The 57,671-nt window shown below is 57.0% G+C and carries 40 protein-coding genes, 1 tRNA gene and 1 pseudogene (2 of these 42 running past the window's edge); 24 read left to right on the top strand and 18 right to left on the bottom strand.

Going from position 1 to position 57,671, the window contains the following annotated elements:
- The 6 genes from IEX74_RS09980 to IEX74_RS09955 form a co-directional block, all read left to right on the top strand.
- Positions 1-430: the 3' end of a sensor histidine kinase gene (locus IEX74_RS09980; RefSeq protein ID WP_188813638.1), read on the top strand. Its footprint begins 944 nt before the window's first position; 430 of the gene's 1,374 nt are visible here — the last part of the coding sequence; the start codon falls outside the window, past its left edge; its stop codon occupies positions 428-430.
- A gap of 104 nt (positions 431-534) precedes the next feature.
- Positions 535-846 (top strand): hypothetical protein, encoded by a 312-nt coding sequence (locus tag IEX74_RS09975; RefSeq protein ID WP_188813636.1) that lies wholly within the window; start codon positions 535-537, stop codon positions 844-846.
- An 80-nt stretch (positions 847-926) separates the two neighbouring features.
- The gene (locus IEX74_RS09970) at positions 927-2,078 is read left to right on the top strand and encodes an efflux RND transporter periplasmic adaptor subunit (protein WP_188813634.1); all 1,152 of its coding nucleotides are present in this window, start codon (positions 927-929) and stop codon (positions 2,076-2,078) included.
- A gap of 121 nt (positions 2,079-2,199) precedes the next feature.
- Positions 2,200-5,370 (top strand): efflux RND transporter permease subunit, encoded by a 3,171-nt coding sequence (locus IEX74_RS09965; protein WP_188813632.1) that lies wholly within the window; start codon positions 2,200-2,202, stop codon positions 5,368-5,370.
- Positions 5,371-5,466: 96 nt separating this feature from the next.
- The gene (locus tag IEX74_RS09960) at positions 5,467-6,945 is read left to right on the top strand and encodes an efflux transporter outer membrane subunit (protein ID WP_188813630.1); all 1,479 of its coding nucleotides are present in this window, start codon (positions 5,467-5,469) and stop codon (positions 6,943-6,945) included.
- Between the two features lie 333 nt (positions 6,946-7,278).
- A complete protein-coding gene (locus tag IEX74_RS09955) occupies positions 7,279-8,613 on the top strand; it encodes an NAD(P)/FAD-dependent oxidoreductase (RefSeq protein ID WP_188813628.1) in 1,335 nt (444 codons plus the stop codon).
- Positions 8,614-8,724: 111 nt separating this feature from the next.
- Here the strand turns inward: IEX74_RS09955 and IEX74_RS09950 are convergent, their stop codons facing one another.
- Positions 8,725-8,955 (bottom strand): DUF2158 domain-containing protein, encoded by a 231-nt coding sequence (locus tag IEX74_RS09950; RefSeq protein WP_188813627.1) that lies wholly within the window; start codon positions 8,953-8,955, stop codon positions 8,725-8,727.
- 18 nt (positions 8,956-8,973) lie between these two features.
- Positions 8,974-9,270 (bottom strand): hypothetical protein, encoded by a 297-nt coding sequence (locus tag IEX74_RS09945; protein ID WP_188813625.1) that lies wholly within the window; start codon positions 9,268-9,270, stop codon positions 8,974-8,976.
- Positions 9,271-9,645: 375 nt separating this feature from the next.
- Here IEX74_RS09945 and IEX74_RS09940 point away from each other — a divergent pair, with 375 nt between their 5' ends.
- Entirely contained in the window at positions 9,646-9,981 is a 336-nt protein-coding gene (locus IEX74_RS09940; RefSeq protein ID WP_188813623.1) for an RNA polymerase sigma factor, read from the top strand.
- Between the two features lie 117 nt (positions 9,982-10,098).
- Here IEX74_RS09940 and bshB1 read toward each other — a convergent pair whose 3' ends face one another.
- The 8 genes from bshB1 to IEX74_RS09900 form a co-directional block, all read right to left on the bottom strand.
- Positions 10,099-10,824, bottom strand: a complete 726-nt coding sequence (bshB1, locus tag IEX74_RS09935) for a bacillithiol biosynthesis deacetylase BshB1 (protein ID WP_188813621.1) — start codon at positions 10,822-10,824, stop codon at positions 10,099-10,101.
- Positions 10,825-10,899: 75 nt separating this feature from the next.
- The gene (locus IEX74_RS23440) at positions 10,900-12,021 is read right to left on the bottom strand and encodes a peptidoglycan DD-metalloendopeptidase family protein (protein ID WP_308421117.1); all 1,122 of its coding nucleotides are present in this window, start codon (positions 12,019-12,021) and stop codon (positions 10,900-10,902) included.
- Positions 12,022-12,109: 88 nt separating this feature from the next.
- Positions 12,110-13,054: a thioredoxin-disulfide reductase gene (gene trxB, locus IEX74_RS09925; protein ID WP_188813619.1), complete on the bottom strand. Its 945-nt coding sequence runs from the start codon at positions 13,052-13,054 to the stop codon at positions 12,110-12,112.
- A 209-nt stretch (positions 13,055-13,263) separates the two neighbouring features.
- Positions 13,264-14,127 (bottom strand): sigma-70 family RNA polymerase sigma factor, encoded by an 864-nt coding sequence (locus IEX74_RS09920; protein ID WP_044513580.1) that lies wholly within the window; start codon positions 14,125-14,127, stop codon positions 13,264-13,266.
- A gap of 117 nt (positions 14,128-14,244) precedes the next feature.
- Positions 14,245-16,404, bottom strand: coding sequence for a polyribonucleotide nucleotidyltransferase (gene pnp / locus IEX74_RS09915; RefSeq protein WP_188813617.1), 2,160 nt, complete (start codon positions 16,402-16,404; stop codon positions 14,245-14,247).
- A 183-nt stretch (positions 16,405-16,587) separates the two neighbouring features.
- Positions 16,588-16,863, bottom strand: a complete 276-nt coding sequence (gene rpsO / locus IEX74_RS09910) for a 30S ribosomal protein S15 (protein WP_188813615.1) — start codon at positions 16,861-16,863, stop codon at positions 16,588-16,590.
- Positions 16,864-17,064: 201 nt separating this feature from the next.
- Positions 17,065-18,495 (bottom strand): LptF/LptG family permease, encoded by a 1,431-nt coding sequence (locus IEX74_RS09905; RefSeq protein ID WP_188813613.1) that lies wholly within the window; start codon positions 18,493-18,495, stop codon positions 17,065-17,067.
- Positions 18,496-18,600: 105 nt separating this feature from the next.
- A complete protein-coding gene (locus tag IEX74_RS09900) occupies positions 18,601-19,014 on the bottom strand; it encodes an START-like domain-containing protein (protein WP_188813611.1) in 414 nt (137 codons plus the stop codon).
- Between the two features lie 130 nt (positions 19,015-19,144).
- Between IEX74_RS09900 and IEX74_RS09895 the strand changes: the two genes are divergently transcribed.
- The 3 genes from IEX74_RS09895 to IEX74_RS09885 all read left to right on the top strand — a co-directional run bounded on the left by IEX74_RS09895 (position 19,145) and on the right by IEX74_RS09885 (position 20,730).
- Positions 19,145-19,218: transfer RNA gene (locus IEX74_RS09895), tRNA-Met, on the top strand.
- 309 nt (positions 19,219-19,527) lie between these two features.
- Positions 19,528-20,190, top strand: a complete 663-nt coding sequence (locus IEX74_RS09890) for a hypothetical protein (RefSeq protein WP_188813609.1) — start codon at positions 19,528-19,530, stop codon at positions 20,188-20,190.
- 318 nt (positions 20,191-20,508) lie between these two features.
- Positions 20,509-20,730 (top strand): hypothetical protein, encoded by a 222-nt coding sequence (locus IEX74_RS09885; protein WP_188813607.1) that lies wholly within the window; start codon positions 20,509-20,511, stop codon positions 20,728-20,730.
- Between the two features lie 182 nt (positions 20,731-20,912).
- Here the strand turns inward: IEX74_RS09885 and accC are convergent, their stop codons facing one another.
- Positions 20,913-22,418: an acetyl-CoA carboxylase biotin carboxylase subunit gene (gene accC, locus IEX74_RS09880; RefSeq protein ID WP_188813605.1), complete on the bottom strand. Its 1,506-nt coding sequence runs from the start codon at positions 22,416-22,418 to the stop codon at positions 20,913-20,915.
- Positions 22,419-22,719: 301 nt separating this feature from the next.
- Here accC and IEX74_RS09875 point away from each other — a divergent pair, with 301 nt between their 5' ends.
- Together IEX74_RS09875 and IEX74_RS23435 are read left to right on the top strand one after the other, a co-directional pair.
- On the top strand, positions 22,720-23,958 hold the full coding sequence (locus IEX74_RS09875; protein WP_188813603.1) for an aminotransferase class I/II-fold pyridoxal phosphate-dependent enzyme: 1,239 nt from the start codon (positions 22,720-22,722) through the stop codon (positions 23,956-23,958).
- A gap of 251 nt (positions 23,959-24,209) precedes the next feature.
- Positions 24,210-24,383 (top strand): annotated as a pseudogene (locus IEX74_RS23435) (BF3379 family histone-like protein); the annotation flags it as partial.
- A gap of 235 nt (positions 24,384-24,618) precedes the next feature.
- Here IEX74_RS23435 and tyrS read toward each other — a convergent pair.
- Positions 24,619-25,923 (bottom strand): tyrosine--tRNA ligase, encoded by a 1,305-nt coding sequence (tyrS, locus tag IEX74_RS09865; protein ID WP_188813599.1) that lies wholly within the window; start codon positions 25,921-25,923, stop codon positions 24,619-24,621.
- 155 nt (positions 25,924-26,078) lie between these two features.
- Here tyrS and holA point away from each other — a divergent pair, with 155 nt between their 5' ends.
- From holA to IEX74_RS09845, 4 genes are all read left to right on the top strand, one after another.
- A complete protein-coding gene (holA, locus tag IEX74_RS09860) occupies positions 26,079-27,125 on the top strand; it encodes a DNA polymerase III subunit delta (RefSeq protein WP_188813597.1) in 1,047 nt (348 codons plus the stop codon).
- Positions 27,126-27,416: 291 nt separating this feature from the next.
- Positions 27,417-27,725 (top strand): hypothetical protein, encoded by a 309-nt coding sequence (locus tag IEX74_RS09855; protein WP_188813595.1) that lies wholly within the window; start codon positions 27,417-27,419, stop codon positions 27,723-27,725.
- Between the two features lie 511 nt (positions 27,726-28,236).
- On the top strand, positions 28,237-31,623 hold the full coding sequence (locus IEX74_RS09850; protein WP_188813593.1) for an FG-GAP-like repeat-containing protein: 3,387 nt from the start codon (positions 28,237-28,239) through the stop codon (positions 31,621-31,623).
- Between the two features lie 906 nt (positions 31,624-32,529).
- Positions 32,530-37,500: a PA14 domain-containing protein gene (locus IEX74_RS09845; RefSeq protein WP_188813591.1), complete on the top strand. Its 4,971-nt coding sequence runs from the start codon at positions 32,530-32,532 to the stop codon at positions 37,498-37,500.
- A gap of 172 nt (positions 37,501-37,672) precedes the next feature.
- Here the strand turns inward: IEX74_RS09845 and IEX74_RS09840 are convergent, their stop codons facing one another.
- Positions 37,673-38,272 carry a hypothetical protein gene (locus tag IEX74_RS09840; protein ID WP_188813588.1) on the bottom strand — a complete coding sequence of 200 codons (600 nt, stop codon included), beginning with the start codon at positions 38,270-38,272 and terminating at the stop codon, positions 37,673-37,675.
- 186 nt (positions 38,273-38,458) lie between these two features.
- On the opposite strand from IEX74_RS09840, the gene IEX74_RS09835 reads away from it, so the two are divergent.
- From IEX74_RS09835 to trmB, 8 genes are all read left to right on the top strand, one after another.
- The gene (locus tag IEX74_RS09835) at positions 38,459-41,686 is read left to right on the top strand and encodes a tetratricopeptide repeat protein (protein ID WP_188813587.1); all 3,228 of its coding nucleotides are present in this window, start codon (positions 38,459-38,461) and stop codon (positions 41,684-41,686) included.
- 105 nt (positions 41,687-41,791) lie between these two features.
- Positions 41,792-43,522, top strand: coding sequence for a TonB-dependent receptor (locus IEX74_RS09830; RefSeq protein ID WP_188813586.1), 1,731 nt, complete (start codon positions 41,792-41,794; stop codon positions 43,520-43,522).
- A gap of 150 nt (positions 43,523-43,672) precedes the next feature.
- On the top strand, positions 43,673-44,845 hold the full coding sequence (locus tag IEX74_RS09825) for an HU domain-containing protein (RefSeq protein ID WP_188813585.1): 1,173 nt from the start codon (positions 43,673-43,675) through the stop codon (positions 44,843-44,845).
- 1 nt (position 44,846) lies between these two features.
- Positions 44,847-45,554 carry a MotA/TolQ/ExbB proton channel family protein gene (locus tag IEX74_RS09820; protein ID WP_188813584.1) on the top strand — a complete coding sequence of 236 codons (708 nt, stop codon included), beginning with the start codon at positions 44,847-44,849 and terminating at the stop codon, positions 45,552-45,554.
- Positions 45,555-46,025: 471 nt separating this feature from the next.
- Complete coding sequence (locus tag IEX74_RS09815; protein ID WP_188813583.1) at positions 46,026-46,433, top strand: ExbD/TolR family protein; 408 nt, start codon at positions 46,026-46,028, stop codon at positions 46,431-46,433.
- A 102-nt stretch (positions 46,434-46,535) separates the two neighbouring features.
- Entirely contained in the window at positions 46,536-47,465 is a 930-nt protein-coding gene (locus tag IEX74_RS09810) for an energy transducer TonB (protein ID WP_188813582.1), read from the top strand.
- Between the two features lie 166 nt (positions 47,466-47,631).
- Positions 47,632-48,939, top strand: a complete 1,308-nt coding sequence (locus tag IEX74_RS09805; RefSeq protein ID WP_188813581.1) for a bifunctional folylpolyglutamate synthase/dihydrofolate synthase — start codon at positions 47,632-47,634, stop codon at positions 48,937-48,939.
- 90 nt (positions 48,940-49,029) lie between these two features.
- Positions 49,030-49,689, top strand: a complete 660-nt coding sequence (gene trmB / locus IEX74_RS09800; protein WP_188813579.1) for a tRNA (guanosine(46)-N7)-methyltransferase TrmB — start codon at positions 49,030-49,032, stop codon at positions 49,687-49,689.
- Between the two features lie 106 nt (positions 49,690-49,795).
- On the opposite strand, the gene IEX74_RS09795 is transcribed toward trmB, so the two are convergent.
- The 5 genes from IEX74_RS09795 to IEX74_RS09775 form a co-directional block, all read right to left on the bottom strand.
- Positions 49,796-50,428, bottom strand: a complete 633-nt coding sequence (locus IEX74_RS09795) for a transposase (protein ID WP_188813577.1) — start codon at positions 50,426-50,428, stop codon at positions 49,796-49,798.
- A 172-nt stretch (positions 50,429-50,600) separates the two neighbouring features.
- Positions 50,601-51,218, bottom strand: a complete 618-nt coding sequence (locus tag IEX74_RS09790; protein ID WP_188813575.1) for a beta/alpha barrel domain-containing protein — start codon at positions 51,216-51,218, stop codon at positions 50,601-50,603.
- Positions 51,219-51,381: 163 nt separating this feature from the next.
- On the bottom strand, positions 51,382-54,465 hold the full coding sequence (locus IEX74_RS09785) for a SusC/RagA family TonB-linked outer membrane protein (protein WP_188813574.1): 3,084 nt from the start codon (positions 54,463-54,465) through the stop codon (positions 51,382-51,384).
- 454 nt (positions 54,466-54,919) lie between these two features.
- Positions 54,920-56,251 carry a glycoside hydrolase family 28 protein gene (locus IEX74_RS09780; RefSeq protein WP_188813573.1) on the bottom strand — a complete coding sequence of 444 codons (1,332 nt, stop codon included), beginning with the start codon at positions 56,249-56,251 and terminating at the stop codon, positions 54,920-54,922.
- A gap of 385 nt (positions 56,252-56,636) precedes the next feature.
- Positions 56,637-57,671: the 3' end of a PAS domain-containing sensor histidine kinase gene (locus tag IEX74_RS09775; RefSeq protein ID WP_188813572.1), read on the bottom strand. Its footprint extends 1,863 nt past the window's final position; 1,035 of the gene's 2,898 nt are visible here — the last part of the coding sequence; its start codon lies off the right edge, out of view — the gene reads right to left on this strand; the stop codon is at positions 56,637-56,639.

Here is a 57,671-nt window from a genome sequence, read left to right as displayed (position 1 = left end):
TAACACTTGCTCGACGAAGCACCCGCAGCAATCTATTCGCCTAGATTTCGGCTTTTTGCCCGAGTCGGTAGAGGATATGTTCATGGTGCGCGGCAATGCGCAACTGCTCACCACGGCCGTGCTCAACCTGCTCGACAACGCCTGCAAATACTCCCAGGCCGCCGTCCGCGTCACGCTCGGCTACAGCACCCCGCAACAGCTGCTGCTGCAAATTATGGACACGGGCCTAGGTATGAGCGAGGAAGAGTTGCGACGCATATTTGAGCCCTTATACCGCGGCCAAAACGGGAAGAACACCCCCGGCTACGGGCTAGGTTTGCCCATCACCCGCAAGATTATTCAGCTGCACGCGGGGCAGCTGCTGATGGAGTCGAAGCCGGGTGAGGGCACTACGGCCACGGTTCGGCTGCCGGCTGCCGTCGAAAACTAACGCTAGCTTTCTGGCTTCTGGTGCTTTTTAATCTTTTCTAATATCCTTCTCAGACCGTTCTAATGTCGGCGTGAGTCCTTTGCAGCACACCAACGCGTGAACCGATGCAAAAAGACAACCGCTATTCGGTACTGATTTGGTTGCTGATCGGCGCCCTTTTTCTCTCCACCGGCTTCAACTTTTACCTGGTCACCGCGCAGAATAAAGATCTGAGGACCAGCCGTTTTGCCGTGGAACAGGGCGGCGATGAGGAAGATGATGATGACGATTCATCCTTATCCGAAGAGCTGCGCCTAACGCGCACCATGCTCGCCCGCTGCCAAGCCGACCACCTGCGCTCCGATAGCCTGCAAACCCAAGCCCGAAACAACCGGCCGCCGACCAGCGCGCCGGATATGCTCGTTTCTAACGAGTGATAAGCCGCTGATCATCAACTACAAACCAATCAATAGAAGTCGTAGCCTTTATCTGCTACGGAACTCATTTCCCCAACTGTATGCCCCTCAACCGTTTGTCCCAGCTGATCTGGGTTGTTAGTGTGCTAGCTGGTACTACTTTGGCAGGTTGCGCCGAGAAGAGCCAGGCAGATACCCAAAAAGTGTCTGCTGCGCCCGCCTTGCCCGTTACCCAGCTCATGGCTACCGACACGGTGCTGCACCACGACTATGTGGCTGATATTCAATCCATACGTAACGTGGAAGTGCGGGCTAGGGTCCCCGGTTTTCTGGAGGAAATCTACGTGGACGAAGGTCGGGCGGTGAAGAAGGGGCAGCCGCTGTTCCGCATCAACGACGCCGAACTTCGCTCGCAGGTGGCCAAAGCGCAGGCGGCCCTCAACAACGCCCAAGCCCAGGCCCGCGTCATTCAGCTAGAATTGGACCGGGTGAAGATGCTGGTCGACAAGGACATCATATCGCCCAGTGAGCTGGCAGTGGCTCAATCGAAGCTGAAAGCAGCGCAGGCAAGTGTGGCCGAAGCTAGGTCGATGCGCGCCACGGCCGCCCTAAACCTATCGTACACGCTGGTGCGGGCCCCCTTCGACGGGCTCGTGGACCGCATTCCGATGAAAGCGGGAAGCCTGGTCGACAACGGCACGCTGCTCACCACCGTGTCTGATTTCCAGGCCGTGTACGCATACTTCAACGTGGCGGAAAAAGAGTACCTGGAGTACTTCAAAGCCCGGCAACAGAACGGCGCCCGGCCTGGCAGTCGCGAAGTATCGCTGCTGCTCGCCGACGGCACGCCGTACGCCTATCCGGGTCAGATTCAAACCCAAGAAAGCGAGTTTGAGGAGAATACGGGCTCCATTGCCTTCCGGGCGCAGTTTCCAAATCCCGATAAGCTGCTCAAGCACGGCGCTACCGGCCGCGTGCGCCTGACGAACCCCATCCACAATGTGGTGCTGGTGCCGCAGAAGGCAGTGTTCGAGATTCAGGATAAAAACTACGTGTTCGTGGTCGATGAGGCCAACAAGGTGAAGATGCAGGCCTTCGTGCCCCAAACCCGCCTTTCGGACTTCTACGTGGTAAAAACAGGCTTGAAGCCGGGCCAGAAAATCGTGTATGAAGGCGTGCAGGACTTGCGCGAGGGTACCAAAATTCAGCCGCGCTATGTGGCAATGGATGAACTGGTGGCCGATGCTAGGTAGGTTTCTTGGCTTTTAGCTAGTAGTTGTTAGCTGCTAGCTTTTTGCTCTGCCTACCACTGCCGCCATGCTTCCTTCTCATTAAAAGCTAACAGCCAACAGCTGCTAGCTAAAAGCTTAAAAGATGCTTAATCTATTCATTCGCCGGCCGGTTTTGTCGCTGGTCATCTCGCTGTTCATCACCTTTCTAGGGTTGCTGGCGCTGATTTCGCTGCCTATCACGCAGTTCCCCGACATCGTGCCGCCTTCCGTTACCGTGACGGCGCGCTACACTGGCGCCAACGCCGAGGTATGCGCCAAGGCCGTAGCCACGCCCTTGGAGCGCGCCATCAACGGTGTGCCCGGCATGACTTACCTGTCGTCGGTGTCGAGTAACAGCGGTATCACGCTCATTACCATATTCTTCCAGGTCGGTACCGACCCCGACCTAGCCGCCGTAAACGTGCAGAACCGTGTGCAAACGGTGATTGACGAATTGCCCGAAGAAGTTATCAAGGCGGGCGTGAGTACGGAAAAGGAGGTAAACAGCATGCTGCTCTACCTCAACGTGATGAGCGAGGACCCGAAAGTAGGGGAGAAGTTCATCTACAACTTCGCCGATATCAACGTGTTGCAGGAGTTGAAGCGCATTGATGGCGTAGGTTTTGCCGAAATCATGGGTTCGCGCGAGTACTCGATGCGCGTGTGGCTCCAACCCGACCGCATGGTGGCCTACAACGTGTCGGCCGACGAAGTGGTACAGGCCATCCGCAACCAGAACGTGGAAGCTGCGCCAGGCAAATCGGGCGAAAGCTCGGGCCAGGCGGCGCAGATGCTGCAATACGTGCTGCGCTACACGGGCAAGCTTTTCGAGCCCAAGCAGTACGAAAATATCGTGGTGCGCGCCAACCCCGACGGCTCGGTGCTGCGCCTGAAAGACGTGGCTAACGTCGAATTTGGCGTATTGAGCTACGGCATGGTGTCCAAGATCAACGGGCGGCCGTCGGCGGCTATCATGCTCAAGCAGCGCCCCGGCTCCAACGCTTCCGACGTCATCAAAAATGTGAAGGCGCGCATGGCCGAGCTGAAGCAAACGTCTTTCCCGCCCGGCATGACCTACAACGTGGCCTACGACGTGTCGCGCTTCCTCGACGCCTCCATTCATGAGGTGCTACGGACGTTGTGCGAGGCGTTTGTGCTGGTGTTCCTGGTCGTGTACATCTTCTTGCAGGACTGGCGCTCGACGATTATTCCGGCTCTAGCGGTGCCGGTAGCGCTCATCGGTACGCTGTTTTTCATGCAATTGCTAGGGTTCAGCATCAACCTGCTTACGCTGTTTGCGCTGGTACTCGCCATTGGTATTGTGGTCGATAACGCCATTGTGGTGGTGGAAGCCGTGCACGCCAAAATGCACGAAAAGCACCTCTCCGCCATGGACGCCACGCTCGAAGCTATGGGCGAAATCGGCGGCGCTATCGTGGCCATTACGCTGGTGATGTCGGCGGTGTTCGTGCCGGTGTCGTTCATGGAGGGGCCGGTAGGTGTGTTCTACCGCCAGTTCTCCCTGACCCTAGCTATTTCCATCGTCATTTCGGGTATTAATGCCCTCACGCTCACGCCGGCTTTGTGCGCGTTGCTGCTGAAGCCGGTACACCCAGGCGAGCGGAAGAAAGGGATTGTTGACCGCTTCTTTGCTGGCTTCAACCGCCGCTATGAGTCGTTAGCAACGGGCTATCAGCGCTTGGTGCGCACTATTGCCAGTCGTCGTCTCGTGACCCTAGGTTTGCTGGTGTTCTTCTTCGCCGCCACCTACGGCATGAGCACCATTCTGCCCAGCGGCTTCATCCCGACGGAAGACCAGGGCATGATCTACGTGAACGTGACCACGCCGCCCGGCGCTACCGTGGAGCGCACCGAGCGCGTGCTCGACCAGATCAACCAGGTAGCCAAAGAGCTAGGTCCGGTAGAATCGGTGTCGACGCTGGCGGGCTACAGCCTCACCAACGAAGTGGCTGGTGCTTCCTACGGCATGGGCATGATCAACCTGAAAACCTGGGACGACCGCGAAGAATCGGTAACTGATCTGATTGCCCAGCTAGAAGCGAAAACCAAGCACATCACCGACGCTGATATTCAGTTCTTCCCGCCACCCACGGTACCCGGTTTTGGTAACTCTAGCGGCTTCGAGCTGCGCCTGCTCGACCGCACCGGTCGCGGCGACTTGCAGCAAACGGCTCAGGTAACGAACCGCTTTATTGAGGCGCTAAGCAAGACGCCGGCCGTGGGCAGCGCCTTCACCAGCTTCGACCCTAGCTTCCCGCAATACCTGATCCACGTCGATCAGGACCAGGCCGCCAAGAAGGGCGTGACAGTAGACAAGGCCATGAGCACGCTGCAAACGCTGATGGGCTCGTTCTACGCGTCCAACTTCATCCGCTTCGGGCAGATGTACAAAGTGATGGTGCAGGCCGCGCCTAACTTCCGCACCACGCCCGAAGACGTGCTGAAAATGTACGTGAAGAACGACCGGGGCGAGATGGTGCCGTTCTCGACCTTCGTGCGCCTAGAGCGCGTGTACGGTCCCGAGCAGCTCACGCGCTACAACATGTACACCTCGGCCATGCTCAACGGCGATGCCGCTCCCGGCTTCAGCTCCGGCGACGTGATTAACACTGTGCAGCAAGTAGCAGCCAAGGAACTGCCCCGCGGCTACAGCTTCGAGTGGTCGGGCATGACGCGGGAGCAGGTGCTTTCCGGCGACCAGGCGCTGTACGTGTTTGGCGTGGTGCTGCTGTTCGTGTACCTGCTGCTGGCCGCCCAATACGAAAGCTTCCTGCTGCCGCTGCCGGTTATTCTGAGCTTGCCCACGGGCATTTTCGGGGCGTTCCTGTTCCTGAAATTGCTAGGTCTGGAAAACAACATCTACGCCCAAGTTTCGCTAGTCATGCTGATCGGTCTGCTGGGTAAAAACGCCATCCTCATCATCGAGTTTGCGGTGCTCAAGCGCAAGGAAGAAGGCCTTTCGGCGCTGGAAGCGGCAGTGCAAGGCGGCTACTCGCGTCTGCGTCCCATCCTGATGACCTCCTTCGCCTTCATCGCCGGCCTCATTCCCCTGACCATTGCTACGGGCGCTGGCGCGCTCGGCAACCGTTCCATCGGGACGGCGGCAGCAGGTGGTATGTTCATCGGAACGTTGTTCGGAGTGGTACTCATTCCAGGGCTCTACGTGCTGTTTTCTCGCTCCGGTAAGAAGGAGAAGGTAGAAGAAGAGCCGGTGGAAATCGAAGCGGGCGAGCCTGTGCATGCTACCGCTTAAGGAAAATTAAGTTAGGCTAGCCTGTTGGTCGGACGGCTCAGTGCCGTCCGACCGAAGTACACAAACCTAGCTTTTACAACAGGATTCACCTTAGTTATGAATAGGTTAACCATCGAACTACGCCGTCATTTACTGCCAGCCGTAGCAGGTTTGCTGCTGGTAAGCAGTTGCCGCTCGGTTGAGCCCGTGACGCTCCCCAAAGTTGCGCCTGTGCCCTCCAGCTTCGTCAGTAGCAATACGGGAGCCGATACGGCTAGCATCGCCGACCAATCCTGGCAACGGTTTTTCGCTGATCCGAACCTGGTCAGCCTCATCGACTTGGCGCTGCAAGCCAACCCCGACCTAGGTATTGCCATTCAGCGCGTAGAAATAGCCCGCGCCAACGTGCTGGTGGCCCGCGGCGCGCTGCTGCCTACAGTGAATGCCGTCGGTTCGGCCGGCGTTGACCGCTACGGCGACTACACCCTGAACGGCATCGGCAACTACGACACCAACCTCTCCAACAATATCGAAGGTAAGCAGCGCATCCCGACGCCCACGCCCGAGTTCTTCCTCGGCTTGCGCAGTTCTTGGGAAATCGATTTGTGGGGCAAATTCCGCAACCGTCGGAAAGCCGCCGTGGCGCGTCTGCTGGCTTCCGATAAGGGTCGGCAACTCGTGCAAACGTCGTTGGTGGCCCAAGTAGCGCGGCTCTACTACAGTCTACTCGCGCTCGATAATGAACTGGTGGTACTCGGCAAGAACCGAGCGTTGCAGGAACGGGCCGTCGAAATTATTAAGATTCAGAAGCTTGGCGGCCGCGCCACGGAGCTGGCCGTGCAGCAGTTTACGGCGCAGTTGTTGCGCACGCGCAGTCTGCAAGTTGAAGCCCAACAGCGCATTGTGGCCACCGAAAACGAGTTGAATCGGCTGCTCGGGCGCTATCCGCAGCCCATTGTGCGCGGGCAGCCTATCGGCGAGCAGCCGTTGCCGGAGCAGGTAACGGCTGGTATTCCGGCCGCCATGCTCCTGCGCCGCCCCGATGTGCAGCAGGCCGAGCGCGAGCTGCTGGCCGCCCGCGCTGACGTAGACGCCGCCCGCGCAGCGTTTCTGCCGTCGCTCACGCTCACGCCCTACCTAGGTCTGAACTCCTATAACGCATCGGTACTGTTCAACACGCCGGCCTCGCTGGCCTACGGCTTGCTCGGGGGCCTGGCAGGTCCAATTCTGAACCGTAGCGTGCTGAAAGCCGATTACCGCCGCTCGGCCGCCGAGCAGCGTGAGTCGTACTACAACTACCAGAAAGCTATTCAAACCGGCTTTCAGGAAGTCGTCACGAACTTGCGGGGCATTGATAACTACCAGCAGATGTATGAGTTACAGCAGCAGGAAGTAGCTGCCCTGAACAAAGCCGTTGCCATTTCCAATGACCTCTACGGCGCTAGCTATGCGTCTTACCTGGAAGTTATTACGGCCCAGCGCAACGTATTGGAAGCCGAGCTAAACCTGACCAACACCCGCCGCGAGCAGTTCCTATTGCTCATCGACCTCTACCGAGCCCTAGGTGGCGGCGGCACGGAAACCCGACCATTGTAGCCGAGTTTATAGCATCAACCTAGGTACTTGCCAGCGCAACGCGAGCTTCTCCTAATAGAAGCTCGCGTTGCGCTGGCATTTTGGTGAAAACAAGTAGTAATAAGCACAATAAGCCTACTGAGGAGCTAGGCTTAATCAGATTTGCAGTATAGGTTAACCTAATAGGGCCTAAAAAACGTAGGGGTAATTTAGACAAAGGTTCGAACCCTAGGTTCTGTAACTAATTTCGCACCTTCTCAACTTTTACCTAACCTGTCAAGCCAGTTTCCCCGCTTTCTGAGGGGTTCAGCAGCACAAATCTGCTGCCTGGCTTAACGCTGATAGCTGCCGCTTATGCTGGAAATGAACAAACTTTCGCTGAATATTCCGGATACCACCAAACCGCGTGTCGTGGTGATTGGGGGCGGATTCGGCGGCGTGAACCTCGTCAAATATCTGCCAGAGAAGGATTTCCAGATAGTGATGCTGAGCAAGCAGAACTACTATGGTTTCTGGCCGTTGCTCTACCAGGTGGCTACCGCCGGCCTGGAGCCCGAATCTATTGCCGAGCCGATTCGCAAGCTGTTCGACGACCGCCACGATTTTCACTTTCGCTTCGTGCGCGTAACGGACATCGACCCGACCGCCAAAACGGTGAACACGCTCATCGGCGCTATCAAGTACGATTACCTGGTGATTGCCACCGGTACGCAGTCGAACTACTTCGGCAACAAGCAGATTGAGCAGAAGTCCTTTCCGCTCAAGCAGCTTTCCGACGCCGTAAACCTGCGCAGCCAGTTGCTGCAATCCTTCGAGCAGGCGAGCATGACGCGCGACAAGCAAATTCGTCAGGGTTTGCTCAATATCGTGATTGCCGGCGCGGGCCCTACGGGCGTCGAGCTAGCGGGTTCGCTGGCCGAAATGCGCCAGCACATTCTGCCCAAAGACTACCCAGGGCTGGATTTCCGCGAGATGAACATCTACCTGGTCGATGGTCTGGATCGCGTACTGCCGCCCCTGACGCCTGCTTCCAGCAAACGCGCCCACGAGGATCTGGAGAAGCTAGGGGTCAATATCAAGCTGAATAAGCTCGTGGCTTCCTATGATGGTGAGATAGTTACCTTCAAAGACGGGGAGCAGATTCCGACGCAAACCCTGGTGTGGGCCGCCGGCGTAACGGGCGCTACCATCGAAGGCATGCCGGCAGCTTCCGTTGAGCGGGGTCGCTACATTGTGAACCAGTTCAATCAGATTGCGGGCTTCGAGGACATCTTCGCCATCGGCGACATTGCCGTAATGAAGACGGATAAATGGCCCAAAGGGCACCCGCAGGTAGCGCAGCCAGCTTTGCAACAAGGCGCGCACCTAGCCAAAAACCTCGTTCGGCAGCTGCGGCAGGAAGCCTGGAAACCCTTCGAGTACTTCGATAAAGGCTCGCTCGCCATTGTGGGCCGCGCCCGTGCCGTCGCCGATTTGCCCGGCAACAAGAGCCTCGGTGGCTTCATTGCCTGGGTCGCCTGGCTATTTGTGCACATCTACTACCTCATCGGCTTCCGCAGCAAGCTCATCGTGCTCAGCAACTGGGTGTACCGCCTCTTCACCTACGAGCGCGGCACGCGTATCATCATCCGCCCCTTAGTGCGCCATGACGATAAGACAGTGGTGGAGCTGCAAAGTGCGGGCAAATGAGCTAAGGCCTAGGTTAACAGCTTATTAAAACAGAACAGCCCCGTCGGTTTAATTCCGGCGGGGCTGTTTTTGTGTAAGCTAGGTTTGTCTGGTGCAGAAGAGTCGCAAGGCTTAGGCGTAGCCAAACTTGCTGTTTTCGCGCTCCTCACTTTCGTCGGGCGTAGGAGCGGAGCCCGCCCGCAGCAGTTCTTGCTGAAACGGAATACCTTCCGGATTACCATGCAAGTCGCCTTCCTGGTCAAAATACGTGCAGCGCACGACCTCGCCATCCACCGTCACCACCGTCATGCTAGGGCCGCCCGAAGCTAGGTGCACGACATCCCCCGATTTGAATACTGACATAAGCTGTTGGCTTATAAGTTATTGATTAGTGGTTGGAGCGCTCTTCTGCTTGCCCGTGCTTTTCTTAGGCGCAGTCGACTTAGGAGCAGTTGCTTTGGTCGAGGACGACGTAGGCGTTGTCGTCTGGGCTTCAATGCCGGGCGCTTTGGGCGCGTCGGCCCGGTCGCTGCCCACATTCTTCGTGCCCGATACGGGCGTTGTGCTCGTCGTGGAGGATGAGCTGGTGGTTGAAGATGAGGTAGTAGCAGGCGTCGTTTGCGCATGCGTGAGAGTAGCGCAGCCGAGCAAAGCGGCAAGCAGGAAGAGCGTTTTCATAGAAGCTAGGTAAGGACAGGAACTAGCAAAATGGTACGCAGAAAGCGGGAGAGGAGTTCGGAGCTAGTAGCCTGAGGTGGCGGGTTTTCAGCCGCCCGCAGCGTAGAATTATTTCTACAGTACTGCCAAAAAGTGTTTAAATATTAAAAGTTGAATAATTTGAAACATGCAAAATTTAGTTGCGTTTAAGGAGTATGGTAGAAGTTAATGATTGAGCTATTTTGAATGATTTCTACCCTAAATTAACCTGTTTGGCTTACATGAAGAGTGATGAAAAGAAATAAAGATTATTTGTTTAGTTATATTTAGTACTGCTTCTGCGTTTCAGTTAATGTCATGCGCACGAATACTAATTCAAGCGCTTCTAAATAGTATATGATTCAGTTTCCTACCTCATCTGCTACACCACAAGAGCGTGAGCTGATCCGGCGGCTTACCACCCGCGACACAGCGGCCATAACCTTATTTTATGAACGCTACGGCGCCATGCTTTACCGCGTAATCCTGCGCTTGGTCAAGCACCCGGTTCTGGCCGAGAATGTGTTACAAGAGAGCTTAGCAACTATTTGGTACGACTTCGATACGTTTGATGCGACACAGCATCGGCTCTTCCCTTGGGCTTTAATGATTTGCCGCAGCAAGGCTCAGGAAGAGCTACAATCGCATGAGCGCTACATAGCCGAGTGCGTCAATACGCGCCATGCTGTATGAAGCTGGGTCCGGCAGTGTGCCTGCTAGTTCAGTCTGATCCAAAAGCAAAAAGCCCCTCGCCAGAGGGGCTTTTTGCTTAGTTCTTGTGCTATAAGGCGGGTTAGCTGTTGCTTCGCTTTAGAGCAAGCTACTTAAGTCGCGCACTCCTAAAGCACGTTCCGCCGTGAATCCCTCACCGAATTCCACTCCAATCAGATGGCCCATCTCGCGGGCACGGGCCTCCTGAAATTTAAGAAAATTAGCGCCGGAAATATGTGTTTGCGGCTCATTGCTGGTGCTGCTTGGGTCGTAAAACTGCGTACGGAAAGCCTGAATCGAAGCTAGTTTGGTTTCCCAGTATGGTGTAATATCCACGATGAAGTCGGGCGCGATATGCCGATCCTGAATGTAGTGGTACACCTGCTTAGGGCGCCACGCTTCTTGCGGCTGCCCATCAAAACCTAGGGTTTCGATCATACGCAAACCCGCCAGGAAGCAAGCCTCTGAAGCAAGCTGTGAGCCTCGGCCGTGGTCAGGATGACGGTCATGAACGGCATTGAGCAACACAATATCTGGCTGATAGCGACGCACAGCAGCAATAATCGGTAATTGATGCTCTCGGTCGTTGCGAAAGAAGCCGTCGGGCAAACCTAGGTTCTCACGAGCGTGCAGCCCTAGGATCTTGGCAGAAGCTGCTGCTTCTTCAGCCCGTATTTCGGGTGTGCCGCGCGTACCTAGCTCGCCCCGCGTCAGGTCCAAAATCCCGATTTTTTTGCCTTGCGCTGCCGCGCTCAGCAGCGTTCCTACGCAGCCTAGCTCCGCATCATCCGGATGAGAAGCAATAGCCAGAATATCAAGTTTCATTTTTGGTGCTTAGTGCTTGATGCCTAGTGCTTAGACCCAGGCACTAAGCACTAGGCATCAAGCACTAAGCACTATTTATTTAACTCGCAACGTGCGGCCGGGACGCAGGGTAGAGGTGCCCTTGTTCAGCTGCTTGAGCTTGCTAACCGATACGCCATACTTCTCCGCTATTTCCGAGAGCGTATCGCCGCTTCGGATGCGGTGACTTACGACGCGACGCGCAGCCGTAGCATGACCACCGGAGCTACGACTCGAAGACGCGCCTCGGCTGCGCAACGCTCGGCTATAGTAGTTAAATAGGGAAGCTGTAATCTGAAAGTTGTCTTTCCAGAGCTTATAATCCGGGAAGTCGTACATCTCCGCCGGATTGATTGGGTTGCCCTCGTAGCGCACTTCAAAGTGCAGGTGCGAGCCGGTGCTACGACCCGTGTTGCCGCCTAGGCCAATCACTTGGCCGGCCTTCACGAAGGTGCCCGGCGTCACGAGCGGCTTGCTCAAGTGGCCGTAGAGCGTCTCGATGCCATTGTAGTGCCGCACGAGCAGGTAGTTGCCATAGCCCGAACCGTCCCACTTCGAAATACGCACCACGCCATCGAAGGCAGCACGCACCGAATCGCCGGTCTCTAGGTCGAGGTCGGTGCCGTAGTGCCAGCGGTAGCCGCGAAAGCCAAACCCTGACGTAGTGGGGGTAGCGTTCAGGGGCATTTTGGCATAACGCTGCCGAGGTGGGTCCGTGAGATGCAAATTGAGCGTATCACGAATCCGGCGCCCATCCACTCGGTAGGGGTTGATGGTGTGCGTATCCCAAATGGCATAGTAGCCGGCAACCTTAATCCAAGAGCTATCAATGAGCACCTCATCCGACATCTCCACGATCTGCTGCCCGCCCTCATTGAGCGTCGTCGTGTCCTCGTTGACGATAGAGAGCTTCTTGGCCGGATTGAAGAAGATAGATTTAGCCGCGTCGGAGTTGTCGTCGGGTAGATCCTTCGTCTCAATCAGGATAGTCGTGTCGGGGCGTACGTAGCGGATGGAAGGCGACTTAATGCGGAAGAAATCGGAGCGCTTGCCTGCCGCGCCGGCTTTCGCCTTTGGTTCCGCAACTTTGCGGCGCTGAGCCTGCGCGTGTTGCGGCGCTAAGAACAGCCCCAACAGCAGCAAGAACAGCCCGTATTTCAACGAATCTAGCAAGGACAAATGATGTGAAATAGTGAAATGGTGAGATGGTGAAATAGAGAGATGGTGAGAAGTAAAAAGACAGCTCACTATTTCACCATCTCACCGTTTAGTGTTCGCCGAGAGCAGCCAGGTAGCGCTCCGCGTCTAGGGCAGCCATACAGCCCGTACCAGCCGCCGTTACAGCTTGGCGGTAGGTGTAGTCCTGCACGTCGCCGCAGGCGAATACGCCATCCACATTGGTCTTGGAAGAGCCGGGAATGGTTTTCAGATAACCCTGCTCATCGTGGTGCAGGTAAGGCTGGAAAATCTTGGAGTTTGGCTCGTGGCCGATGGCAACAAAGAAGCCTTGCACTGGTATTTCGCGGGTTTCGTGCGTGAGCGTGTTCTTCACCCGCACGGCTTCCACGGCGTGTTCACCTAGGATTTCATCCGTTACTGAGTTCCACAAAACCTCGATCCTAGGATTCTCCACTACGCGCTTTTGCATAATCTTCGAAGCCCGCATCTCGCCCTTGCGTACAATCATGTACACTTTCGAGCATAAGTTAGCCAGGTAAGTAGCCTCCTCCGCGGCCGTATCGCCGGCGCCCACGATGGCTACTTCTTGCCCACGGTAAAAGAACCCATCACACACGGCGCAGGCCGATACGCCCGAGCCATTCAGTCGCGCTTCCGACTCCAGGCCCAGCCACTTAGCCGATGCACCCGTCGCGATAATGACGGTATCTGCCGTGATTTCCTTGTTTTCGTCGATGGTTACTCTGTGCGGATGGCCCGAGAAGTCAACAGCCGTAGCCAGCCCGTAGCGAATGTCGGTGCCAAAGCGCTCTGCCTGCTTCTTCAGGTCTTCCATCATTTCCGGACCCATTACGCCGGTCGGGTAGCCTGGGAAGTTTTCAACGTCATTCGTTATGGTCAGCTGGCCGCCGGGTTGCAGGCCTTGGTACATAACGGGTTGCATGTTGGCACGGGCCGCGTAGATAGCGGCAGTGTAGCCGGCCGGTCCCGAACCAATAATCAGACACTTAATGTGTTCAGTGGTATTATCCATTTGCTTTGAAAAAGCAGCGTTTCTTAAATAAGTCTGCAAAGGTAAGCGCCAGCAGCTAGTGGCGTGGAACTCGATTTTGGCTGGAGCATAGCAGGAACTATGCCTTTACCAGCACCTGACGAACTGTCCGGAAAAGCTAGCTTGCCGTTCTGCAATAAAAAACCCCAACTGCTGGGCTGGGGTTTTCTAGAGTTGGATAAGTAATAAACTTACCCTAAGTATGGCTTCAGCGCTTTAGAGCGCGAGGTGTGCCGCAGACGACGGATGGCCTTCTCTTTGATCTGGCGCACTCGTTCGCGGGTCAGGTTGAACTTCTCGCCAATCTCTTCCAGCGTGAGCGAGTGCTCACCGTTCAGGCCGAAATAAAGCGTAATCACGTCGGCTTCCCGCTTGGTGAGCGTTGAAAGGGCACGCTGCACTTCCTTGCGAAGTGAGTCGTTCATCAGCCCCATGTCCGGCGATTCCTCATCCTCGTTTTCGAGCACGTCGAGCAGACGGTTTTCTTCACCTTGCACAAAAGGCGCATCCACTGATACGTGACGACCCGAAATTTTCAGCGTGTCAACTACTTCTGAAGTCGTCAGCTCCAGCACTTCGGCAATTTCTTCGGGCGAGGGCTCCCGCTCAAATTTTTGCTCCAGCTCGGAGAAGGACTTTGAAATTTTATTCAGTGAACCAACGCGGTTCAACGGCAGACGCACGATACGCGACTGTTCGGCTAGAGCTTGCAGAATAGACTGGCGAATCCACCAAACGGCATAAGAAATGAACTTAAAGCCGCGGGTCTCATCAAAACGCTTCGCGGCTTTGATCAGGCCTAGGTTGCCCTCATTGATCAAGTCGCCTAGCGAGAGGCCTTGGTTCTGGTACTGCTTGGCTACCGACACGACAAAGCGGAGGTTAGCTTTGGTAAGCTTTTCCAGGGCCTGTTGGTCGCCTTCTTTAATGCGCTGCGCCAGCGTTACCTCCTCGTCGGGGGTGAGCAGGTCTACCTTGCCAATCTCCTGGAGGTATTTATCCAGCGACTGGCTTTCGCGGTTGGTGATCTGCTTGCTAATTTTAAGCTGTCTCATTGCGGGCGCGAAAGAATTGTAATTCTGTAAAAGTTAAACATTTTGGGCAATCTTTTAGTGGGTGCCAGCTAGTTGAGGTCAACGCGCCGACACCCACTAAAGTTCGCCTATTGAAACCTAGGCTGCACCGTTTTCGGCGGCAGTGCGCTCCGGTTTCGGGAGCAGCGCTTTGCGCGAGAGGCGGTATTTGCCGGTTTTCTTGTCAATATCAAGCAGCTTTACGTCAATCTCCTGACCGACTTCGAGCACGCCCTCCAGGCTGTTGAGGCGCTCGTGGCCGACTTCGGAAATGTGCAGCAAGCCATCCTTGCCAGGCATTATTTCTACGAAAGCACCGTACGGTTGGATGCTGCGAACCTTGCCTTTGTAGGTTTCGCCTACTTCCGGCTGGGCGGCAATAGCCCGGATACGGCCAATTGCCGCTTCCATATCAGGCTGGTTCGAGGCAAAAATGCTCACATGGCCTTTCTCATCTTTTTCCTCGATGATAACGGTCGCATTCGTGTCCTTCTGGATCTGCTGAATCACCTTGCCACCAGGTCCGATTACGGCACCGATGTACTCTTTGTCAATCAGCATCTTGTGCGAGCGAGGCGTATGCGGCTTCAGGTCAGCAGCCGGAGCGCTGATGGTCTTGGCCATTTCACCCAGGATATGCAGACGGCCAGCGCGTGCCTGGTGCAGCGCCTTGGTCAGGATATCAAACGACAGGTTCTGGATTTTAATGTCCATTTGGCAAGCGGTAATACCTTTTTCGGTACCCGTCACCTTGAAGTCCATGTCACCTAGGTGGTCCTCGTCGCCGAGAATGTCGCTTAGGACGGCGTACTCCTTGGTATCCTTGTCCTGCACCAGACCCATGGCAATACCAGCCACCGCTGATTTTACCTTGATGCCAGCATCCATCAGCGCCAGCGAACCAGCGCATACCGTAGCCATCGAGCTAGAGCCGTTCGACTCCAGAATGTCCGACACGATGCGGATGGTGTAGGGGTTTTCTTCCTCAGCAGGCAGCACCTTCTTCAACGAACGCAAGGCTAGGTTGCCGTGCCCAATTTCCCGGCGACCAGGGCCGCGGCTAGGCTTCACCTCACCGGTCGAGAAGGCCGGGAAGTTATAGTGCAGCATGAACTTGCTGTAGCCCGAGAACATAGCCGAGTCGATGATCTGCTCATCAAGCTTGGTACCTAGGGTTACGGTAGTCAACGACTGCGTTTCGCCACGGGTAAACACGGCCGAACCGTGCGCACCGGGCAGGTAGTTTACTTCGCTCCAAATTGGGCGAATCTCTTCAAGCTGACGACCATCGAGGCGCACGCGCTCCTTGATCATCATGTCGCGAATAGCCTTCTTCTCAGCTGAGCCATAATAGCGGCTGAACATTTTCATGTCCAGCTCAGGCTGCTCGGCTAGCAATGTTTCCAGGAAAGCTTTCTTAACCTCACCGAAGCCTTTCTTCCGACCTTCTTTGTTGGCGTTTCCAGAGCGCGCTACCTCGTAGGCCTGCTGGTAAACACCTTCCTGAATGCGCTGCTTCAGTTCTTCGTTTTCGTCGTATTTGGGATACTCGCGCTTCACAGCGGCTTTCTCCACTGCCGTGGCAAGTTCTCCCTGCACGCGGATCTGATCTTTGATGGCTTCGTGACCGGCGGCAATGGCTGCCACCATTTCCTCTTCGCTCACTTCACTCATCTCGCCTTCCACCATGGCTACCGAATCCATCGTAGCACCTACGATGAGGTCGATATCAGCGCGGGCGATGTCAGCGGTTTTAGGGTTAATCTGGAGCTTGCCATCGATACGGGCAACCCGTACCTCCGAAATCGGACCAGCAAATGGAATATCAGATATGGAAAGAGCAGCCGAGGCGGCTAGGGCAGCCAGCGCATCAGGCTGTACGTCTTTGTCAGCCGAAATAAGGCTGATCATCACCTGTACTTCGTAGTGATAATCTTTCGGGAACATAGGCCGCAGAATACGGTCAACCAGACGCGACACGAGAATCTCGTAGTCGGAGAGGCGGCCTTCGCGGCGCTGAAACGAACCTGGGATCTTACCGGCAGAGCCGAATTTTTCTTGATAGTCTACCGATAGCGGCAGAAAATCTACGCCCTCGCGCTGACTGGGCTGCGAAACCACCGTGGCCAGCAGCATCGCGTCGCCGAGCCGCACAACCACCGAGCCATCGGCTTGCTTGGCTAGCTTGCCGGTTTCGAGGGTGATAGTCCGGCCGTCGGGCAGGGCAATAGATTTGGTAATAGCGTTGTAATTGGGCATCGTATCAGTTTGCTTAAGAAAGCGACAGCGGGCGAGCAGCCAAAAAAGCGGGGCCAGGCAGCTCCGCTTTACTCTAGGTACTTCTGAGGGTAGAACAACAGAACCAGTCAAAAAGGTGACGGATCTGCATAAAAAAAGAGTAGGGAACCCTCGGTGAGGGCTCCCTACTCCAACGGGTGGACATTACTTACGGATGCCCAACTCCTTGATAATCGCGCGGTAGCGGTTGATTTCGCGGTGCTGCAGGTAGTCCAGCAGACGACGACGCTTACCAACAAGCTTGAGCAGGCCCAGGCGCGTCGAGAAGTCCTTCTTGTTCACCTTCAGGTGCTCAGTCAGGTGATTGATGCGGTGGGTGAACAGCGCAATTTGTGATTCGGCCGAACCAGTATCGGTTGCGGTTTTAGCAAGGCTGCTCTTCTCGAAAATAGCCTGTTTTGCTTCGGTAGTGAGTTTCATCGGCAGATAGGTCTCCCCGTCTTGGATTTAAGCGTTAAAAAAATACACCCCGCGTTTCGGAGTGGGCGCAAAGGTAAGAAAAATTCAGGGTTCATTTAACATTTGCCAATTAACATTTATCAGTACTTGATCATCCAATACCTAGGTTGGTAGTGCAGTGATAACTGTTAAATGTTAATTGGTAAATGTTAAATGAAAAAATCACCCGCGTTGGTAGCCGCGGAAAGGCCAGCGGATCTTGGCGGGCAGGCGGCGCCAGAAGTCAACTTCGAGCAGGCCAGAATCGTGGCGGGCCTGGTTGAGGAAGAACAAGCCAATGGGCAACAGGATGATGTCGGCCATCCACATACCTAGGCCTACCGGAATGATGCCTTCGCGGCCTTGCTTCTCGCCAATGATGGAGATGACGTAGTAGATAATAAAGAACAGAATGGCGATGAGCAGGGGCACTCCTATGCCGCCTTTCTTAATAATAGCCCCGAGCGGCGCACCGATCAGGAACATAACCAAAATAGCCGCCGACTGGGTGTATTTGCGGAATATCTCGATGCGGAAGCCGCTGGCATCTTTACCTAGGTTGCTGAGCTGCTCGCCGGTAGTGCCCACAAAAGAGCGGACGTTGCGCGCGCGGTTGGCCGCTTGCTGCACAATGCCGACCTGTACCGCTGGCAAGCGGGTAAGCGGCACTTGCAGCTTCTCCGTGCGACGATTAGCGGCTTGCCCGGTGGTGTCGAGCCGCAGGTAGCTGTAGTAGGGGTTAAGCTGCTGAAATAAGCTACGGCGCTGCAACGCCAAACGATTGTGCACCGAGTCGGCCGCTTTTACCAGCTGCGGGATGTTCTTCATCATGCGATTCTCGGCGAAAAGATCCTCCTTGGTACGGTTGAGGTCGAAGGAAGCCAGCGAGAACGTAATCATGTTGCGGGAGAAAGCCTGCCGGATAAAGCTGGCCCCTGATCGGTCGCGGGCATCGGGCTGCTCCACGAAGGTCTGGCCGCGAAACAGCTCCAAACCTAGGTATTGCCCCCCGAAGCGCGTGAACATGCGCCCCGAATCGGCCAGAATCATGGTTGAGTTGCCGCGGCCGTTGGTGTGATCATAAATCATGACACCCATCAGGATGTCCCCATTTTCTCCCAGCTTCTGATTAACCTTAATCGTGTAACCCGGAATGCCATTGTAGAACACGCCAGGGCGAATATCCAAGGCTAGCTTCTGCTGCCGCACATCCCAGAGCAGGCTGTACGCACCTAGGTTCGCTTTCGGCACGATGGTGTCGTTGAACCAAAAAGCGAAGCCCGACAGGAACAAGCTCACAATCATCACCGGCCGCAGAATTCGGGTCAGCGAAATGCCGGAGGTCTTAATGGCCGTCAGCTCGTGGTGCTCGCCCAGCTGACCATATGTCATCAGAGAGGAAAGCAGCACGGCCAGCGGCAGCGAAATCGGCACCATCAGCACGCTGAAGAAAAACAGCAGCTGCCCAATAACGCCAATACCTAGGTCTTTGCCGACTAGGTCATCGAGGTACTTGAGCATGTACTGGGTGAGCAGAATAAACTGCACCACCGCAAACGTGAGGAAAAACGGACCCGCGAAGGCCTTTAAGATCAGCTTATCGAGTTTTTTCATTGGAGTCGGACATACCGGACCTGTAGACTGCGCTTTGCAAAGCGCAAACGTCAAACGAAGGTACGGCGCGTTTCGCTCCTAGCTACTCGCAATTTTTAGCGAAAGCTAGCCGCCAACCAGCTCCCGGAGCTGCTGCACAAGGCCATCCCACATCTCCTGTAGCTCCACCTCATCAGTTTCCTCTGAATAGTCGAGCACGCGCAGGTAGACTTCCTGCGTCAGCTGCGATTCTTCAATAGTGAAATCGAGGTAATTGGCGTCGGGTGCGTGGCGTTTGTTCTGGTCCAGAAACACGTAGCGAACTGAGCGGTTGGTGCGATGCGAGTTCAGCTCGGCAAAGTGCGGCTGGTTGTCCCAGATAAAGTTGTAGCGATGATCTTCATCAATGCGAACATCCTGGCAAAACCACTGCGCAAGACCAGAAGGCGAGGCTAGGTAGGGATATAAGATCTTCGGTGACGCATTGACCGGGTATTCCACCATGAAACGGTGTTTCGTACGAGTTGCAGAGAGCGGCATAGAGCAGGCAAAATAGGTGTCGGACCAGCGGAATAGGAGGGTACTGGCTGCAACCAATATACAAATCTTTTTTTTCTGTAACACTTGCGTCAGGTCAAATCTTGTGCCTACCTTTGCGCCACCAAAAAACGGCGGGGTAGCTCAGTTGGTTAGAGCACAGGATTCATAACCCTGAGGTCACGAGTTCAACTCTCGTCCCCGCTACAGTAAAAAGGCCTTCCTAACCAAGGAAGGCCTTTTTTGCTTTTCAAGAGAATTTTTTAGGATTCAGATGTTGCTTGCTTTCCTCTAGTTTAGGATAACCAAGTGTTACCGCTAAGAATGCCTGCTGTTGCTGGAGCAAGCATCCTAGCTTACAGCCAAAGAGCCAAGCGAAGAGGAGAAAACCTGTTTCACTCAGAGGCTAGAGAGCCTCTGGTAATAAGGGGGGTAGACCTAGCTAATCGTGCACGCTGAAAAAAGGGCACAAAATTGCTTGTCAAGGGCAACGCTATTCTACTTGCCCTGTTTGCTATGCTCAAGCGCTTTACTTTCTTATTTTTCCTTTTCTCGTCTGCGCAAGGCTATGCGCAATTGGTATCATCGCGCGCCCTGCCGAACTTGGTAAGTGCTACCAACCTGGCCTTGCCAGCTACGGTTCCGCAGCAAGTTGCGCATCCGGAACCCATACCCGTCAAAGAACTCACGGGCTCCGTGGCCAAGCTTGATGAACAGCGCGGCTTTCAAAACGCCACTCTGGACCAGGAGCTTGCCTCGTTTCAGGACTTGATCAGTGAGCCTTGCAGCACTACTGAAGGGGCAGACGTTAGTTGCTACACCCGCAGCACAGATGTCTTGGCCCTAGGCACGGCGAGGCTGGAGAAAATTCAATACACGTTTTATAAAAAGTCGTTAGCGGCTATTATCGTGACGCTTAAGGGCGCCAAGAACATTGCTGCGTTCCGCCAAGTGTTGGAAGAAACTTACGGCCCGGGCACACCATCGCCCGAAAGTTTGCAGGAAGTAGAATGGAGTGGCGAGCGGGTGCATATGGCTTATAACGTGCTCAGGGGAGAGACGAAGCAGGAGCCGATTCTGCGGTTGGTGCTGCGCAGCAAAGCGCAAATGGCCCGTTACCAAGCCGACCAAGTGGCAGTCAGGCGCGCAACCCCGCAGACGGACACTGGAGATCTGTAAACAGCTGACGGCCGGCCCAGCTGAAAGCAAGACCAAAGGGATGCGGAATGAACGCTTGGCCTGCATCTACGCTGGTATTCGGGGGCCGAGTTTAGTGGCGTCACCCGGCGGGTTTGGAACGGCCTGGTCAAAGCTGCTGACCTAGGCTGCCTCTATGCTGTTTGCCATCGTTGGGCCGAGATGTCAAAACCTTGTCAATCAAGAAAGAAGAGACCTAAACTGATCAGGAGTTAAGGTGAGTACTATATCTTATCGCAGTATATCAAGCGAGGGAGCGTTATGGAAATGCAGCAACGGATCTAAATCTTTCAGGGACCGGTGAAAGTGGCACTGGGGAGTGCCCCCGGTGTCGCGGTAGACAGCGTAGCGCTGAACAAGCTGCTGGAGCCCTGGCAAGGCATGCACTGGCGCGTTTCCAGCGTGAGCACGCAGATTGTCGCCTACGAAGCACCCGGCGGGCGGCCTGTCCTCGGGGGAACTGATGCGAAGCGCTGCACGGCCTTTGTCTCGGTGTTGATGTATCACACGCCTACTTCATAACCAAAGGATTATCTCCCTATCTACCTGGGTTTACCGGCTGAGTTGGGAAACAGAAAAGGCCTCCCTGATCCGGGAAGGCCTTTTCTGTGTTGTAATGCTGGTTACTTAACTGAGGCGTTGATAATGGGCTTGCGCCTGAGCAGTACGCCGTGAGTGCTACCTAGGTCGCCGTGAGGTTCGCGCTAGCGGCTGCCAAGTCGGTTGCGTCGCCAGGCGGAAGTCGGAGCACCATCGGTTTGGGTAGTGGCGGTGGCTTGTGGCTTCTTGGTTTCCAGCAGCATCGCCGTGAAAACGGCCGCCAGTTTGGCGGTTTCTTCATCCGGCGCCGAACCTAGGTCGGCGGGCGTGAAATGGTCGCGGATGAAGTTCGTGTCGAAGTTGCCGCTCACGAAGGCGGGGTGTTGCAGTACAAAGCGTCCGAAGGGCAGCGTGGTCTGGATGCCGGTAATCTGGTACTCCTCAATGGCGCGCAGCATGCGGGCAATGGCCTCGGTGCGGTCCTGGCCGAAGGTGACGAGCTTGGCAATCATCGGGTCGTAGTAGATCGGGATATCCATGCCTTGCTCAAAGCCGTCGTCGACGCGCACGCCAGGGCCTTGCGGGCGCACGTAGGTCGTGAGCGTGCCGATGTCGGGCAGGAAGTTGTTGGCGGGATCTTCCGCGTACACGCGCAACTCTAGTGCGTGCCCCTGAATCGTAAGATCCTCCTGACCAAAGCTGAGCGGCTGACCCTGAGCGACCTTAATCTGCTCCTTTACCAGATCCAGGCCCGTAATCTGCTCCGTGACGGGGTGCTCCACCTGAAGACGCGTATTCATCTCCAGGAAGTAGAAGCTGTGGTTTTCGTCGAGGAGAAACTCCACCGTTCCAGCACCCGTGTAGTCGCAGGCGCGCGCTACATCCACGGCGCACTGACCCATGGCGGCGCGCAGCTCCGGTGTGAGCACCGACGAGGGAGCTTCCTCAATCACTTTCTGGTGGCGACGCTGAATCGAGCACTCGCGCTCAAACAAGTGTAGAATCGTACCGTGCTCATCACCGAGCACCTGAATCTCGATGTGGCGCGGCGAACCGATGTATTTCTCAATAAACACGGAGCCGTCGCCGAAGGCGCTGGTCGCTTCCGACACGGCGAGCTGCATTTGCTCCTCAAACTCGCCTTCCGAGTTTACCACGCGCATGCCTTTGCCGCCCCCGCCGGCGGAGGCTTTAATAAGGATAGGAAAGCCAACTTCCCGCGCGATTCGCTTGGCTTCCTCCACGTCCGAAATAGCATCTTCGGTGCCGGGCACCATCGGGATGCCGTATTTCGACACGGCTTGCTTGGCAGCTAGCTTCGAGCCCATCAGCTCCATGGCCTCGGGCGAAGGGCCAACGAAGATGAGGCCGGCCTCACGCACCTGGCGGGCAAAATTCGCATTCTCTGACAGAAAACCGTAGCCGGGGTGAATGGCATCGACCCCTAAGCGGCGGCACACCTCAATGATCTTGTCGCCGCGCAGGTAGCTTTCAGCGGAAGCGGGCGGACCCACGCACACGGCCTCGTCGGCGTAGCGGACGTGCAGGGCGTGGCGGTCGGCCTCGCTGTAGATGGCCACGGTTTGCAGGCCCATTTCGCGGGCCGAGCGCAGCACACGCAGCGCGATTTCGCCACGGTTGGCAACCAGCAGCTTTTTTATTTCTTTCATGGGTGGAAATCAGCTAGGCAGTAGAGCGCAAATATGCGTACTTGTTAGAAAGAAAAAGCTCGTCGCCGAAATTGGGTAGTCGTAGAACCATCCCAATCACCACCTGTTTCAAAATAGAAGTACAGGCCATTTTCATCGACCTAGCCCACTGGCGGCAGCTTGGACGGCAGGCTGCAGGCGGCTACCTTTGTGCCTTTTCCATAACTTTGGAGAAGCTTCGGCATAACTTTACCGTTGCTGGGGCGGTTAGAAGCTTTATGGTCTAACCAGTTTTTCACACTCACATTTAATTTGTTCCTCCGTGGATCTTTTTGACAAGATTGCCTCCAACCGCGGCCCGCTGGGCAGCCACTCGCACTACGCGCACGGCTATTTTACCTTTCCCAAGCTGGAAGGTGAAATTAAGCCCCGCATGATTTTCCGCGGTAAAGAGGTGCTCACCTGGAGCCTGAATAATTACCTAGGTCTGGCAAATCACCCGGAAGTGCGTAAGGCCGACGTAGAAGGCGCGGCCCAATACGGTATGGCGCTTCCTATGGGTGCCCGCATCATGAGCGGCAACTCCAACCTGCACGAGCAACTGGAGAATGAATTGGCTGATTTCGTGAAGAAGCCGGACTGCCTGTTGCTCAACTTCGGGTATCAAGGTGTCGTTTCGATTATCGATGCCATTGTGAATCGCCATGATGTAATTGTGTACGATGCTGAGTCGCACGCCTGCATCATCGACGGCGTACGGCTGCACGCGGGCAAGCGCTTCGTGTACCCACACAACGATATGGAGAAGCTGGAAACCCAGCTCCAGCGCGCTACCCGCATGACCAACGAAACCGGCGGCGGTATTCTGGTGATTACGGAGGGCGTGTTTGGCATGTCGGGCAACATGGGCAAGCTCAAAGATATCGTTGCGCTGAAGGAGAAGTATCAGTTCCGTTTGTTCGTGGATGATGCCCACGGTTTCGGCACAATGGGCGCTACCGGCGCCGGAACGGGCGAAGAACAAGGCGCACAGGACGGCATCGACCTCTATTTTTCGACGTTTGCGAAGTCGATGGCGAGCATTGGTGCCTTCGTAGCAGGCCCTGAGAACGTAATTGAATATTTGCGTTACAATATGCGTAGCCAGATTTTTGCCAAGTCGCTGCCCATGCCATTGGTGGTAGGAGCGCTGAAGCGCCTGGAACTGCTGCGCACCCAGCCCGAGTTGAAAGACAACCTTTGGACCGTCGTACGAGCCTTACAGAGCGGTTTGAGGGAAAAAGGCTTCAACATCGGCACTACCGAATCGCCGGTAACGCCCGTGTTTTTGAACGGTGAAATCCCCGATGCAACCCAAATAACCTTCGATTTGCGTGAAAATCACGGTATTTTCTGCTCTATCGTGGTCTATCCGGTGGTTCCGAAAGGAGTTATTATGCTGCGCCTCATCCCGACGGCTTCGCACACGCTGGAAGACGTACGGGAGACAATCACTGCCTTTGAGGCCATTGCCGCCAAGCTCGACAAGGGCCTGTATTCCAAGAATCAGGTAAGCGTTTAGTGCCTTAGCGAGGCACAACGGGTACTTAATTACAAACGCCAGCAGCCTTTCAGGTTGCTGGCGTTTTTGTATTATTTCCTTTATTGTGCAAACGGCAACCTAGGTGTAAGCTGAACACTAGAGGTATAAAATCGCCCCTGGGAGGCTAGATAGGGGCTTTTAAAAAAAAAGCGAACAGTTGCTTGTATTTGAAATCCCTGTATATTAGGCCCCGACAAAAGCATTGTTTCACACCCAACAACCTCCCACTAATGAACAATTTTGGTAAACTCAAAGACCTGGTGATGTCACTGGAAGGCGACTTCGAGAAGTTCTACGACAAGCAGAACTCGGCCGCCGGTACCCGTGTGCGCAAGGGAATGCAGGAGTTGAAGAATATGGCTCAGCAGATTCGCGCTGAAGTGCAGGATATGAAGAACAGCGGTGGCGAAGAAGCTCCTGCTGCGAAAGCTGCTCCGGCCGCTAAGAAAGCTGCTCCGGCTGCCGCCAAGAAAGCTCCTGCCGCCAAGAAAAAGTAAGTCTGAACCACGAATTCGACGGATTTTCCGGATTCCGCGGATTTTGTGGACGATAAGCAGTAAGGAAAAAGCCTCTCCGTATAGAGAGGCTTTTTTGGTTTTGTATTTTCAGCTAGCAAGTGGATGCGCTAGGTTTGTCAGGCTAGGTTAGCTCAACCAAGTAGTAATCTTTGCGCCCTTTCTTGACGACCAGGTATTTGTTGTGTAGCAGTGGCAAATCCGTTATCAGCGCTTCCGGCGAGGTGAGCTTGTCGCCGTTAATACCCAAGCCATTGGCTTTGATAAGCTTGCGAACTTCGCCCCGTGAGGGCAGAATCTGCTGGCTGGTGGCTTCGCTGAGCAGCACCGATATATTCAGGTCAGACGTTTCAGCGCGGGATACGCGCAGGTGCGGCAGGCCGGCAAAGGCATCAAGTAAGGTGCTTTCACTAAGTGTCGTAAGGTCGCCCCCCTTGCCGAAAAGCACTTCCGATGCCGCTACGGCGTCTTCGTAGGCTTCGGCGGAGTGCACGCGGGTGGTTACATCTTTCGCCAACGCCTTTTGAAGCACGCGCAGGTGCGGCGCCTGGGTGTGCTCAGCTTCCAGCGCTTCAATTTCCTCTTGGCTGAGCAGCGTAAACACCCGGATGAGGCGGGGTACGTCGGCGTCGGCGGCGTTCAGGAAGAACTGGTAGAACTGGTAGGGCGAGGTCATGGTGGGGTCGAGCCACACGGTGCCGGTTTCGCTCTTGCCGTATTTGGTGCCGTCGGCTTTGGTGATGAGCTGGCCAGTGAGGGCGTAGGCTTTGCCTTCGCCGTTGGTGAGGCGGCGGATCAGCTCGGTGCCGGTCGTGATGTTGCCCCACTGGTCGCTGGCGCCCATTTGCAGGGTGCAACCTAGGTTCTGGTAGAGGTGAAAGAAGTCGTAGCCTTGCAGCAGCTGGTAGCTGAACTCGGTGTAGCTGATGCCCTCGGCGCCGGTGTCTTCGTTGCCGCCGATGCGGCGCTTTACCGATTCTTTCGACATCATGTAGTTCACCGTGAGGTGTTTGCCTACATCGCGCAGAAATTGCAGGAAGCCGAACTCCTTGAACCAGTCGTAGTTGTTGACGATGCGTGCGCCCGTCGGCGAGTCGTTGAACTCGATGAACTTCTCCAGCTGCTTGCGGATGCCGTCCTGATTGGCGCGCAGCGTGGTTTCGTCGAGCAGGTTGCGCTCGGCCGATTTGCCAGAGGGGTCACCGATCATGCCGGTGGCGCCACCTACCAGGGCCACGGGCCGGTGGCCGGCGCGCTGCAAGTGTACCAGCAGCATGATGGTAGCTAGGTTGCCGATGTGCAGGGAGGGCGCCGTCGGGTCGAAGCCGATGTAGCCTGTAATCGGCTGATTAGCTGTCAGGTGCTCGGCCGTGCCGGGCATCATATCATGAAACATTCCGCGCCAGCGGAGCTCGTCAAGTAAATTCACAGAGAGTAACTGAGTAGCTGAGTAACTGAGTAGCTAGGCTTTCACCGAACTTTTTCTGGTAGCAAAGGTAAAGGCTGCGCTGATACCTTTGCGTATAAGAGTAGGGATGCTCTATTCGGCACCTTACTCAGTTACTCAGCTAGTCCGTTACGCTCTTGAATCTTTCCGCCGACGATATTCTGCAACAGCTGCGCCAGCGGCAATTTGCGCCCGTGTACTTCCTGCAAGGGGAGGAGCCGTACTACATTGATTTGATTACCAATACGATTGAGCAAACCGTGCTGCCCGAGCACGAGCGGGGCTTCAACCAGGTCGTGCTCTACGGGAAGGACACCGACGTGGCGACCATCCTAGGTCAGGCGCGGCGTTTTCCGATGATGGCCGAGCGTTCGGTAGTCATCGTGAAGGAAGCACAGGGCGTGGCCGATCTGGAAAGTGAGAAGGCATGGCCATTCCTGGAAGCGTACCTGAAGAACCCACTGGCGAGTACCGTACTCGTGTTTGGCTACAAGAACAAGACGCTGGACGCCCGTAAAAAGCTAGGTAAGCTCTTGACGGATAAGGCTGTGGTGCTCACCAGCAAGAAGATCTACGATAACCAGGTGCCCGCCTGGCTCACGAGCTACGTGCGCAGCCGGCAGCAGCAGATTACCGGGCAGGCCGTGGCCATGCTCGCCGAATACATCGGCCCCGACCTAGGTCGGCTGACGAACGAAGTGGACAAGCTGCTGCTCAACCTCAAGCCCGGCCAGCCTATCGACGAGGACCTGGTGCAGCGTCTGGTAGGCATCAGTAAGGAGTACAACATCTTCGAGCTGCAACGCGCCCTGGTGCAGCGCGACGTGCTGAAAGCCAACCGCATCCTGCTGTATTTTGAGGCCAACCCCAAGGCCAATCCGCTGATTCCGAACCTGACGTTGCTCTTCGGTTTCTTCACGAAGCTACTGGTGCTGCACCAGAACGCCAACCCTTCTGATGCCGATTACAAGAAGCTAGGTATCATGAACAGCTTCGCTCAAAAGGACTACCAGCTGGCCCTGCGCAACTACAGCGCCGAGCGTACCCGCGACATTATCCACCTCATTCGCCGCGCCGACTTGCAGAGCAAAGGCATCGAAAGTGGCTCGATGACGGAAGGCGAGATCTTGCGGGAGCTGGTGTTCCTGATTCTGCACCCGGTGCCGCTGAGCGCCGTAGCTTGAGCCGGCAAAGAGCAACTATCCTAAAAAGCCCGTTTTGCAGAGCAAGACAGGCTTTTTTGTGTGCTATGAAAAACTAAGAAGCTGCCGTTGGGGAGGGAAGACGCTGGTGATATAACTGTTCCTTCTCACATGAATATGTGATTGACGGTCAGGTTGTAAGCGGGTAATTTGTGTTGTGGGTAATGACATGATCTGCTCGCTGATTAGCACTAGCCTTATGAAAGGAGAAAGCAACCAACAGATTAAGGACAACAGCAAAGCGGGGCAACCGCGACAGACCCCTACAAGAGCATGGCTCGGTTGATCGAGGCCCAGAGCTTGCCCGCTCTGCCCGAGCAAATCACGCTCAGCGTGGGCGATTTGCTGATATTCCAGGCCAGCGGGGGCCGTGTGCAGCTCGGAGCCGAAGCTGTAGAGTTGCTGGGGGCTTTTGTACCTAGCCTGCTGCACGAGAGCGGGAGTGTGCTGGCACCAATGGGAGCCCCCAACAACGTGCTGTTTCGCGCACTTAGCGCTGGTAGAGCCTCCATCGATGTAATAATTGGTGACCCGTGGTATGGCTCGACAAGCAAGACGATACGTGTGCTGGTGGAGACATGAGCAATGATCATTTATTAAATCTGAGTGGCCTAAGTATCGCTTTCTTAGTTAGAGTAATTGCAAGAGAAAATAGGCTTATAAATGGCTGTAGAGCTGTTTTGCTACCTTCTTTTCGGGGTTTAAGATGGGTGTTTACAGGAGGAAATTTGGAATAAATAGCAACCTGCCGGTTTTCTGACAACAACAGCGGCTCGATTTGTGTGGAAGTGCTCTTGTCATAGAGCGTTAAGTAGATTCGTGAAAGAGTAACTAACTCTATTTAGCCTGTCTGGCTCTTTAAACCCCCTTGGTATGGTACTTTAAAAAGAATATTGTAAAATACGTATGATAATACGAAGATAACTATTGTAAATATAGTAGATATTATACATTTGCATCATCAATTTTTGCTATTGCCTCAGTTGCTGGCTACTAAAGTGCTTACCGGGAAGGGAGCATTGCTCGACTGAAAGAAGACACAAGAGCTTGATTTGATACCTTTTTCTATCTGTTTCTTGCTATTGCTACCGCCATGTTTGCTGCCATTACCGCTACTTGCCGTCCGATCAGTTGGGGTACTAGATTTTCCTGCGTTGTGCGAGCTGGTATGGTGAGCGTCTTGGTGAGTGGGACAGTGCAGGCGCAAACGCTATTGGTAGCAAGCCTCGAACCTGCCCACAACGTCGTCGCGGCGCCGTGCAACACGCCCGTAGCAGTGCGTTTTGAGCAGGTATTAAATGATGGCTCCGCCACTCAGCAAGCGCTAAAAGTTTTTGGAACGCAAGCCGGTGGCAAAAGAACCGGTACGACCGCCGTGCGTGGCAGCATGCTCCGCTTCACGCCGAACGTGAGCTTCAAACCCGGCGAGACTGTGCTGGCCACCATTACCACGGCCGCGCAGAGCAGCAGCGGGCAGCATCTGGTGAGGCCTCAGGTATTTCAGTTTACGGCCGCAGCCGGCCTGGGCCCCGGCACCTTCAGCGGCCACCAGGAAGTAGCGCTGCCCGGCACGCTCCGCAGCCTGACCCTAGGTGACGTAGATGCGGATGGGGATCTAGACCTGCTGACGGCCAACCCCAGCGCTAATGCAGTGAGTGTACGCCTGAACAATGGTCGTGGTAGTTTCGGCGGCACGCAGGAAGTAGCCGTGGGTAACCAGCCGGGAAGCATCGTGCTGGCCGACGTAGACGCGGACGGCGACCTGGATCTGTTGACGGCAAATTACGGCCTGCGCCTGCCGCTGCCCGGCAGCGTGAGCGTGCGTCTGAACGATGGCAACGGCAATTTTAGCGGCGGCTCGGAGGTAGCAACAACGGCCAACATCACCCAATTAACCCTCGGCGATGTGGACGGCGACGGTGATCTGGATCTGCTCGCGGCCAGCAATAGTAGCATCAACGGCACCGTAACCGTACACCTGAATAATGGCAAGGGCAACTTCAGCACGGGCCGGGAAGTAGCGGGTCCGGCGAATGACCTAGCCTTAGGCGACGTCGACAACGACGGCGACCTGGATCTGCTGCTGCCCCGCGGCAATGCGGTGAGCGTGCTACTCAACAAGGGGCAGGGTAGCTTCGCAAGCGGCCAAATGGTGGAAGTGGGGGCCACTGCTACGGGAGTTGCGCTGGGGGACCTTGATGCGGATGGCGACCTGGACCTGCTCACGAGCAACAACCCCAACAACTTCGGTGGTACGGTGAGCGTGCGCCTGAACAATGGCGTCGGCGTTTTCAGCGGCGCGCAGGAAGTGGTGGTAGGAGCGGGGCCTCGTGTAAAGCTAGGGGATGTAGATGGGGACGGCGACCTGGATCTGCTCACGGCAAACTACGAAACAGGGGCCGGCTGCACCACGAGCGTGCGCTTGAACAATGGGCTAGGTTCCTTCAGTGGGTCGCAGGAAGTAGCTGTTGGGGTAGGTGCCCTCGACCTAGGTCTGGGTGATTTGGATGGGGACGGCGACCTGGACCTGGCTACCGCTAACAGCGGCAGCAACTCCGTGAGCGTACGTTTGAACCAAAACCTGCCTGCCCCGACGCTTACCAGCGTGGCGCCCACGGCCGCACCAGTCGGGAGTAGCGTCAGCATTACCGGTACGTATTTCACGGCGGCGAGCAACGTCACGTTCAACGGCGTTGCGGCTACTACGGTTGTTGTACATTCCGCCAGCCAACTGACCGCCGTTGTGCCCGCCGGTGCTATCACCGGCACGGTGCGGGTGACGAATTCTACGGGACCCAGCAATGGCCTGCCGTTTACGGTGAGCCTTTCCGGTACGCCAACCGCGCCTGCCCGCAATGCCCTCGCCGCCGCCCGTACTACGCCAGTGACGATGACGTTCACGCAGCGGCTGAGCAGCCAACCTGCTACCCGTACGGCCTTCAGTGTGTTCAGTCAGCAGGCCGGCGGGCGGAAAACAGGCTCCACAACTATCAGCAACAGCACCCTGACCTTTGCCGCCACCAGTGGTTTCAAGGCTGGCGAAACTGTTTTTGCAACTCTGACGGCGGCCGCCCAGACTGTGAACGATACGCCAGTGGCTCCGCAGGTTTTTCAGTTTACGACGGCCACGGTACCTAGCTCCGGCCGCTTCAGCCCTGGCTCCGAAGTAGCGGTCAGCACGAATGCCACAGGCGCAGCCACGGGCGACGTGGATGGGGACGGTGACCTGGATCTGCTCATTGCCGAAGGGCAGAATAACGTAGTAAGTGTACGCCTGAATGACGGCGCCGGCCGCTTCAGCGGCAGTCAGCAGGTGCCCGTTGGCAACTACCCGAGCAGCGTGACCCTGGGCGACGTGGATAGCGACGGCGACCTAGACCTGCTGACCACCAACTACGCCGGCGGTACCGTGAGCGTGTGTTTGAACGATGGCAGCGGCTCCTTCCGCAGCACCGGGCAGGCTGTGTATGTCCGGGATAACCTAACGGCTCTTGCTTTGGGTGATGTGGACGGCGACGCAGATCTGGACTTGCTGGTGGCCAATGGGGCCAGCTCCAACGTAGCTAGTACGATAAGTGTGCTGCTGAACGACGGTCGCGGCCTGTTCAGCCGAAAGCAGGATGTAGCCGTTGGGTACTTCCCCGCCAGCCTCGCCACTGGCGACATTGATGGCGACGGTGACCTGGATTTGCTCGTGGCTAACCAAGTCAGCAATACCGTGAGCGTGCGCCTGAACAATGGCACCGGCAGCTTCGTCGGTACTCAGGAGCTAGCCGAAAACATGCCTTTCAGCGTGAAGCTAGGTGACATCGACGGCGACGGTGACCTAGACCTGCTCACGGCGACCATCCAGGACGGCCGCGTGAGCGTGCGGCGAAACAATGGTCTGGGGAATTTCGAGGAAAGGGAGGCCGTGACCGTAGGAGCGTACCCTAACAGCTTGGCTGTAGGTGACATCGACGGCGACGGCGACCTGGACCTGCTCACGGCCAACGGCAGCAGCAGCCTCGTGAGCGTGCGCCTGAACAACGGCAGCGGCAGTTTCGGCAGTACCCAGGAAGTAGCCGTGAATAACAAAGCCCAGAGCGTGATGCTCGGCGACCTAGATGGTAACGGCACGCTCGACTTCGTGGCCGCCAGCTATGAAGGCAAAGCGGTGAGCGTGCGTATGAACCAGCTGCAAGAGCAGATATTAGGCAGTGTATCAGCTACTTCAGCAGCGCTGGCTACGCAGGTAAGTCTGTACCCCAACCCCGCGCACGCCAGCGTCCGCCTGCTCGTGCCCGCCGAAATGGCGCAGCAAGGCTTGCAAGTGCGCGTATTCAATATCCTAGGTCAACTGGTACTGGAGCAGCACTGGACGGCCCAACAAGCTGCCAACGAACCCGCCCTAACCCTGGCCGGAGTAGCCCAGGGTACTTACAATGTTTGCCTAAGCACAACCCGAGGGCTGCTGACCAAACGCCTGATTGTAGAATAACCAGATGAGCTGGTCTGCCTTATGCGGGGCAAAGGAGAAGTGATAACCCCTGAGCTAAGTAGCAGAACGTAAGCGCCTGAGACAAATTCATGACAAGCGGCCGGGCCGCACCCCACCTCGCAGAGCTTGCCTCCGCGGGCAAAGGTGCGGCCCGGCCGCTTGCCTGTTTATACGCACCAAGACGGCACTGGCTAGCTCGCGAAAACGACTCAATTAAACAGTTCGGCCCTGATGGATTAAAGTACTCCTAGGTCCCGTCAATAAACCTCATTTCCAATTCGCCAAGGCAATTGCAAAGGTTTGCGCCGGGACAAAAAAAGTGCTCGGAAAGTTCCGGTATTCTTTGAAAAGGCAGGCAGGGTTAAGTAAATAAAACTTCCTTCATACGGGGTGGCTGTTGGAAAGGTTGTGACTATTTCCGGAGGAGATTAGAGGAGTTGATTGCACGAGTATGGGAAAGTGCAAAATCACATTGTACTGAATTCAGGAGCTCATTCATTTTTCTAAATATAGGACAAGCACAAGAGTGTAACCAAGGTAAGATTGCCCCGTATAGGCGCCCCGTTTTTTGGGCCTGTTTATCTATGATTATTGTATTTTTTCATTGCATATAACTGATAATAAATAAATATAAATATCTATATTATGTTGCTAATCAGCTTATTATTGCAATGAAATTTAACATTTCCAACATCTTTTGCACTAAAAATATAATATAACTATTAAGGAAAAGTTTTTGATTTTTCTTGGTAATTGAACCCTTCGATAACACATAATTCGATATTTCAAATTTCGCTACTGAAAAATTATGGTTTGACATTCGGGACAGAAAGTCCTAATGCGGAGAATTCTATCCGCTCGTCTATTTTGTTTTTTGAAGCAACATCTCCTCTGTAACCTCATTGCATGAAGAACCGCTTTACTTCCCTTGTATTATGGCTGACGCTACTGTGTGGCGGAGGCTATGCACCGGGAGCCTGGGCCCAAACTGTAATCTTTAACGCCAGCCCGTCGGCCCAGCCGGGTGAGGCCATCAGTCTGCAAGGCAGCTTCAGCGCCAACGCCAAGGTATTTCTGGCAGCTGGTTCTGGCTCACCCGTGGCAGCACCCATCCTGACGCAGATGGCTGGCCAAGCCACGGTGCAGGTGCCCTCCAACCTAGGTCTGAACCTTTACCAGGTGTGGATAGAAGATGGGGGGCAGCGCAGCCCCGCCGTTTTCGTGAACCAGGCCCGTGGTCAGCACTTCGACTCGCCCGAAGTAGCACCTGGCGGCCGGATGCGGCTGTTCGGCCGCAACCTGCAACTGGGCGGCGGTGGCGCGCAGGTTCGCTTCGTGGGTGCCGGTGGCGGCGACGCGCAAGTGGATGCTTCGCAGAGCGATGCTTACACGCTGACGTTTAACGCGCCTGGTTCGCTGCAAGCCGGTACCACCTACCAGGTAGTTGTGAGCAACGGCCGCGGGGGAGAAACCACGGTAGATCAGAAGGTGAAAGCCATCAGTGGCGGCACCGACTACTTCGGCCTGAATGTAGGCTGGGCGCCCAAAATCAACTACTACAATAACGTCTATAACGTGCGTACCGATGGTCGCCTGAGCCGCAAAGCTACCGGCAACGGCAACACCGACGACCACGACGCCATTCAGGAAGCCATCGACAAAGCAGCCGGTGACGGCGGCGGTATCGTGTATCTGCCCGCTGGTACCTACAAGATTGCCCAGGGCGGTGGTGCTAGCTTGCTCATGCGCAACCGCGTAGTGGTACGAGGCGCCAGCAAAGACCAGACAACCATTAAGTTCGGCTACGGCTGGCCTAGCTCCGATAAGTGGGGCATCATCTGGGACAACACCCAGCAGGCTGGCTTGGTCGATCTGAGCATGATCAACGTGAACGAGTCGGGCAACTGGACCCAGAACATGACCGGCAAAGGCACGGAAGTCTTCATGCAGCGCATCCGCTTCGACATGAACCGGGGCGACTGGTTGTGGTGGGCCAACTCGGATAAGCTCGTTATGGCTAACTCCGACTTCGTGCAGGGGGTAAACCCCAACGCCGGCTACCACGGCCCTATTCAGCTCAACGATTGCAGCAACTTCGTGGTGAACAACAACAACTTCACCTACGCCGTGGATGGCCTGAACCTAAACGGTGCCCACGAAGGTGTGTTTGAAAACAACCGTGTGTACCGCGACGGCAGCGCCCGCTATCCTAGCTCGCTGGTCAACCACGTCCTGATTCTCAACTTCGCTCAGAACGTGGCAATTGTGAATAATCTGTTCAAGGTAATCAACGGCCCGGCCCAAAACTCCAACGACGGTGAAACGATCATTGCCGAAGGTGGTGGCAGTGGCGGCGGCCGGGAGGATGAAGAGTGCGGTACGGTGAGTGCAGCCTGGGGCAACATGCTCCAGGACAACGGCAAAGGGTGGAGGCAACCCCGCCGCCACCCGGTTGTGGCTATCGTTAGCGGTAGCGGCATGGGGCAGTGGCGCAACATCACGAGCCGCAATGGCAACACGCTCACCCTGGATCGGGCCTGGGACGTAGTGCCCGGCTCCGGCACGCGCTACGCCATCTTCAACTGGGGCTCACGCAACTGGCTGGTGAAAGGAAACACGATGGAGGGCAACCGCCGCGGCATCACGCTCTATCAGAATGCGACTACCGATGTAGCCATTGTAGATAACAAACTCATTAACAGCGGCTCCATCGACCTGATGCCGTTCCAGGGTGACGCCGGTTACCAGCAGTTTGTGCCCGTATACAACACCCAGATTGTGGGCAACAACGTGGCCGGCACGGATGGCTCCAACGGTGTATTCATCGGGGTTCACACGGCCCAGCACCTGCAAGCCAAAACTTTTGGTACCTCCGTGGTAAACCTGGAAGTGCGTGGTAATACTGTGACGGCGCACACACCGAACATACCCGCCGTTGTCGATGATGAGTTTCCTGAAGGCTACCTCAACTACCTCCAGTTTCAGCAGGGTGGCAGCCGCTACAACGACGAGCAGATTCCGGCCATCCTAGGTACGATTTTCCAGAACAACACGGCCATCAACTGCGACAACGCGCTGTATCTGAACTCCGGTTCGTACGGTACCCTGATCTGCAATACGAACCTGATTAATACGCGCAACCTGGTGCAGGACAACCGCCTCATTGGCGTGAACCACACCTCAATAGGTACCGCGTCGTGCATGGGCTCAACGGTTATGGCCCTGCGCACCCCGGAAAACCCCGACAACACGGAAACAGGCCTGACCTACAAATACTACGAAGGTTACTGGAACCATATGCCGGATGTGAGCACGCTTAGCCCCTTGAAAGCTGGTAATGTCAACTCCTTCGAGCTAGGTATGCGGCAGCGTGACTACGGCTATCTGGTTCAGTACTCAGGCTTTATCGCCGTACCCGCCGACGGCCAGTACACGTTCTTCTCCAACTCCGACGACGGCTCGCGCCTCTACATCGGCTCGACGATGGTAATCGACAACGACGGCCCGCACGAGGAGAAAGAAAAGGCCGGTTCCATTGGCTTGAAAGCCGGTATTCACGCCTTCACCGCCGAATACTGGCAGAGCGCCGGCAGCCAGATCTTCGATGTGAGCTACCTCGGACCAGGTGTGCCGAAGCAACCGATGACAAGCAGCGTGATGCGCCGCGCTTCTGCTACCGCCGGTGCCGGTCTGCGCACCCCCGAAAACCCAGCTTCCACGACGGCTGGCCTGGACTACAAGTACATGCAGGGTAACTGGAACCAGATTCCTGACTTCTCGGCTTCGACCCCCGATAAAACCGGCACGACGTTGTTCTTTGACCTGTCGCCACGCCAGCGCGGCACCAACTACGCCATGCAGTACACGGGCTACGTGACGGTACCGACCGATGGTCAGTACACCTTCTTCACCGGCTCCGACGACGGCTCCAAGCTCTACATCGGCTCGACCTTAGTGGTAGACAATGACGGGCTGCACGGGTACACGGAAAAATCGGGTACCATTGGTTTGAAGGCCGGCACGCACGCCATTACCGTGTCCTACTTACAAGGCACCGGCGGCCAGACGCTGGACGTGAGCTACCTAGGTCCGAACATCACCAAGCAAGCCGTACCCGCTTCGGCGCTACGACGCTCCACCATCGTGCCGCTGGCTGCCGAGCTGCGCGCACCGGAAAACCCCAGCAACACGACCAACGGCCTCGATTACAACTACTACGAAGGCTACTGGAATCAGGTACCGGACGTGAGTGGCACCAGCCCGATCAAGACGGGTGTGGCTTCGAGCTTCAACCTGAATGAGCGCCAGCGCAACTATAGCTACAGCATGCGCTACACGGGCTACATCACCGTGCCCACCGATGGTCGCTATACGTTCTTCACCGGCTCCGACGACGGCTCGCAGCTGTTCATTGGCTCGACCTTGGTAGTAGATAACGATGGCATGCACTCCTACCGCGAGGAGTCGGGTACCATTGGCCTGCAGGCCGGTACTCACGCCATTACCATCACGTATGTGCAGGGAGCAGGCGGCCAGACGCTGGACGTGAGCTACCTAGGTCCGAACATCAACAAGCAGGAAATCCCGGCTTCGGCTTTCCGCCGGACTGCCACGGGAGGCTCTACTGCCGGACTCCGGACCCCGGAAAATCCAGCCAATACAGTAGGTGGCCTGACCTTCAAGTACTACGAAGGCTACTGGAACCAAGTGCCTAACTTCAGCAGCCTGACTCCCATGAGCTCCGGCTGGGCTGCCACGGCAAACCTGGATGGTCGTCAGCGTGACTCCAACTACGCCTTGCAGTACACGGGCTATATCACGGTGCCTACGGACGGGCAGTACACCTTCACTACCGGCTCCGACGACGGCTCGCAGCTGTTCATCGGCTCGCAGTTGGTGGTGGATAATGATGGCATGCACTCCTACCGCGAGCAGTCGGGCGCCATTGGCCTGAAGGCTGGTACCCACGCCATTACCATCACGTACGTACAAGGCAGCGGCGGACAAACCCTGAATGTGAGCTACGTAGGACCGAACATGACGAAGCAGACGATTCCGGCTTCGGCGTACCGTCGCACCATCAACCTGCGCACCCCTGAAAACCCAGCTAACGCGGTAGCAGGTCTGGATTACAAGTACTACGAAGGCTACTGGAACCAATTGCCCAACTTCAACACGATCAATCCGAAGAAAACGGGCACCGCGTCCACCTTCGACCTGAGCCAGCGGCAGCGCGACTACAGCTACGCCATTCAGTACACGGGCTACATCACGGTGCCGACCGATGGCCAGTATACCTTCACCACCGGTTCCGACGACGGCTCGCAGCTGTTCATCGGCTCGCAGCTGGTAGTTGATAACGACGGTCTGCATGCCTACCGCGAGCAGTCGGGTGCCATTGGGCTGCAAGCTGGTACCCACGCCATTACGGTTGCTTTCCTGCAAGGCGCCGGCGACCAGAACCTGTACGTGAGCTACCTGGACCCCAACCAGGTGCGCCAGACCGTACTGACGCCGTTTCTGCGCCGCGTACCCGGCAACAGCCTGGCGCCCACCACCAGCAGCCGCAGCAGCAGCTCGGTAGCCGGCGGCACGGCCGACGCGCAGCTTCAGGATAACCCGAACGCGCTGAATGTGTATCCGAACCCAAGCCAGGGCGCCTTTACCGTTGAGTTCACCTCGACGGCCACCCAGGCTGCCACGCTGACGCTAACTGATGCCTTGGGTCGGCAGGTGCAGCAACAGCGGGTGCCGGTGCAGGCCGGCTTCAACCAGGTGCCGGTGCAGATGACCAATGCTGCGGAAGGTATTTACCAGCTATCCCTGGTAGGCACCAACGGCCAGCGCCAGGTGCAGAAAGTGGTTATCAAGCACTAACCTAGGTTCACGCGCCGTCGGGCGTTGAATCTGAAAAACAAAAAAGGCCGCCGCTGAAATCAGCGGCGGCCTTTTTTGTTTTTCCTACCGATCTGCCGCCCCGCTGGGGCTAGCGCAACGTGGGCCCTAAAAGGCTTTTCAGCAAGTTCAAACACGCTCCAGAAAAGGCCTGCTAATGAACCCTAGGTTGATATTCTTTTGGAATAGTAACATTGAAAAAACGAAGACACTGCGCTGCATACGTATTGCCCGCTTCATCTTTCGGCGTGAAATACAACTGATACAGCGTGTGGGTGCGCGTTAGCATGAACGTGTCCAGATACTTTTGTTCCGAAATTCGGAGCCAAGGACTTGGAGCGCGATACTTTATGGTAAGAAAATCTACATTTCCCTCGGTTCGGAGTGATTGGTGGAGTAATTCACCCTTCGTTTTGGTCAAGAGCAGTTCAACGTAACGCCTATAATAAGGAGTGCGGTCGGCTGGCTTGATCTCGCGAGGCAGCTGTAATTCCAACCTAGGATCCATCGGAACAGTGACAATCACGTACGTACCCGCTTGATCATCTGTTATGAAGGCTTTGGCTTTGCTGGCTTGAGGATTATCGCTGATAAAAGGTGCTAGCGCCGAGGCAGGCATTTCCAATGGCGTTGCGGGCAGCTGCACTGTAACCTGGTTGTCTATCGGAAAAGAAACCCACGGTTTCGACTGCTCTACTTCAGCGGGCGAACAGCTGCTCGCAAGCACCGCAATAGAAAGCAAAGAGTATTTCATGGTTGAGCAGAACGGACTGAACTTGTTGCCTAGGTTGGCGCAGACAATCAGTGAAAAACATACCAAATCTGCTATGAACAGCGTTCTGCGGTAGTAAAAACGAGTGTTTCTGCCACTGCCACGGCTTTTTCGTTACTTTTGATTTGATTTCCGGGCCTCTGGCGCCCATTCTCGTAACGCCCCGCAATGAAGTTATTTCCCCGGCTAGCCTTGGCCGCCACGCTCAGCACCGCGGTTCCTCTGGCCGCCCACGCCCAGCAAACCCAGGTGTTCGCCAGCGATGAACGTCTGTTTCAGGAAGGTCTTGAACTCTTCGACCGCGGCAAGTACGGCGCCGCCCAGCAAGCTTTTCAGCAGTATCGGGAGCTGACCCAGCGCCGGACCGGCGATGAGCGCGACCGTAACCCCGACGCCGAATACTACTACGCCGTGTCGGGCCTGTACCTGCTGCACCCCGACGCCGAAGGGCAGGTGCTGGCGTTTGCCGCCAACAATCCGACGCACCCAAAGGCCGCTGAGGCTTTCTTTGAGCTAGGTAAATTCTACTTCGACAAGAAGGATTACGCCAAAGCCACCGACTACCTGCAACGCGTGGAGGGCAACAACCTCTCCAACGACCAGCGGGCCGAATCCGAGTTCAAGCTAGCCTACAGCTACTTCGCCCAGAAGGAATTCGACAAAGCCAAGCTGCTCTTCGACCGCAACAAGCAGGGCGAGCACCAGTACCGCTACGCCAGCAGCTATTACGCCGGTCACCTGGCCTACCGCACCGGCGACTACGCCGGGGCCCGCAAGGACCTAGCTATTGCCGAGCAAAACGACGCCTACCGCCTCGTAGTGCCGGCCGTGATGAGCCAGATCTACTACAAGGAAGGCGACTTCGATGGGCTGATTGGCTACGGCACCAAAGCGCTAGCCCAAACCCCGCCGCCCCAGAGCGCCGACGAGATTCAGCTGCTGGTGGGCGACGCGTATTATCAGAAGAAAGACTACAAATCGGCAGCGCAGTACTTCGATCAGTATGCCGCCGGGCGCAAGAAGATTGAGCCCGAGGTGCAGTACAAAATCGGCTACGCCAACTACAAGATGGGCGACTACAAGGGCGCCATCGGCAGCCTGAAGAACGTAGCCGCCCGCCGCGATTCGCTGGGGCAGAACGCCGCTTACCACCTAGGTTTGAGCTACCTGCAAACCAACCAGAAGCAGCCCGCCCTGAATGCCTTCGACGCGGCCCGCAAGCAAACGTTCGACAAGAACATCACCGAAAACGCCACGCTTCGGTACGCTCAGGTAAACGCCGAGCTAGGTAACGGCCCCGAGGTAATTGCGGCTCTGAAGGACTTCGGCAAGAAATATCCGCGCTCCAAAAACCGCGCTGCGGCCGACGATCTGCTCAGCGAGAGTTTCCTCAACTCGTCGGATTACAACCAGGCGCTGACCTACCTCGACAACCTCGACGACCGCAGCACCAAGCTGAACGCGACGTATCAGCGCGTGGCATATTTGCAGGCCGCTACGCTGTATAACAACAGCAAATTCACGGAAGCGCTGCCGCTGCTGGATAAGAGCCTGAAGTACCCGCAGGACGACGCCCTGCGCGCCGCCGCCCAAGTATTGAAAGGGGAGATTTATAGCGTGGGGCAGAAATATCCGGAGGCCATTCAGAGCTACACGGCGGCGGCCCGTACCGCTCGCAGCGGCTCGGCAGCTGAAACCGATTTCGACCAGAAGGCGCGCTATGGCCTAGGTTACGCGTACTACAACACCAAGCAGTACGAGCGCGCCCGCACGCAATTTCAGGCGTGGTTGAAAGACCCAGTTGCCAAGCCCTCCGAACCAAACTACTACGACGTAACCCTGCGCTTGGCCGACACTTACTACGTGTCGAAAAACTACGCGCAGGCGCTGGAGCTGTACGACAAAGCCATTCAGGCCAACGCGCCCGACAAGGATTACGCCTACTATCAAAAGAGCGTAACCCTAGGTCTGATGGGCCGGCGGCAAGAGGCCGCCAGCACCCTGAACACCCTGCTGAAAACCTCGCCGCAGTCGCGCTACGCCGACGATGCTGTGTTCCAGCAGGCGCAGTCGGAGTTTGAGGCCGGTAACTTCCAGCCTGCCGTCGATGGCTTCACTAAGCTGATTGCCAATAAGCCCAACAGTGCCCTGATTCCGCAGGCGTTGCAGAAGCGCGGTGTGGCCTACGCCAACCTCGACCAGCACGAAAAAGCCGTGGCCGACTTCAAGCAGGTGCTCACGCAGTACCCGCGCACCAAATCGGCCAGCAGCGCCATCTATAGCTTGCAGCAGAGCCTGGCAGCCCTAGGTCGGCCGGAAGAATTTGACCAGTACCTAGCCCAATACAAGCAGCAGAACCCCGATAGCAAAGCCACTGAAACGGTGGAGTTTGAGTCGGCAAAGTCGCTGTATCTGGCTGAGAAATACCAGCAGGCCATTCCGCGCCTGGACGCCTACATCAAGCAGCACCCCGACAATGCCCTGGCCGCCGACGGCCGCTACTACCTGGCCGATTCGTACCTGAAAACCGGTAACAAAGCCGAAGCATTGCCGCGGATGCGGGCCGTGGTGGAAGAGGGCAAGAGCGAGTTCGTGAACCGCGCCGTGGGCCGGGTCGCCGACCTGGAGTTTGAAAACAAGAATTATCTGGAAGCCATCAAGTTCTACGCTCGCCTGCGGGAGGTGTCGCAGAACAAGCGCGAAGTAGCTAACGCCGGTATCGGCCAGATGAAGAGCTACTACGAAAGCGGCGACTACGAAGGCACGCGCCGCGTGGCCGAAGAGTTGCGGGCGCTGGGCAGCGCTTCGCTCAACGCTACCAACGCGGCTCTGCTGTACCTAGGTAAGGCGAGCTACAAAGCCGGCAACCTCGACCAGGCCAGCACCGAGCTGACCACGGCCGCCAGCGCCGCCACCGATGAAAACGGCGCCGAAGCGCAGTTCCTGTTAGCGCAGGTGTTGTTCGACCAGAAGAAATACCCCGAAGCCCTGGATGCCGCGTTCAAAAACAACGCCTCCAACTACGACCTCTGGCAAGGCCGCTCGTTCCTGCTTATTGCCGACATCTACGCGGCGCAGGGCGAGACGTTCCAGGCACGAGCGACGCTCAATTCCATCATCGACAACAAGTTTCCGGTGGCAGAGATAATCGAAGGCGCCAAGCAGCGCTTGACCGCTTTGCCCGCCGAGACGCCGGCCACGCCTGCGCCCGCCCCGAAAACGCCGCCCGCCAAGCCCAAGGCGACGACCAAACCAGCCACGACGCCCAAAGCCCCGACTGGAAGCAAAGCGCCCGCCACCAACTCCTTGCAGCCGACGCAAACGCAGCCCACCGACTCAACCGCTACGCCGACGCCGGTTGCGCCCGCTCCGGCTTCGGAAGGCACCGGAGAGTAGGCTAGGAGCTAGCCTTTGCCACAAGAGAAAAGACAACAAAACAGTTGATGCTGAGTGAACAACCTAGGTTCTGAGCACCAACAACTAAGCATTAAGCACCACATTATGACGTTTCGCTCGCCTCAATTCCTGGCTTTGGCCGCTCTGCTGCTCGCTGCCGCACCCCACCGCGGATGGGCGCAGCGCACCGGCGGCAAGATTGAAGACGCCGAAATTGAAATCGTGAAAGAGCGGGTGAATGAGCTACCGGAAGCCACGCGCAACTTCGATAAAATCAAGATCGAGGCACCGGCTAAGCAAACTCAGAAGCCGGCGTATACTTATCCCGACTACCGCCTGCCCGCCGACCTGCTCAACCCCTCGGTGCGCGTGCTGACGATTCGGCAAGAAGAGCTAGCCCCGCAAACCGGCAACTATGTGAAAGGGGCCATCGGCAGCTACGGCACGCTCTACGGCAAAGCCTACCTACACAATACGCGCAGCACCGCTGGCTCTTATGGCCTCGATTTTAGTCATATATCGTCTGCCAACGGGCCGGTGGACAAGCACAACTCGGGCTCCAGCCAGACCAGCCTAGGTTTGAACGGCGAAACCTACAATGGCCCCGTGACCATTGGCGGTAAGCTGACCTTCGGCCGCGAGCGGTATAATTTTTACGGCTACAACCGCGAAACCGCAAACTTTCCGCCGGAAGCCGATAGCATCAAGCAGGTGTTTACCCGCGTGGCGGCGAAAGTGTACGTGCGCAACCGCGCCGCCGACGCCGCTTTTCAGTACGACCTAGGTATTGGCTACAACTTCTGGAAAGATCGGTTTGCGGCCCGGGAGAACAACATCTACGCGACGCTGCGCTCCGGCTATAACCTCAGCGAAAAAGGCCGCGTGGCCATCGACGGCGACCTGTCGTTTATCTCACAGAAGGATTCCTTCGGAACCGTGAGCCGGCCGTTCGTGCAGCTACGTCCCGCTTACGAGCTGACGCTCAATCGGCTGGCGGTTTCGCTCGGCGCTACGATTGGCTACACCGGCGACACCATAGGCACCGCCAACCAATTCAACCTGTACCCGGCCGTGCGCCTGGCCTACACCGTGACAGAGGATAAGTTTGTGGTGTACGGGGGCGTAGGCGGCGCCCTGCAACGGGTTACGCTCTACGATCTGACCACGGAAAACCCCTGGCTAGGTTCCAACCAGCGCGTAGCAGACACGCACCGCGGCCCGACGCTCTATTTCGGCTTCAACTCCACGCCCGCGCAAGGGTTGGAGCTAAACGCCAAAGTGACGATCAGCAACGACCGGAACCTGTATTTTTATAACAACGGAGGTTCGGTGGTGCCGGGCGTGGTTGGGGGGATATTCCGGGGCGACTCCACGCGTTTCAACCTGGTGTACGACCGAAAGGCTACCCAACTGCTGAACATCCACGGGGAGGCTATCTACAACGCCACCGAGCAGTTTCGCATCGGCTTCAAAGCCGACTACAACGGCTATAAGGTGCATAGCCTGGCAAAAGCATTTCACCGTCCGGCGTTCCAAAGCACGCTGTTTGCCACCTACAACATGTACAGCAAGCTGCTGCTGAGCGCCGAGCTTTATACCTACAGCTCCAGCTATGGTACGGGCTACGATTATACTTCTCCGACAATCGGCTACCGCGCCATAACGCGCCCCACCGACTCGGTTATCGACCTGAACCTGCGTGCCGATTACCGTATTTTGGAAAAACTATCCATCTTTGCCTTAGGCAATAACCTCCTCGGCCGTAAGTATGAGCGGTTCCTGAACTATCCAGTGAAGGGATTTAACGTACTAGCCGGTGTAACTTACGACTTTTGATGAGTTGATTTATTGATGTGCTGGTGTGCTAATGCGGTAATTTGCTGATGGGCGGTTTGTTCTGATTTGTTCAGATTTTCAACGCCTCAGCTCACCAGCATACCAAGACATCAACAAATCAGCGCATTATCTCATTAGCTCATCACCCGAATGAATCTATCCGAACCTATCCGCACGTTGCTCCGGGACCATGACTGCGTCATCATCCCCGATTTTGGCGGGCTCATTGCCGAATACACCCCGGCCCAGATTCATCCCGTGCGGCACACGCTGGCTCCACCCACCAAGCGCGTGGCCTTCAATCAGGCCCTGACCCGCAACGATGGGTTGCTGGTAGACGCTATCAGCCGCGCAGCCAACCTGACGAAGGATGAGGCCCGTGAGCAAGTGCACGCCGCCGTGCAGCGCATGGAAGAGGAACTGGCCGGTAATCGGCGGGTAGAGTTAGTTGGTATTGGCTTCCTGCGCCGGGCCATCGGGCAAGGCATTGAGTTTGAATACACCGGCACTCAGAATCTGCTGCCCGCCAGCTACGGACTGCCCGAGTTGGTTTCGCGGCCCGTGCGCGCCACCGACGCGCTGCTGGCCCGCGAGCGGCAGGCGGCCGCACCGAGGCTGGCCGCTGGTCGCTCCCGCCGCCAGACCAAGATGCTGAAAGTTGCGGCCGCGGTTGTTGCCGTAGCGATGTCTCTGGCGTTAGGCGCTAATTACATGTTTGGCCTCCAGCCCGAAAGCACTACAACAGGAGCAAGCCACAAGGTGCAGCCCGTTGCGGCGCAGCCGGCTCCGGTAGCGGCGCCGCGCATCGTGGCGCGGCAGCAGGCGGCGCTGGCCAATGATGGCTGGAATGATAACGCAGCCGTAGCCGAAACGCCAAGTGCGCCCGCCGAAAAGCCGGCCGTTGCCGAGATTGCCGCCCCAAGCGCAGTGTCTGCGCCCGTTGCCGAGCCGGCGAAAAAAGTAGAAAAGCTAGTCACGCCTGCGCTGCCCAAGCAAACAGCACCGAAAGCCAAAGCCAAAAACCTAGCCCCAGGTTGGGAAAAGGCCGAAGTGTCAACGGTGAAGGAAGATGCCAACTCGACAATCAAGAGCGCTACCGGCCGTTACTATATCATTGCGGGCAGCTACCGCAGCCTGGCCGGGGCCGAGAAAGGCCGTCAGGCGCTTGTGCGCCTGGGTAAGCCCGCCCGCGTGCTACTGCCGCAGCCGGGCAGCCGTCAGTACAAGCTTTCCGTAGCCGACTTCGCCGACCGCACCTCGGCTGATCGGCAGGCCCAGATTCTGCGGCCGCGTTTAGGTTCTATTTGGGTTTTCAAATATTAGCATGACCTCTTTCCTGCTGCAGATTACCACCACTGCGACTACTGCTCCCGCTGATACGGCCGCCATAGCGGCTAACGCTCAGGCGGCCGCGGCCCCCGGTCTTTCTCTTATCGACTTGGTTTTGCAGGGAGGCTGGATCATGGTTCCCATCTTCCTGCTATCCTTCATTTCCATTTATGTCATCATCGAGCGCTATATCACCATCCGGCGCGCCGCCGTCAACCCCGATTCGTTCATGGCGGGCATTCGCGGGCTGATGGTGAAAGGCGACCTGCAAGGCGCCAAGCTGCTCTGCGCCCAGAACCCGTCGCCGCTGGCCCGCATGATCGAGAAGGGTATTCGCCGCATTGGCTTGCCGCTCAAGGAAATTGAGGCCAGCGTGGAGAACGTGGGGAAGGTGGAAGTAGCCCGGTTGGAGAAGAACATCAGCATCCTGGGTATCATCGCTGGTATCGCGCCCATGCTTGGGTTCGTCGGTACCATCATCGGCGTTATCAAAATCTTCTACGCCATCAGCACCACCGGCGACTTCGGTATTGCCCAGATTTCGGGCGGTTTGTACACGAAGATGGTTACCTCAGCCGCCGGTCTGATCGTCGGCATCATTGCCCACGTCGGCTACCACTGGCTGAGCATCATGGTCGAGCGCCTCGTGTTCCGCATGGAAAACTCGGCCATCGAGTTCATGGACATCTTGCAGGATAACTAAGTTAAAGGCTAGCTTTTAACTTAACTAGGTTGTTTCAGCACTCCGTTACAGAAAAAAGGCGTCCACAACGTGGGCGCCTTTTTCTATCCACCGGGAATGAAACAATGACTTGCTTTTACAGGCGCGCCTGACTGGTTATCTGCCTGTTGAGTTAAATGGGCGAAGTCTTTAGCCTCTTTTCCAGGTCGTGCGCACTCAGCGTAAGGTAGAACCATATAAGTAAGCTCTCAATCGCATATTCATGTGAGTAAGCCGTTCCGTGTCGCAAAATCAGACGCAGAGCAGAAGCAGCTCTTGCTGCTGCAAAGCGCGCTTCTTTTGTTCTTTTTCTACCTTTACCAAACTACCCGCTTCGGTTCGACCGTTAGGGTGCCGTAGCTTTCGGTTATTTTCGGCACTGGCTGCCGAGGCCGCACTGAAACCTAGGTCCGGCGCGTACGTCTATTCGGGGCATCCTTAGTACTCAATTCTATGAATCTCAGCCGTCGGCGCAAGCTTTCCTCGCACGTAGAGACCAGCTCCATGAACGACATCATGTTCTTCCTGATGTTGTTCTTCCTGATTGTCTCCACGATGGTGAACCCCAACATCATCAAGCTCATGCTGCCTAATGCCCGCTCGGGCAAGCAGGCCATGAAGCAGCCGATTACGGTTTCAGTGAATGCCGCAGGCCAGTATTTTCTGGATAAGCAGCCGGTAACACCCGAAAGCCTGGAGGCCGCGCTGGCTCAGAAAATACAAGGCCTGGAAAGCCCAACCGCCGTGCTGCGCGTGGACGCCACCCTGAACGTGCAGAAGCTGGTTGATATTCTGGAAATCGGCAACCACTTGAAGATCAAAATGGTAATGGCTACCCAGGCCCAGCAGAAAGCCGGATAAACTCTTGATTTTTGGCTTGTCGTTACTGGTTTTTGGCGCTGTGCCAGATTTTCTAGGTGAAAACGAACAAAGCCAAAATCAACCACAACAAACCAATAACCAATGGAATACCGCGAGCAGCACCGCCGCGAAGCCCTGATCGGCACCGTGATTATTCACCTGGTGCTCGCGGCGGTGTTCATTTTCACTGTGTTTAAGGGTCCTGATCCACCGCTGGATACCCTCGGGGGCGATGGAGTGGAGTTGAACTACGGCGTTGATGAGGCTGGTTCGGGCGACATCCAGAGCCTGGCTCCGGCCAACGATTCCAAGAACCGGGAAGACAGCCGTCCGCCCGCCGCGAACCCCAACCCGCAACCTAGGCCGGTAGCCGCGGCAACGCCCCAGCCGGCCGTGCGCACGCCGCCCGCCGATGAGAAAGTAATTACCAGCGAGGCAGAAGATGCCCCGGTGAAAGTGCCGCCGGTGGAGAAATCGGCGCCGCCGAAGGAAGTGGTGCGCGAAACCCGGCCCGTTGTGGCCGAAACGCCCGCGCCGCCGAAACCGGCGCCAGTCGAGAAGCCCCGCACCCTCTACACGCCCAAAGGCAGCGCCAATGGCGGGGGCAACGGCGTGAATGGCACCAGCAACGCACCCACCGGCAACAACAACGGCGACCGGCCCGGCAGCGTCGGCGACCAAGGCGACCCGAATGGCTCACTGGATGCCAAAGCGCTGTACGGCAAGCCTGGCAGCGGCGGCAGTGGCAGCAGCCCCGGCTCGGGCAGCGGCTCATTGAACATGCCCGGCTGGGCCTTTGAGAACCGCCCCCGCGACACGGACCCATCCAGCGAAAGCGGCCGCGTGGTACTGCGCATCAAAATCGACGAAGACGGCAACGTGGATAACGTGACGGTGGTATCCACCACGGTTTCGCCCCAGGTAGCTAACTTCTACCGCGACCTGGTGCAGCGCAAGGCTACCTTCAAGCGGGTAGCCTCGGGTTCGGGCGGTGCTACCGGCACCATCGTCTACGTCATCGGCTCCCATTAAGATCGGCTACTTACTTTTACAGCGCCGCCGACCGGAATCCCGGTCGGCGGCGCTGTCTTATTCCGACAGAATTCAGAGTTCGCGCCGCCTTTTAAGGGCTCCGTTATCAGGCAACCTAGGGTAAGATGTTGTCTAAGCTCTGCGTTCTAAGCGCTAAATTCAACCTATGAACTACGCCGAAACCCTAGCGTACCTTTACCAGCAGTTGCCCATGTTTCAACGCGTGGGCGCGGCCGGGTTCAAGCCGGGCCTTGCCAATACCGAAGCGCTGGCCAAAGCAATGGGGCATCCGGAGCGCCGGTTCCGGGCGGTGCATGTGGCGGGCACAAATGGCAAGGGCAGTAGCTCCAACCTGCTGGCGGCTGTGTTGCAGGCGGCAGGCTACCGCGTGGGTTTGTACACCTCACCGCACTTGCGGGAGTTCACCGAGCGCATCAAAATCGACGGGCAGGACTTGGCCCCGGACTATCTGGTGCAGTGGGTAGCGAAATGGCGGCCGCTGTTTGAACAGGTGCAGCCCTCGTTTTTTGAAATGTGCGTGGCGCTGGCGTATTCGTACTTCGACGAGCAGCAGGTGGATATTGCCGTCGTGGAGGTCGGGCTAGGGGGAAGGCTGGATTCCACCAACATCATCACGCCGCTGGTGTCGCTGATTACCAATATCAGCTTCGACCACCAGGCTATCCTAGGTAATACGCTGCCGGAAATTGCGGCGGAAAAAGCCGGCATCATCAAGCCCGGCGTGCCCGTGGTGGTGAGTCAGCGGCAAGAGGAAGTAGTGCCCGTATTCGAGCAGAAAGCCCGGCAGGAAAAAGCGCCGCTGGTGTTTGCCGACGTGCTCTACCATGCCGAGGAAGCCCTACCCACCCGACCCGATGTAGCCATGCAGCGTCTGCGTGTCACACGGCTTGGCGCGCCATACTTGCAGGATGTTGACCTAGGTCTGGTGGGCGACTACCAGCGCCTGAACCTGCCCGGCGTGCTGGCGGTCATTGAAGAGCTACGGCGTCAGGGCTTTCAGCTTCCGGAAGCGGCCGTGCGCGTGGGCCTGCGCGATGTGCGCCGCCTCACCGGCTTCCGCGGCCGCTGGACCATCCTGGGGCGGCGCCCGCTGGTGGTCTGCGACACGGGCCACAACGAGGCCGGTCTGCGGTTCGTGACGGCGCAGCTGGCTCGTATTCCGCGCCAGCGGCTGCACTTTGTGCTGGGCGTGGTAAACGATAAGGATGTAAGCAAAATGCTCACGCTGCTACCAACAGATGCCACCTACTATTTTTGCCAGGCCGATATTCCGCGGGCGCTGCCGGCAATGGAGCTGGCGACGCAGGCCGCCACGGTTGGGCTGCACGGCGACGTTTATGGTCCGGTGCCAGCGGCGGTACGCGCCGCCCGGGCCGCCGCGGGGCCGGACGATGTGGTGTTCATTGGCGGTAGTACCTTTGTGGTGGCCGAGGTGGAGGAGCTGTACGTATGAGGACGACTAAGGACGCAGAGGGTCGAGTAGAAGTCGCAGAGCGCTACACTATTAGTAATCAACAATCAACCATTTAACAATCCAATACCCTTGAGTCGAGTGAAATTGCAGCGCTTCGCCCATAATGCGGAGCGCGCCGATATTGTAGAGCCGGGGAAACCAACCTACGAAAAGCTAGGTGGGCGCTGGCAGCAGGATTTCTTTCAGAACGAAAACCCGATTACCCTGGAAATGGGCTGCGGCAAGGGCGACTACACCGTGGGCCTGGCTGCCCGCTACCCGGAACGCAACTTTCTCGGGCTCGACATCAAGGGCGACCGTATCTGGATTGGCAGCACCCGCGCCGAGGAGCTAGGTTTGAAGAACGTCGGCTTTGTGCGCACCCGCGCCGAAACGCTGTTTCAGCACTTTGCGCCCGGCGAGCTGAGTGAAATCTGGGTTACGTTTCCCGATCCACGCCCGCGCGACCGGGACATTAAGCGCCGCCTGACCTCGCCACGCTTCCTCAACCTCTACCAGCAGGTGCTGCGCCCCGGCGGCCTGGTGCACCTCAAAACCGACAACGAGCCGCTGTTCGACTTCACCCTCGAAACCGTGCAGCAGCGCCTCGGCGCCACCGTGCTGGCCCACACCAAAGACCTCTACGCCACGCCCGAGCTGCTGCCCCACGCCGAGGACATCCAGACGCACTACGAGCGCCGCTTTCGCGCCGAAGGCATTCCGATCAAGTACCTGCAATTCACGTTGTAGGAACGCGCCACGGCGCGTTCGTCGTTGCACGACTGGCCCTTTGGCTGTAGCGTGGACTTTGCAGTCCGCGCTATGAACGAGTTAAACGCGGACTACAAAGTCCGCGCTACACAGTCTCCCATTCCGGGGCGGCATACACGTACGGCCACGTTTGCCAGCGGGCGGGAAGTCGGAGCGGCTGAGCGTGGTGCAGCACGTAGCGCGCAATGCGACCTAGCTCCGTGGCATCCTGCACCACATAGTCGTAGCTGCCGGTTTGCCAGAAGTCAGCTTCGGGCGGGAGCGTTGCGCGCAGCACCCGCCGGCACTGCGCGGCCGTGCGCTGGTGCAGCAGCTGCAAGGCCTTGTAGAAGGACACGTCGGCGCCAGTGGGCAGGTGAAGTATGGTGTGCACATGATTAGGCAACAGCGCAAACGCCAGCACCCGAAAACCTAGCTCCTCCAGCAGCATCAGCTCCCCGGCGATTAGCTCCGCTATTTTCTCCTTTTCCAGAAAGAACGGCCCAACCGTCGCCGCGTCGAGCAGCGCATCGAAGGCGGCAAAAAATGCCTTTTCGGCGCGGTGGTGCGCGGCTAGTCGTTCGGCATCGGTTGCCAGCGCGCGGGCAATTTCCTGTGCCGCTTGCCGCTGCTGATGCAGTTGCCGGGCCAGCCCAACCGGCACCGAGCCCGCCAGCCGAAACGTGACAAACAGCGTCTCGCCGGGTGGGAGAATAGTTGAGAAGGAGGAGTTAATCAAAACCTAGCTGCTTCGTAGTGAGAACCGTAGCGCGGAAATCCGTTCCGCGACGAGCAGCGCGAGTATCCAAGCGTCAGAACTCGCGTTGCTCGTCGCGGAATGGATTTCCGCGCTACTTCCTGGTAAGCAGCAGTCAGACAAAGCTGTTGCCAAAAGCAGGAAAGTGAGGCAGCTATTCTTCTTCCAAAGCTTCGAACACGCTTTCCAGCTCCGTGAAGTCGCGCAGGCCGGGCTTGATTTCGTCGCCGCCTTCCAGGATCAGGCCGGTGGGCCGGACTTCCTCCAGCAGCGCACGCACACTCTCCGGCGCAATGGCACCGCGCAACCAAAGGGGCATTTGCTGGGCGTGGTTAGCCAGAGCGGGTAGCAGCGTAGCAGAAAGTGAGGAATCGAGGGTAGTGGTAAGCTCAAATCCGGCCGGGAATAAAGCAGCGTACTGGGCGCGTACTTCCTCCGTAAACCGGCCATCTAACAAAGCAAAGACGGGCACATGCAGTAACACCGGAACGCTCAGCGGGCTACCGGGAAGCTGCCGCAAGGCTACACGCTGCAACCCGCATTCCTCCACGAGCCGGTTGATTCCCGAAACCGGCATGCTCGCACCAAATTCCCCAATCAGCTCCACGCCGGCCACCCAGCCGGCCAGCTCTTTCACGGTGGCTACGTCGATGGCGCCGGGCAGGCTAGGGTCGAGGGTGAAGATGAGGCCGTCGGCACCCATGCCGGCGCAGTAGCGGGCGTCCGAAAGATTGTTGATGCCGCGCACGAGCACGGGAATAATAAGAGCCATGAAGCGTAGTACTTGGTTATTGGTATCTAGGGCTTAGTCAGGAAAGACCGAACCTAGGTTGCGGGTGCAAATATTGGCGAAAAGTACGGCTGTCGCACTGGGCATACCCGGGCCCGGACTAAACAGTACAGATAGTAGCTAGCAAAACCGCCGCCCGTCGGGGCTAAAAACCTAGATGTACGCCCGCCAGAAAAGCCCGCGTCACGGGGTAGTTGCCGCCCGCGCCTGCCGCGCCGGCGGTATAGAAGTGCGTCGAGTAGGAGTAGGAGAGAGCATCGGGGTCAATGGCCTTATTGGCCCGAAAGTACGAGTCGCGGGTCCAGATGAGCGGGTTTTGAACCTGTACGTACACGCGGGCGCTGGTCAGGTGCAGCGCGCCGGCCCAGGTCGCCGGAATTGTGTAGCCCAGGTCGAGGCTGCGTACCTTAATGAACGTGCCGTCGCGGTAGGCCAGCGTTGAGCTATACGTAGGCCACTCGTTGCTGCGGCTGCTCTGGTCGGGCTGCGGGTAGTCGTTGCTGGGGTTAGTAGGAGTCCAGTAGTTGAGGTTCAGCTGGTTGCGACGGCCAGTGTTGGTGGTGAAATAGTTAGGGCCAAACAGCACCGGGTCCGCGACAGTCGTGCCCACACGGGTCAGGGCCACTACGCTCAGGTCGAAGCCCTTGTAGCGGAAGCGGTTGGTAAGACCGGCCTCAAACCTAGGCTGGTGCGCGCCGATAACCTGGCGGTCGGCGGGGTTGATAATTCCGTTGCCGTCCACATCCGCTACCTTCACCTGGCCCGGCTTGCTACCGTAGCGTCGGGCCTGGTCGGCTTCTGCGGTCTGCCAGATACCTAGCTTTTTGTAGTCATAGATAGCATAGAGGGGCTGGCCGAGGAAGCGCTGGTTGCCGATGTCGCTGATTTTGTTGCCGTTGGCATCGCGCAAACCTAGGTCCAGTACTTTCTCCCGGTTCACGGTGAAGTTCCACTCCGTACTCCATGCGAAGCCGCTCAGTCTGCCAGTGCGCACGTTCACGGTCGTCAGCGCAAATTCAAGGCCCCGATTCTCAACTTGACCTCCGCTGCGCACATACGAGCTGTAGCCGCTGTTGCTGGGCAGGGCATCGGATAGCAGCAGGTCGGTGCTGCGCTGCCGGTACACGTCGAGGCTGCCCGTCACGCGGTTTTGAAACAAGCCGAAGTCCAGGCCGCCATTCAGGGTAGTGGTGTATTCCCAACCTAGGTTGAGGTTTGGAATGCCGGAAGGAACCACACCAACTGCACCCGTGCTTCCATAGTTATAATAGCCCCCCGAGCCAGATCCTAGAGAGCCAAGTGTTTGATACGGACTCACTACGGCACTACTCACCCGGCCAGTGCTGGCTCGCAACTTAAGCAGGCTCACCCAGCTATGGTCCATTAGAAAACGCTCCTGGGCTAGGTTCCAGGCCGCAGCAGCTCCAAAGAAGCCGCTGTGCTTACTGCCCGGGCTCAGCCGCGACGAGCCGTCGTTGCGGTAGGTAAACGTGGCCGAATACCGATCAGCGTACGCGTAGTGCAGGCGGCTCATAAGCGAGGTGATGTTCCATTGCTGGCTGCCGCCGCTCCCTAGGCTAGGGTTGCCCATTGCCCCATTCGGCACCCCGGTTGCGGCCGCTGAGGTGCTTTCGGCGCGGGACTGCTGCCAACTGTAGAGCCCCGTTGCGTGGAAATAATGGCGACCTAAGGTGCGGCTGTAGGTCAGCACGTTTTCGAGCAGTAGGTTGAAAACCTCATTGGTCGAGCGGCTCGCTGCGTTTCGGCCCCCGCCCCGCTGCGGCGTATTGGCGGCGTAAAAACTATTGCCCTTTTCCGAGCGGAAATCCAGGCCCACGTTGGCGCGGTAGTCCAGGCCCTTCAGGATGTTGACCTGCCCGTAGAGGCTGTTGAAGCTGCGCAGGCGGCGGCGCTCGTCGCGGTGCGCGTCGGGCACGTACAGCGTCAGCGGATTCGCGCCGGCCTGGTCGCCGTTAGGAAATAGCACCGGGTTGCCGCTGGCATCGGTGGGCGAGGCCAGAGGGCTGGTGGTCAGAATATTATAGAGCACGTTTGCGGTGGGGTCGTCGTCTCGCAACGAGGCTGTGAGCGTGCTAAACCCGACGTTCACCCGCTTACCAATCTGCTGATCCAGCGTGCCACGCAGCGAATAGCGCCGGAAGCGCTGCACCGGCACGATGCCCGTTTCGTCGTAGTAGCCCAGTGCCACCGAATACTTTGTCTGGACGGTGCCGCCGCTCACCCCTAGGTTGTGGTTCTGTAGGTGGCCGTGCTGAAACAGCAGGCTTTGGTAGTCAGTTGTGCGGCCGGCCGCGTAGTTGGCGCGCTCGTCGGTCGTAAGGAAGTTACTGACCTTGTTGGGGTCCCATCCGGCGGCGCGGTAAGCTTCTGCGCGGTAGTTGTAATACTGCTGCCCGTTTTGCAAGTCGTAGCGGCCATAGGTGCTTTTGATGCCGTAGTAGCCGCTGTAGCTGACCTGGGGCGCGCCCTCCTTGCCCCGCCGCGTGGTAAGCAGCAGAATCCCGTTGGCGCCGCGCCCGCCGTAGATGGCCGTAGCTGCAGCATCCCTGAGCGCTTCCACCGATGTAATGTCGTCGGGGTTCAGGTCGTTGAGGTTACCCTCGAAAGGCACGCCATCAACGACCAGCAGCGGGTCGCTGCCCCCCGAGAACGAGCGGTTACCCCGAATGCGGATAACCGGATTCTGACCGGGCGCGGTACTGGCGCTGGCCACACTAACGCCCGGCGTCCGCCCTTGCAGCGCCTGCCCGCTATTGGCGACCGGTACGTCGTGCAACTGCTCGTCGCCCACGGTGGCAATGGCTCCTGTGACCTGACTTTTAACCTGGGTGCCGTAGCCCACTAACTGCCTGGTGGGGAGGGGTTGCGTTTCGGGGGACAGGGTATGACTTGCGCCGGCGCGACGGGCCGGGAGCTCCCGACATGCATAGCCTACGGCGCAGATTACCAGCACGCTATGGTCATCGGGAACGGTAAGGGTGTAGCGGCCATTCGCGTCGGTGGTCGTACCCGCGTCGGTGCCTTTGAGTGTAACCGCAACGCCGGCCAGCGCTTCTCCGTTGTCGGCGGTGATGCGCCCCGACACGGCGTGCGGCGCGGCTTCCTGTGCCCATCCGAGGTTTGGCGCAAGGCCAACTGTCAGCAGCAGAATTACCCGCCGCGACCATTTTTGGGGGCTGTGCGCAGTTGTGGGTATACGTTTGTTCATCGTAGCAAGCAGATTACATAAATGAGCGGCGACCTAGGTCCAGAGTGGGTCGCAAAGGCGACGCTGTTAGGTCGCTCAGGATAGTGGCTGTTCTTGCCGAGTTATGGATAAACTACTAATCAGGAAGTAGTTGGCTGATATACCGAGAGAAGGCAGTAGAAGAATAATTCAAATTGAAATGATACTGTAGCGATGCAATCTGAATAGAAAAGGGTGATAGTAAACAGGCTCTTTGGTTTATAGAAGTAGAAGAGCAACAAATATAGAGCGAGCCTCTATATAATCTTTATATATGACTATAGTAATTATAACCAAAGGAAATTCATACACTTTGTTGCTTAAGCAATAAGGCTAAAAAGCAACAAGCCCTACTGTATAGCAGGGCTTGTTCTTGCAATTAGAATAGGGCCGTTGCGCAGCTAGACAGCTGTACGCTAGCGATTTGATCGATGTATTAGTCTGGTTTGAGTGGTTTCACTGCCGGGCCTGCGCCAACCGCTTGGGCGGCTGTCAGGGGTGCGCCGTTCAGGGTGACGTTGGTGAATTTTACGTCCGGGTACTTGTTCGGGAAGGCGGCGGTTTCGGCCGTGGCGTCCACGTTCTTAAAGGTGATGTTCGACACCTTATCGGTCGGGTTGCCATCCAGCACCGCAAACTGCTTGCACTTCACCTTCACCTTGGAAATGGTGATGTTGCGAATCGTGCCGAAGGGCTTTTCCGCGCTGCCGGCCATGTTGAAGAACTGCGTCCAGGGCGAGAGCGTGACGATGGTGCCGCAGCGGCCAGTCACGTTTTCCACCGTAATGTTCTCGTAGAGCTGGTACGTGTCGGGGCGCATCTTGAAGAGCAGCAGCGGCCGGTCGTTGTCGACCTTGCAGTTGCGCACCGTGATGCGGTTGGCGTGGATGCACTCGCTGCCGCAGGTGACGGCCGCGTGTACTTCCCCAAACGTGCAGTTCTCCACCAGCACGTCTTCAATCGGGCCGTTTTCCGGAAGCTTTTGGGCGTTAGGACCTTTGCCGCCCTTCATCACGATGCCATCATCGTTGACGGAGATGTAGCAGTTGCGAATCGTCACTTTCTTGCACACGTCAATGTCTACGGCGTCGGTGCTGGGCGCCTTCACCGGCCGGAAGGGCGAGCGAATGTCACAGCCATCGATGAGCACGTTGTTGCACTGGTACAAGTGCGTGGTCCAGAAGCCGGCATTGTGCAGCTTCACCTTCTCAATGGTCACGTTGTTGCAGCCCCAGATAAAGAGCAACCTAGGTCGGTGCACCTCCAGGTTGGTCGATGATTTGCCGACTTTCTGCATCGAGTCGCGGTGCGCCCAGAAGCCTTTCCAGAACTTCAGCCCATTGCCGTCGATGGTGCCGGGGCCCGTCACCCGAAAGCCGTTCACCTGATAGGCATTGACGAGGGCCGCATAATAATCCAGCTTTTGGCCCTCCATCCGCGACGGAATCAGGGGGTAGTCGGCAATATTATCGGAACCTTTGAGCTTGGCGCCTGTCTGCAAACGCAGCTGCGTGTTGGGCTTGAAAAACAGCGCCCCACTCAGAAACACGCCTTTCGGAATCACCACCGTGCCGCCGCCCTCGGCGCTGGCTTTGTCGATGGTGCGCTGAATGGCCTCAGTGTTCAGCTGGGTGCTATCGGTGCCGGCCCCAAACTGCGTGATGACGTAGTCTTTGGGGGCGGCTGCTTTCTGCGGAGCGGTTTCAGGCGGGAAAGGCAGCGAGAAAGCGGTTAGCGCAAGCGGGAGCAGGGCAAAAAGAACCTTCATAGAGTAGATAAAAGGATGGACACGGCAAAGAAGCAGCCTCCCGGCGGGAGTACCGTTCTGTAGTTACCTGCCAGGTACCGTTTAGTCGTTTGTAGGCCAGAACCTGAAGTGTTCTATCAATTACAGCCGAAGTATTTGCATTGCCCAACCAAGCAAAACCAGCTCCGCTGCTCCTGCTTTGCGCGCATCCTAGGTCTACTTCTACAGCACCATTCTACCCGCGGCACGCTGAACCCGCACGCCAGGATCTGTGTGAAGCAGATCTGCCAACCACGCTCTGGCGCTCGGGGAAAAGTATCGGGCTGCGCATAACAGGCGTACTCAATAATGCCAACGGTGGCTGCCGGCACACAGCAATAAATATTAGTAGACGTAAGCATCAGCGTTAGCGCCGAAAATACACGCGGAAGGTAGTGCCCAGGCCGGGCTGACTTTCCACCTCAATGCGGCCCCCGGCGTTTTCTACTATTTTCTTGACCATGTAGAGGCCGAGACCTGTACCCTCCACATGGGTATGCAGGCGCTGAAACATGGCAAAGAGCTTTTTTTGGCTGTGCGATAAGTCTAGCCCCAGGCCATTGTCCTGCACTTCGAGCACCTGGTAGTCGTGCTGCGGCTGGCAGCTGAGGCGCACCAGAGGCACGCGGTCGGGGTGGCGGTACTTAAGGGCGTTGCTGAGCAGGTTGTAGACCACCGAGCGCAGGTTCTTTTCCGAGAAGTTCAGGGCTAGGTTAGCCGGCACCTGCACCTCGAGCTGGGCCTGGGTTTGCTGAATAAGAGGCAGCAAGTCGAGGCGTACCGCTTCGACAACTACGGCTAGCTGCACGGCTTCCGTGGCCTGGTCGTGCTCTTTTTGCAGGCGCGAGATATCAGTTAGGTGGGTAATGGTCCGCTTGAACCGCTCGATGGCTTCCTGCATGAGCGTGAGCATGTAGGGCACCTCGCCGACCCGGCTCGCAGTGGGTAGTGCGTGTTCGAGCGCCAGCAACAGGCCTTCAATGTTGCTGATGGGCGCTTTCAGGTCGTGGGAGGCGGTATAAATGAAATTGTCCAGGTCCACGTTGGTGCGCGTGAGTTGCGTATTGCTCTCGTTCAGCTCCGCGTTGCTGGCTTGCAGCTTCTGGTTGATGGTAGCTAGCTCCGCATTCAGCTCCTGCACGCGCTGGCGGATACGCACTTGCTCGGTAACGTCGTGGGCGAAAACCCGCACGCCGTCAATAAGCCCGTGGGCGGCGCGGCGGGCCTGGTAGGTGAAGGTCCAGTAGATTTCCTCCGGGGCGTGCCCCTCGTGGCGCGCCTGAAGCAAGGGCAACTCCTGCACCGTCACGGGCTCACCGGTTTGGTACACGTGCTGGAACAAGTCCGGAATGGGCGTGTCTACCAACTCGGGCAAGGCTTCCAATAACGGTTTGCCCGCCAG

Origin of the sequence: Hymenobacter cavernae (genome assembly GCF_014641455.1) — a bacterium.
Lineage (GTDB): Bacteria > Bacteroidota > Bacteroidia > Cytophagales > Hymenobacteraceae > Hymenobacter > Hymenobacter cavernae.
The sequence above is the reverse complement of the archived record's forward strand: the minus strand, read 5'-3'. Positions and strand labels throughout refer to the sequence as shown.

Excerpts from the sequence above, each read along its gene's own strand:
- IEX74_RS09905 (WP_188813613.1), bottom strand. The coding sequence starts at position 18,495 with ATGAAAAAACTCGATAAGCTGATCTTAAAGGCCTTCGCGGGTCCGTTT.
- IEX74_RS09785 (WP_188813574.1), bottom strand. The coding sequence starts at position 54,465 with ATGAACAAACGTATACCCACAACTGCGCACAGCCCCCAAAAATGGTCG.
- IEX74_RS09945 (WP_188813625.1), bottom strand. The coding sequence starts at position 9,270 with ATGAAAACGCTCTTCCTGCTTGCCGCTTTGCTCGGCTGCGCTACTCTC.
- IEX74_RS09820 (WP_188813584.1), top strand. The coding sequence starts at position 44,847 with ATGACCTCTTTCCTGCTGCAGATTACCACCACTGCGACTACTGCTCCC.
- IEX74_RS09840 (WP_188813588.1), bottom strand. The coding sequence starts at position 38,272 with ATGAAATACTCTTTGCTTTCTATTGCGGTGCTTGCGAGCAGCTGTTCG.
- IEX74_RS09920 (WP_044513580.1), bottom strand. The coding sequence starts at position 14,127 with ATGAGACAGCTTAAAATTAGCAAGCAGATCACCAACCGCGAAAGCCAG.
- IEX74_RS09780 (WP_188813573.1), bottom strand. The coding sequence starts at position 56,251 with ATGAAGGTTCTTTTTGCCCTGCTCCCGCTTGCGCTAACCGCTTTCTCG.
- IEX74_RS09805 (WP_188813581.1), top strand. The coding sequence starts at position 47,632 with ATGAACTACGCCGAAACCCTAGCGTACCTTTACCAGCAGTTGCCCATG.
- IEX74_RS09965 (WP_188813632.1), top strand. The coding sequence starts at position 2,200 with ATGCTTAATCTATTCATTCGCCGGCCGGTTTTGTCGCTGGTCATCTCG.
- IEX74_RS09950 (WP_188813627.1), bottom strand. The coding sequence starts at position 8,955 with ATGTCAGTATTCAAATCGGGGGATGTCGTGCACCTAGCTTCGGGCGGC.
- IEX74_RS09850 (WP_188813593.1), top strand. The coding sequence starts at position 28,237 with ATGTTTGCTGCCATTACCGCTACTTGCCGTCCGATCAGTTGGGGTACT.
- IEX74_RS09815 (WP_188813583.1), top strand. The coding sequence starts at position 46,026 with ATGAATCTCAGCCGTCGGCGCAAGCTTTCCTCGCACGTAGAGACCAGC.
- IEX74_RS09835 (WP_188813587.1), top strand. The coding sequence starts at position 38,459 with ATGAAGTTATTTCCCCGGCTAGCCTTGGCCGCCACGCTCAGCACCGCG.
- trxB (WP_188813619.1), bottom strand. The coding sequence starts at position 13,054 with ATGGATAATACCACTGAACACATTAAGTGTCTGATTATTGGTTCGGGA.
- bshB1 (WP_188813621.1), bottom strand. The coding sequence starts at position 10,824 with ATGAAACTTGATATTCTGGCTATTGCTTCTCATCCGGATGATGCGGAG.
- IEX74_RS09960 (WP_188813630.1), top strand. The coding sequence starts at position 5,467 with ATGAATAGGTTAACCATCGAACTACGCCGTCATTTACTGCCAGCCGTA.
- IEX74_RS09790 (WP_188813575.1), bottom strand. The coding sequence starts at position 51,218 with ATGGCTCTTATTATTCCCGTGCTCGTGCGCGGCATCAACAATCTTTCG.
- IEX74_RS09845 (WP_188813591.1), top strand. The coding sequence starts at position 32,530 with ATGAAGAACCGCTTTACTTCCCTTGTATTATGGCTGACGCTACTGTGT.
- IEX74_RS09830 (WP_188813586.1), top strand. The coding sequence starts at position 41,792 with ATGACGTTTCGCTCGCCTCAATTCCTGGCTTTGGCCGCTCTGCTGCTC.
- IEX74_RS09825 (WP_188813585.1), top strand. The coding sequence starts at position 43,673 with ATGAATCTATCCGAACCTATCCGCACGTTGCTCCGGGACCATGACTGC.
- IEX74_RS09940 (WP_188813623.1), top strand. The coding sequence starts at position 9,646 with ATGATTCAGTTTCCTACCTCATCTGCTACACCACAAGAGCGTGAGCTG.
- IEX74_RS09970 (WP_188813634.1), top strand. The coding sequence starts at position 927 with ATGCCCCTCAACCGTTTGTCCCAGCTGATCTGGGTTGTTAGTGTGCTA.
- accC (WP_188813605.1), bottom strand. The coding sequence starts at position 22,418 with ATGAAAGAAATAAAAAAGCTGCTGGTTGCCAACCGTGGCGAAATCGCG.
- IEX74_RS09975 (WP_188813636.1), top strand. The coding sequence starts at position 535 with ATGCAAAAAGACAACCGCTATTCGGTACTGATTTGGTTGCTGATCGGC.
- IEX74_RS09900 (WP_188813611.1), bottom strand. The coding sequence starts at position 19,014 with ATGCCGCTCTCTGCAACTCGTACGAAACACCGTTTCATGGTGGAATAC.
- IEX74_RS09810 (WP_188813582.1), top strand. The coding sequence starts at position 46,536 with ATGGAATACCGCGAGCAGCACCGCCGCGAAGCCCTGATCGGCACCGTG.
- rpsO (WP_188813615.1), bottom strand. The coding sequence starts at position 16,863 with ATGAAACTCACTACCGAAGCAAAACAGGCTATTTTCGAGAAGAGCAGC.
- IEX74_RS09855 (WP_188813595.1), top strand. The coding sequence starts at position 27,417 with ATGGCTCGGTTGATCGAGGCCCAGAGCTTGCCCGCTCTGCCCGAGCAA.
- pnp (WP_188813617.1), bottom strand. The coding sequence starts at position 16,404 with ATGCCCAATTACAACGCTATTACCAAATCTATTGCCCTGCCCGACGGC.
- IEX74_RS09890 (WP_188813609.1), top strand. The coding sequence starts at position 19,528 with ATGCTCAAGCGCTTTACTTTCTTATTTTTCCTTTTCTCGTCTGCGCAA.
- IEX74_RS09955 (WP_188813628.1), top strand. The coding sequence starts at position 7,279 with ATGCTGGAAATGAACAAACTTTCGCTGAATATTCCGGATACCACCAAA.